Below are 57,038 nucleotides of genomic sequence, written 5' to 3' on the forward strand. Positions count from 1 at the left end.
GTTAACAGGCCCCCGACATTAGCACTTTCCCCAGTCCCTCCGGACAGCGGTTTGACAGCCAGGGGGTGCATGATAGGTGGGTTATCAGCTATCCGGGCGCCCTGGGCGCCCATCCACAGGAGACATTCCCATGCGTCGCGATACCTTTCTGAAATCCCTGGCGGCCCTGGCCGCAACCGGTGCCTTGCCCCTGTCGGCCTCCGCGGCCGCCAACATCAAGATGTTGATTCCGGCCAATCCCGGCGGCGGCTGGGACACCACGGGCCGCGCCCTGGGCAAGGCCATGACCGACTCCAAGGTCGCCGACACGGTGACCTACGACAACAAGGGCGGCGCCGCCGGCGCGTTGGGCCTGGCCCAGTTCGTCAATGGCTCCAAGGGCGATCCCAACGCGCTGATGGTGATGGGCGCCGTGATGCTGGGCGGCCTGATCACCGGCAAGCCGCCGGTGAGCCTCTCGCAGGCCACGCCGATCGCGCGCCTCTCAAGCGAATACAACGTGTTCGTGCTGCCCGCCAATTCACCCTTCAAGACCATGAAGGACGTGGTCGACCAGCTCAAGAAGGACCCCGGCAGCGTGAAGTGGGGCGGCGGCTCGCGCGGCTCCACCGAGCACATCGCGGCGGCCATGATCGCGCAGAAGGTCGGTGCCGATCCTTCCAAGATCAACTACGTCGCCTTCCGCGGCGGCGGTGAGGCCACGGCGGCCATCCTGGGCGGCAACGTCACGGTGGGCGGCAGCGGCTACAGCGAGTTCGCCGAGTACATCAAGGCCGGCAAGATGCGCGCCATCGCCGTGACCTCCGGCAAGCGCCTGCCAGGCGTGGACGTGCCCACGCTCAAGGAGCAGGGCATCGACGTGGAAATCGGCAACTGGCGCGGCGTCTACGGTGCCCCCGGCATCACGGCCGAGCAACGCAAGGCCCTGACGGACCTGGTGCTGGCCGCGCTGAAGTCGCCGGCCTGGGCCGAAGCCGTGAAGAAGAACGACTGGACGCCCGCCGTCCTGTCGGGCGATGCGTTCGCCAAGTTCGTCGACGACGACTTCGCCGCCCTGCGCGCCACCATGGTCAAGTCCGGCATGGTCTGACGCTTCACGCCTTAGCGCGTGTAAGCAAGCATGTAAGCGTGCAAGGGCGCCACGCTGTCCCGGGTTCAGATTTCATGAAAATTTGACGAAAGGGCGGCGTGCCGCCAGACTGTTCACGTCCGTCCCACGTCTTTCGGGAACTATAACGATGACAACAACAACTTCGGATCCCTCGGCCGTCTGGCCGCAAACCCTGGTCGGCGCCGGCGTGCTGCTGACCGGCCTGGCGCTGGCCTTCGGCGCGATCAGCATCTCCTCCGAGGCCGGCTACGGCGGCGTCGGCCCCAACTTCCTGCCCTGGCTGGTTTCCGTCGGCCTCACGGTCTGCGGCGCCTGGATCATCTGGGAAGCGCGCAGCGGCGGTTTTCGCGAGCTGGATCCTCCCTCCGGCGCCGCGCAGGCCTACTGGCCCGGTTTTGCCTGGGTCTCGGCGGGGCTGCTGCTCAATGCGGCGCTGATCACCACCATAGGCTTCATCCTGAGCTGCACGCTGTGCTACCTGCTGGCGGTGCAAGGCCTGCGCCGCGCGAGCGGCCAGACGGGCGTCAATACGCCGCGCACCTGGGTCACCGATTTGGTGGCGGGCCTGGTGATCTCCGCGCCGGTGTTCTGGATGTTCACCAAATTCCTGGCGATCAACCTGCCGGGCCTGACGAACACGGGGTGGATCTGACATGGACATTTTTAATGCCCTGATGGCGGGTTTCGCCACGGCGATCACGCCGGTCAACCTGATCTGGTGCCTGGTGGGCTGTGCCCTGGGCACGGCCGTGGGCGTGCTGCCCGGCATAGGCCCGGCGGTGGCGGTGGCCATGCTGCTGCCCATCACCGCCAAGGTCGACATCACCGCCTCGATGATTTTTTTCTCGGGCATCTACTACGGCGCCATGTACGGCGGCTCCACGACCTCCATCCTGCTGAACACGCCCGGCGAGACCGCCAGCATGGTCACGGCCATGGAGGGCAACAAGATGGCCAAGAGCGGGCGCGCCGGCGCGGCGCTGGCCACGGCGGCGATAGGCTCGTTTGTGGCGGGCACCATCGCCACCGTTATCGTCACGCTGTTCGCGCCCTTTGTGGCGGAGTTCGCCGTCAAGCTGGGCCCGCCCGAGTATTTCCTGCTGATGCTGCTGGCCTTCACCACGGTGAGCGCCGTGCTGGGAAAGAGCACCCTGCGCGGCATGACGGCGTTGCTGGTCGGCCTGGCCGCCGGTTGCGTCGGCCTGGACCAGATCTCGGGACAGGGCCGCTACACCGGCGGCATCCCGGAACTGCTGGACGGCATTGAAATCGTGCTGGTGGCCGTGGGCTTGTTCGCGGTGGCGGAAGTGCTGTACGCCGTGCTCTATGAGGGCAAAACGGTGGAAGACCAGAACAAGCTCAGCCGTGTGCACATGACCAAGGCCGACTGGAAGCGCTCCATCCCCGCCTGGTTGCGCGGCACCGCGATCGGCACGCCTTTCGGCTGCATCCCGGCCGGGGGCACCGAGATACCGACCTTCCTGAGCTACGCCACGGAAAAGAAACTGGCGAGCCCTGAGATCAGGGCCGAGTTCGGCGGCAAGGGCGCCATTGAAGGCGTGGCCGGCCCCGAGGCGGCCAACAACGCCACGGTGACGGCGGCGCTGATTCCGCTGCTCACGCTGGGCATCCCGACCTCGAACACCACGGCCATCCTGCTGGGCGCTTTCCAGAATTACGGCATCCAGCCCGGGCCGCAGCTGTTCACCACCTCCGCAGCGCTGGTGTGGGCGCTGATCGCCTCGCTGTACATCGGCAACGTCATGCTGCTGGTGCTCAACCTGCCCATGGTGGGCCTGTGGGTCAAGCTGCTGAAGATCCCCAAGCCGCAACTTTATGCGGGCATCCTGATCTTCGCGACGGTGGGCGCCTACGGCATGCGCCAGAGCGCGTTTGACCTGTTCCTGCTCTATGCCATCGGTTTGCTGGGCGTGCTGATGCGCCGTTTCGACTTTCCCACGGCGCCCGTGGTGGTCGGCATGATCCTGGGCCCTCTGGCGGAGGCGCAGTTGCGCAATGCCGTGTCGATAGGCGAGGGCAGTGCCATGGTGTTTCTCCAGCGCCCCATGTCGATCACGCTGGTCGTGATCGTGGTGGGTGTACTGGTGCTGCCGCGCCTTGCCAAATACTGGACGAGGAGCAAATCTGTAAGCTGAGGGTTCCAACGACAAAGGAGACGACATGCTGACCATCAAACGACGCGCCGCCCTGGGAGGACTCGCTGGGCTGGGATTGGCGACATGGGGCGGGGCCATCCCCGCATGGGCGCAGACGGCGGCCAAGCCGCCAGCGGCCGCGCAGCCCAAAGCCCGGGTGGTCAAGCTGGCGCCCAAGCTGCGCATCGTGATCCCGGCCAATGCCGGCGGCGGCTGGGACCAGACCGGCCGCGCCCTGGGCACGGCGCTGGTGGGCGCGGGCGCGACGGATGAGATCGAGTATGAAAACAAGGGCGGCAAGGGCGGCACCATAGGCTTGGCCTACTACGCCGAAAAATACAACGGCGACGCCAACACCCTGCTGATGGGCGGCATGGTGATGGTGGGCGCGGTGGCCTTGCAAAAGCCCGCGGTCGACATGACCCGCATCCGCCCGATCGCGCGCCTGACCAGCGACTACCTCGTGGTGGTGGTCGCCGCCAATTCGCCGGTGCGCACGATTGCGGACCTTGCCGGCCGCATGCGCGCCAATCCCAAGGACGTGCCCATCGCGGGCGGCTCCGCCGGCGGCGTGGACCATGTGTTCGCCGGTGTGTTCACCCGCGCGGCCGGCAGCAAGCCGGAAGAGCTGGTGTACCTGCCCTTTGCCGGCGGTGCCGAAGTGGTGCAGGCCGTGCTGGGCGGCAAGGCGACGGCCGGCATCTCGGGCTACAGCGAATTCGCCGACGAGCTGGCCAGCGGCAAGCTGCGCGCCATCGGTGTGTCGTCCAAGCGCACGGTGTTCGGCATTCCCTCCATCCGCGAGCAGGGAGTGGACGTCGACATGGCCAACTGGCGCGGCGTGTTCACCGGCCAGAACGTGGCCGAGGCACGCCAGGCGGAAATGCTGGAAGCCGTGAAGGCAGCCACCGGCCATGAGTCCTGGCAGAAAACGCTCAAGCAGAACCACTGGGAGTCTTCGCTGCTCTCGGGCCCCAGCCTCGCGAGCTTCATCGATTTTGACCTGACCACCTCGCGGGTCATGGTGCATTTGCTCAAGCTCAAGGCCTGAACTGCGCGCCCCCCCGGGGTGCGATGCCCGGGTGCCTGCGCCCCTGCGTGTGGCATGAAAAGTGCTCGGATGCAAGGGTCCGGGCACTGGATCAAACACCTAGCCATTGCCCTGGAAACTCCATCTACCATGGCCTTGGGAGGAAAAAGACATGCTGACCATCCAACGACGCACGGTTCTGGGCGCACTCGCCGGCCTCGGAGCGGCCGCACCGCTTTGGGCCCAGTCCGCCAAGGGCAAGCTGGCGCCCAAGCTGCGCATCGTCATTCCCGCCATGTCCCGCACCGCGCTCGATGAAGCCGGCCGTGCCCTCGGTGATGCCCTGGTGGGCCAGGGCCTGAGCGACGAGATCGAATACGAGAACAAGGAAGGCGGCAGCGGCACCGCGGGCCTGGCCTGGTATGTGCAGAAGTACAGCGCAGATCCCAACACCTTGTTCATGGGCGACAGCAACCTCGTTGGCGCACTGGCCTTGCAAAAACCGGCCGTGGACCTCAGCAAGGTCAAGCCGATTGCGCGCCTGACCAGCGACTACCCGGTGGTCGTGGTGGCCGCCGCATCGCCGCTCAAGACCATCAACGAACTGGTGGAGCGCCTACGCACCAATGCCAAACAGACGTCCATGGCCATAGGCGCGGTGGGCGGCGCGGACCATGTGTTCGCGGGCCTGCTGGCCAAGGCCGCCGGCGCCAAGCCGGAAGACGCGGTCTACCTGCCGTTCGCGCGCAACTTCGAGCTGGTCGATGCGGTGATGGGCGGCAAGGCTGCGGCCGGTGTTTCGAGCTACGGCACGTTCAGGGCGGAGCTGGCCAGCGGCAAGCTGCGCGCCCTCGGTGTCTCTTCCAAAAAAGCCGCTTACGGCGTCAAGTCGGTGCGCGAGCAGGGCCTGGACGTCGACCTCACCAACTGGCGGGCCGTGTTCACTGGCGCCGGCGTACCGGCCGCGCGCCAGGCCGAAATGGTGGAGGGCGTGAAGGCTTCACTGGCCTATGAGCTCTGGAAGAAGACGCTCAAGGAAAGCTATTGGGAGCAGTCCTGGATGTCGGGGCCCGACCTCGGCAACTTCATCGACTTCGACGTGAAGACCACGCAGCTGATGGTGCAGCTGCTCAAGCTCAAGGCTTGAGCAAGGCTAGGGGTGGGCGCAGCCTTATTTTTTCGCGCCAAGGGCCAAGGCCCTTTCGCGTGAAGCTGCCATGGCCTTGTCCGTCTCTGCGGGGTCGGCCTGCTGCACCGGCCAGCCCGCCAGGTGCTGCTGCGCGATTTCGGCAAGCCCGGCAATCCATTCATGGCTGTCGTTGAGGCACGGGATGTAGTTGAACTCCTTGCCGCCCGCATGCAGAAAGGCCTCGCGCGCCTCCATGTTGATTTCTTCCAGGGTCTCCAGGCAGTCGCCGGTAAAGCCCGGGCAGATCAGGTCGACCCGTTTGACGCCAGCCTGTGCCATGGCCACCAGGGTAGGTTCGGTGTAGGGCTCAAGCCATTTGGCCTTGCCGAAGCGTGACTGGAAGGTGACCTTGTATTGCGTGGGCTCCAGGCCCAGTTGCGCGGCCAGCAGGCGCGCGGTCTTGTGGCACTCGCAGTGGTAGGGGTCGCCCAGCATGAGCGTGCGTTCGGGCACGCCGTGAAAGCTCATGACCAGCTGTTCGGCGCGGCCCTGGGTGCGCCAGTGCTCGCGCACGCGGGCGGCCAGGGCCTTGATGTAGCCCTCGTGGTCGTGGTAATGGTTGACGAAGCGCAGCTCGGGGATGCGGCGTATGCGCGCCGCCCACTGGTAGACCGCGTCAAACACGCTGGCGGTGGTGGTGCCGCTGTACTGCGGGTAGGCCGGCAGGATGAGCACGCGCTCCACGCCGTCGGCCTTGAGCTGGCTCAGCTGCGAGGCGATGGATGGGTTGCCGTAGCGCATGGCGTAGCGCACCTCTACAGGGTGGCCGCGCACCGCCAGGTAGCCGCGCAGCATGGTGGCCTGCTTCTGCGTCCAGACCCGCAGCGGCGAGCCTTCCTTCATCCAGATGCTGGCATATTTGGCGGCCGATTTTTTGGGCCGCACGCGCAGGATGATGCCGTGCAGGATCAGCCACCACAGCGGCTTGGGGATCTCGACCACGCGCGGGTCGCCCAAAAATTCGGCCAGGTAGCGGCGCAGCGCCGGCGCTGTGGCTTCGTCAGGGGTTCCCAGGTTGCACAGCAGCACGGCGGTGGCGGAGGATGCTGCCGGGCCGACGGGCGGCGTGCCGTGGGAGAAGGGCGGTTCAGGAGCGAAGCGAGAGCGAAAAAACATGGGTTATTCTCGCCTATCCCTTAGTCTTTTCCTATGCTCGACCTGACCACCATCAAAGCCATCACGCTAGACCTCGATGACACGCTGTGGCCCATCTGGCCGGCCATCGAAAGAGCCGAGAAAGCACTGGACGACTGGCTCAGCCGGCATGCCCCCATGACCGCGGCGCTGTTTTCCAACCCCGCCACGCGGCACGAGATCCGCGAGCATGTCACGCGCTCGCGCCCCGAGCTCAAGTACAACCTCAGCGCCATACGCCGCGAGGCGATACGGCTGGCGCTGTACCGCTCGCGCGAGGATCCCCTGCTGGCCGAGCCCGCTTTCGATGTTTTTTTTGACGAACGCAACAAGGTGACGCTGTTCGAGGACGCGGTGCTGGCACTCGAGTTCCTGTCCGACCGCTACCCGCTGGTGGCGGTGTCCAACGGCAATGCCGACATCAGGCGCATAGGCATTGACGGCTATTTCAAGGCCAGCATCAGCGCCCAGCAGTTCGGCGTGGGCAAGCCCGATCCGCGCATCTTCCATGCCGCCGCCGGCGCCGTCGACGTGCAGCCTGGCGAGGTGCTGCATGTGGGCGACGATGCCACGCTGGACGTGCTGGGCGCGCTCAATTGCGGCATGCAGACAGTATGGGTTAACCGCTCCGACCAGTTGTGGGCGCATCCGGCCGTGCCGCACGAGACGGTGGCCACGCTGACCGAGTTGTGCGACCTGTTCCCGCGCTGACGCGGGTGGGTGCTTAAAAGCTTTTTTCGGAGGGGCCGGCATGACGCTCAGGATTTACGGAACGGCGGCCTCGCGCGCGGCGCGCCCGCTGTGGTTGGTCCACGAGATGGGCCTGGCCCATGAACACATCCCGCTGCCCTTCACGGGTGGCGCCACGCGCACGCCGGAGTTCCTGGCCATCAACCCGAACGGCCGCATTCCCGTGGTGGACGACGACGGCGTGCTGGTCTGGGAGTCCATGGCCTGCGTGCTCTACCTGGCCGAGCGTTTCAAGGCGCCCGGCGTGCCCCTGCTGGCCGCGCAGGACCATGCCGAGCAGGCCGAGATTTTGCGCTGGAGCTTCTGGGTGGTCACCGAGTGCGAAAAAGACGCGCTGGCGTTTTTGATGCACCGCATCCTGATGCCGGCAGACCGCCGCAAGCCCCAGCTGGCCGATGACGCCGAGCGACACCTGCTCACGCCTCTTCGCGTGCTCGACCAGCACCTGCAGGCACGCCCCTACCTGGCCGGCGAGCGTTTCACCGCGGCCGACATCTGTGTGGCCTCGGTCCTGGCCTGGGTGCAGGGTGCGGCCAGCCTGATGGCGCAGTGCCCGAGGGTGGATGAGTGGCTGCAGCGCTGCCTGTCGCGGCCGGCTTACCGCACGGTGCGTTTGCTGGCCAAGAGCGCCTGAATCTGTCCGTTCAATGAAGATGCCGGGCCGCCTCCAGCCCTGAGCGCACCGCGCCTTCCAGCGTGGCGGGGTAGGGCCCGGCGATGTAGTCGCCGCAGGCATACAGGCCGGGCGCGACCTCGGCGCCGGGGCGCTGCAGACCCGGCGTGCAGGCAAAGGTGGCGCGTTTCTCCACAATGGTCTGCACGGCCTGCATGGCGCCCAGCCCCAGGTGCCAGAGTTGCGATTTCGCCTGCGCCAGCACCTGCGCGGTCAGCGTGGCGCTGTCGCCGGTGCTGGCGCTGATCACAAAGGCCAGCAGGCCGGCCGGGCCGCCCAGTTGCCCCCGGTCAAACACGAACTGGGCCGGCTCCGCGGCGTTGGACGGCAAGGCCAGCATGGGCAGCGGCAGGCGCGCGCCCGAAGCCCAGGCATAGACGGTCGTCAAGGCCTCGTACTGCAGGCCGTGCGCGCGCGCCAGCCAGTCCGCCGCGGCCACGCCGCTGCCTTCCACCAGGCGCGCGGCCTCTTGCGGCGGGCAGGCCAGCACCACACAGTCGAAGGCCGCGCTGGCATCGGCGCTCACGACCCAGCCCGAGCCTAGAGGCGCGATGGCCTGCACGCGCGCGCCCAGTTGCGGCGCATTGCTCTGCGCGGTGAGCCAGGCCAGCGCGACATCGGGCAACAGGGCGCTGAGGTCGGTGCGCGGCAGCAGCAGGTTGGAGCCGCCGCTCTCCGAAAAAAGCGCGTCGCGCATCACGCGCAGGAACACCTGGCCGCTGGCGCGTTCGGCGGGCGTGTTGAGCGCCGAGACGCACAGCGGTTCGATCAGCGCGGCCATGGCGCTGGGCGCGAGGCCGCGGCACAGGTCGGCCACCGACTCGCCGGGCGTGCACTGGAATTTCCTGAGCTGCCAGCCCAGCGCGAGCTTGAGCATGGAGAGTTTGTCGCCCAGCGGCCAGTCGCGCGCCAGCAGGATGCCGGCCAGCGCATCGAGCGGCGCCGGCAGCTGCGGCAGCTTCAGGCCGCCGCCATCGGGAAACTGCAATGTCAGCGGCATCCTCAGCAGCGCGGCCTCGATGTCCACACCCAGGTCTTTCATCAGGCGCAGCGTTTCGGCGTAAGCGCCTATGAGGATGTGCTGGCCGTTGTCCAGCACCACCGGTTCGCCCTGCAGGGTGGCGACCACGCGGCGCGCCCGGCCGCCGGCGACGCGGGTGGTTTCAAACAAGGTGGCCTGGTAGCCGAGGCGGGTGGCTTCGACGGCAGCGGCGCAGCCGGCCCAGCCCGCGCCTATGACGGCGACTCTCATCTTTACACCACTCGTCCGAAAGCCTGCGTTTTCCAGGCCAGCCAGAATTTGCGCAGCGGCGTGAGGCTCACGCGCTGGTGCAGCACCTGGTAGCCGTCGGCGGCGATCTCGCGCAGCAGGGTGCGGTAGATGCTGGCCATCATGAGGCCGGGCTTTTGCGCGCGGCGGTCGGTTTCGGGCAGCATGGCCAGCGCTTCGTCGTAAAGCGCCAGGGTGCGCTCGGTCTGGAATTTCATGAGCGCGGTGAAGCGGTCGGAGTACTGGCGCTTCAGGATCTCGTGCGCTTTCACGTCGAACTGCTGCAGCTCGTTGACAGGCAGGTAGATGCGCCCGCGCATCGCGTCTTCACCCACGTCGCGGATGATGTTGGTGAGCTGGAAGGCCAGGCCCAGCTTGTGGGCGTAGGCCGTGGTGGCCTCGTCGGCCTGGCCGAAAATCCGCGCGGCCACTTCGCCCACGATGCCGGCCACCAGATGGCAATACTGCTTGAGACCGGGATAGTCGAGGTAACGGTTTTGCTCCAGGTCCATCTGGCAGCCGTCGATCACGGCTTGCAGGTGGCGCGCCTCGATACGGTAGGTGGCGGCCAGCGGCATCAGCGCTTTCATCACCGGGTGTGTCGGCTCGCCGGCATAGGATTTCAGGACCTCGTTTTGCCACCAGGCCAGCTTGGTGCGGGCCACGCCGGGGTCGGTGACCTCGTCGACCACGTCGTCGATCTCGCGGCAAAAGGCATAAAAGGCCGTGATGGCGGCGCGCCGTTCTTTGGGCAAAAACAGGAAGGCGTAATAAAAACTGCTGCCGGATGCGGCGGCTTTTTGCTGGACATACTGCTCAGGCGTCATGCGGCGATTGTCACATGGGATGCCGCGCGTTCACGGGGCCGGATCAGCGCATCCACAAGGCGCGCCAGCCCATCAGCAGCAAGTCCCAGGGCTTGAGCTTGGGGCGCCGCTGCAAGGTGTTGAAGCCTTGCGCTTCTATCTTGTCCAGGATGCGCAGGCCGCCTTGCACCACCAGGCGCAGCTCCCAGCCGCCGCGCCCGGGAATCTTTTTGCACAGGGGGGCGCCCCTGTGCATCATGGCCCGCGCGGAATGCACATGGGCCGCGATCAGCGCGAGGGTGGCCGGGTTGGCCTGCAGCGCCAGCAACTGCGCTTCATCGACGCCGTGGCGGGCCCATGCGTCGGCCGGCAGGTAGATGCGGCCGCGCGGGATGTCCACGCCCAGGTCCTGCCAGAAATTGATCAACTGCAGGGCAGTGCAGATGTCGTCGCTCATCTGCAGCGAAGCGGCGTCCTGGATGCCGTAGAGGTGCAGCAGCAGCCGGCCCACGGGGTTGGCCGAGCGTTTGCAATAGTCCAGCAACTCGGCCTCGTCGGCATAACGCTGCTTGACCGCATCCTGCTCAAAAGCGCTGAGCAAATCGGCCAGCAGGTTGACGGGCAGTTCAAACCGGGACAGCTGTGGCTGCAATTGCGCGAAGACCGGCGCCCAGCGTGGGGAGGGCGGCAAACCTGCCGCGGTCGCCATCAGGTCGGCGCGATAGGCAGCCAGTTCGTCCAGGCGGGCTTGCGGCGCGGCCTCGCCCTCATCGGCGATGTCGTCGGCCGTGCGGGCAAACCAGTAAATCGCCGCAATGGGCGGGCGCAGCCGCGGCGGGCATAGCAGCGAGGCCACGGGGAAGTTTTCATAGTGCGACACCCCCTGAAGGGGAACCGGGGCGCTGGGCTGTTGGAGGCCTGGGGTCATGCGGGCGATTGTCGCTTGACAAGCCTCAGCATTTACCCTAGATTACTAACCGGTCAGTCAGTAGTGAGTTTTCCAGGCTCTTCCTGGCTGCATGCCGTCCGAGTTTTTCACACCAATCCGACCATGAATAAAACCGTTTTCTCCGTGGTGGGCGCTGCCCTGCTGCTGGCCGCCTGTTCCAAGTCCGCCCCACCCGAAGAGCCGGTTCGCGCCGTGAAGGTGCTCACCGTGGGGACCGACGCGTTTTCGTCCAGCCATGAGTATGCGGGCGAAGTCAAAGCCCAGGTCGAGTCCAGGCTGGGGTTTCGGGTGGGCGGCAAGATCATCAAGCGCCAGGCCGAACTCGGCCAGCGCGTCAAGGCCGGGCAGGTGCTGGCCCAGCTGGACCCGCAGGACCTCAGGCTGGCCGCCGATTCGGCCCGCGCCCAGGTGGCCGCGGCCACCACCAACCGCGACCTGGCCGCCGCCGACTTCAAGCGCTACAGGGAGCTCAAGGAGCAGAACTTCATCAGCGGCGCCGAACTGGAGCGCCGCGAAACCACCCTCAAGGCGGCGCAGGCGCAGCTCGAACAGGCGCAATCGCAGTTCGCCGTGCAGGGCAACCAGGCCAATTACGCGGTGCTGGTCGCCGATGTGTCGGGTGTGGTGACCGCCATTGAGGCCGAGCCGGGCCAGGTCGTGGCAGCAGGCGTGCCGGTGGTGCGCATCGCGGCCGACGGCGTGCGCGACGTAGTGTTCTCGGTGCCCGAAGACAAGGTGGCCGGCATCAAGGCCGGCTCGGCGGTCAAGATACGCGTCTGGTCGCAAAACGCCGATCTGGCCGGCAAGGTCCGCGAAGTCGCCGCCAGCAGCGACCCGGTCACGCGCACCTATACCGTCAAGGTCTCCATCGATGCCAAGGAGCCGCCGCCGCTGGGCGCCACGGTGTATGTGGTGCCGGAATCGGGCAGCGCCGTCGGCGTGCCGGTGATCAAGCTGCCGACTACCGCGCTGCGCCAGGAAGGCAAGGCCACGGCCGTGTGGGTGGTCGACAAAGCCAGCATGACGGTCAAGCCGCAAATCATCCAGGTCGCCACGGCCGACGGCAACGACGTGGTCGTGGCCTCGGGGCTGCAGGCCGGCATGTTGGTGGTGAGTGCCGGCGTGCATGTGCTGTCGCCGGGCCAGAAGGTCACCTTCTACCAGCCCAGTGTGGCCCTGGCCGGCGCCACGCCGGCGCAGACCAGCCCGAATGCCATGGCTGCCGCCGCGGCGCCCGCATCCGCTGCCTCCGGCGCGAAGTGAGGCGGCCATGACGCAAGCCCACCACGACGGCAACAGCCCTGCCGGCGAACTCGCTTCGCCCTCGACCCGCTTCAACCTTTCCAAATGGGCGCTGGACCATCCGGCGCTCACGCGCTACCTGCTGCTGGTGCTGATGATCCTGGGCTTCGCGTCCTACTTCCAGCTCGGGCAGGACGAGGACCCGCCTTTCACCTTCCGCGCCATGGTGGTGCGTACCTACTGGCCGGGCGCCACGGCGCAGCAGGTGGCCGAGCAGGTCACCGACAAGCTGGAGCGTACGCTGCAGGAAGCGCCGTATGCCGACCGCATCCGCAGCTACTCCAAGCCCGGTGAGTCGCAGATCATTTTCCAGATCAAGGACTCCTCCAAGCCCAGCGAGGTCGCCAACGTCTGGTATTCGGTGCGCAAAAAAATCGGCGACATGCGCGGCACCTTGCCGGGCGGCATCCAGGGGCCGTTCTTTAACGACGAATTCGGCGACGTCTACGGCGTGATCTACGCGCTGGAATCCGACGGCTTCAACTATGCCGAGCTCAAGACCTTTGCCGACGATGTGCGCCAGCAATTGCTGCGCGTGCCGGACGTGAGCAAGGTCGAGCTCTTCGGCGTGCAGGACGAAAAAGTCTTCATCGAGATCTCGCAAAAGCGCCTGGCCCAGCTGGGGCTGGACCTGAACCAGGTGCTGGCCCAGCTCGGCCAGCAAAACGCCGTTGAGGCGGCCGGCGCGGTGCAGACGCCGCTGGACGTGGTGCAGGTGCGCGTGGCGGGCCAGTTCGAGGTGATGGAGCAACTGCGCGTCATGCCGATACGGGGCAGCTCGGGCGGTCAGCTGCAGCTCGGCGATATCGCCGAGATCAAGCGCGGCTATGTGGACCCGCCTTCGGTGAAGGTGCACCACCAGGGCAAGGAAGTGATCGCACTGGGCGTGTCCATGGCCAAGGGCGGCGACATCATTGCGTTGGGCAAGTCGCTCACGGCGCTGTCGGAGCGCATCGACAAGACCCTCCCGGCCGGCATCAAGCTGGTGAACGTGCAGAACCAGCCCAAGGCTGTGTCCACTTCGGTGAACGAGTTCGTGCGCGTGCTGATCGAGGCCGTGGTGATCGTGCTGGCGGTGAGCTTCATCAGCCTGGGCTTTCACAAACGCCCGACCAATGGCGGTGGCCCCTTGCCGATCTGGAAGCGCTATTACATCGACATGCGGCCCGGCCTGGTGGTGGGTATCACCATCCCGCTGGTGCTGAGCCTGACTTTCCTGGCCATGTGGTACTACGGCATAGGCCTGCACAAGATTTCGCTGGGCTCACTGATCATCGCGCTGGGCCTGCTGGTGGACGACGCCATCATTGCCGTCGAGATGATGGTGCGCAAGATGGAGGAGGGCTACGACAAGGTGCGCGCCGCCACCTTTGCCTATGAGATCACCGCCATGCCCATGCTGACGGGCACGCTGATCACCGCAACGGGCTTTTTGCCCATCGGCCTGGCCAAGTCCACCACCGGTGAATACACCTTCGCGATTTTCGCGGTGACGGTGATCGCGCTGGTGCTGAGCTGGATCGTCTCTGTGTACTTCGTGCCCTACCTGGGCACGCTGCTGCTCAAGGTGCCGCCGCACGTGCAGGAAGTGGCTGCCGGCAAGGACAGCCCGCACGAGATGTTCGACAGCCCGTTTTACAGCAACTTCCGCAAGACGGTGGACTGGTGCGTGGAGCACCGCTGGCTCACCATAGGCGCCACCGTGCTGATCTTCGTGCTGGGCATCGTGGGCATGGGCAAGGTGCAGCAGCAGTTCTTCCCCGACTCCAGCCGGCCCGAGATCATGGTCGACATCTGGTTCCCTGAAGGCACCTCCTTTGCCGCCAACGAGGCCACCGCCAAACGCGTGGAGCAGCGCCTGATGCGGGAGGAGGGCGTGAACTCGGTCAGCACCTGGATAGGTTCGGGCGTGCCGCGCTTTTACCTGCCGCTGGACCAGGTGTTCCCGCAGACCAACGTCTCGCAGATGATCGTGCTGCCCAAGGACCTGAAAGTGCGCGAGTCGCTGCGCATCAAGCTGCCGGCCCTGCTGGCCACCGAGTTCCCCGAGGTGCGCGGCCGCGTCAAGCTGCTGCCCAACGGCCCGCCCGTGCCTTACCCGGTGCAGTTCCGCGTGGTGGGGATCGATCCGCTGGTGCTGCGCGAGCGCGCCGACGAGGTCAAGGCGGTGATGCGCGAAAGCGGCAATACGCGCGGCGTGAACGACAACTGGAATGAATCGGTCAAGGTGCTTCGCCTGGAGGTGGACCAGGCCAAGGCACGCGCGCTGGGCGTGACCAGCCAGTCGATCGCCCAGGCCTCGCGCACCATCCTGGCCGGCACGCCCGTGGGCCAGTTCCGCGAAGGCGACAAGCTGATCGACATCGTGCTGCGCCAGCCGCTGGACGAGCGCAATGCCATCACCGACATCGGCAACGCCTACCTGCCCACGGCGTCGGGCAAATCGATTCCGCTCACGCAGATCGCCAAGCCGGTGTTCACCTGGGAGCCGGGCGTGATGTGGCGCGAGAACCGCGACTATGCCATCACGGTGCAGAGCGACATCGTCGAAGGCCTGCAGGGCGCCACCGTCACGCAGGAACTGATGCCCAAGCTCAAGGCGCTGGAAGCGAAATGGCTGGAAAAAGGCATGATGGGCTACCGCATCCAGGTGGCCGGCGCGGTGGAGGAAAGCAGCAAGGGTTCATCTTCGATTGTTGCCGGCCTGCCCATCGCGGGTTTCCTGATATTGACCCTGCTGATGCTTCAGCTGCACAGCTTCAGCCGGACCATGCTGGTTTTCATCACCGGCCCGCTTGGCATCGCTGGCGTCGCCGGCGCACTGCTCCTGCTGGGACGGCCTTTTGGTTTCGTCGCCTTGTTGGGCGTGATTGCCTTGATGGGCATGATCCAGCGCAACTCCGTCATCCTGATCGACCAGATCGAGCAGGACCGCGCCCGCGGCGTGCCGACCTGGAACGCGATCGTCGAGGCGGCCGTGCGCCGGCTGCGGCCCATCGTGCTGACGGCCGCCGCCGCCGTGCTGGCCATGATCCCGCTGTCGCGCAGCGTGTTCTGGGGGCCGATGGCGGTCGCCATCATGGGCGGCCTGATTGTGGCGACGGTGCTGACTTTGCTGGCCTTGCCGGCGATGTATGCAGCCTGGTTCCGGGTCAAACGCGAAGACAGGCTGCAAGCCGGGCCGCCCGGGGCCGAAAAGCCTTTGCCGGCCTGATTCTCTGCGGCTGGCCGCCCGGACGCAAAAACCGGGCGCGATACGGCTAAAATAGAGAGTTGACCGATTTCAAGCGGGGATTCGGAGGTTTTTCGGATTCCCGTTTTTATTTCCGGCGCGCGGGTGGCGAAATTGGTAGACGCACCAGGTTTAGGTCCTGACGCCAGCAATGGTGTGGGGGTTCGAGTCCCCCCCCGCGCACCACCCTGAGGCTTGCGGGCGGCAGTTCTTGCGTCCATGCGCTCAGGCGTTGCGGAAAACCCGCGACATGCCAGGTGAAAACCTGTTTTGACTACTTTTTGATCTTAGGAAGACCATCATGGCCGTGACTGTTGAAACCCTTGAAAAGCTCGAGCGCAAGATGACGCTCACGCTGCCCGTCAACACCATCCAGTCGGAAGTTGACACCCGCCTCAAGCGCCTGGCCCGCACGGTCAAGATGGACGGTTTCCGTCCCGGCAAGGTTCCCATGAATGTCGTGGCCCAGCGCTACGGCTACTCGGTGCACTACGAGGTCATGAACGACAAGGTCGGTGAAGCCTTCGCCGTGGCCGCCAACGAAGCCAAGCTTCGCGTTGCCGGCCAGCCCCGCATCAGCGAAAAAGAAGGTGCTCCTGAAGGCGAACTCGCGTTCGACGCGGTCTTCGAGGTCTATCCCGAAGTCAAGATCGCCGACCTGTCGAATGCCCAGGTCGAAAAAGTCAGTGCCGAAGTCAGCGACGCGGCCATCGACAAGACCCTGGACATCCTGCGCAAGCAGCGCCGCACCTTCGCCCAGCGCGCGGCCGATGCGCCCGCGCAGGACGGCGACCGCGCCACCATCGACTTTGAAGGCAAGATCGACGGCGAACCTTTCGCCGGCGGCAAGGCCGAGGACTACCAGTTCCTGATCGGCGACGGCCAGATGCTCAAGGAATTCGAAGACGCCGTGCGCGGCATGAAAACCGGCGAGAGCAAGACTTTCCCGCTGAACTTCCCGGCCGACTACCACGGAAAGGACGTGGCGGGCAAACAAGCCGACTTCCTCGTGACGGTCAAGAAGATCGAAGCCGCCCACCTGCCTGAAGTCAATGAGGCCCTGGCCAAGTCCCTGGGTATCGCCGACGCGACGGTTGAAGGCCTGCGCGCCGACATCAAGAAAAACCTCGAGCGCGAAGTCAAGTTCCGCCTGCTGGCCCGCAACAAGAACGCCGTGATGGACGCGCTGGTCGCCAACGCTGAACTCGACCTGCCCAAGTCCAGCGTGCAGGCCGAACTGGACCGCATGGTCGAAGGTGCCCGCGCCGACCTCAAGCAGCGCGGCATCAAGGACGCCGACAAGGCGCCGATTCCCGAAGAAATCTTCCGCCCGCAAGCCGAAAAGCGCGTGCGCCTGGGCCTGGTGGTCGCCGAACTGGTGCGTACCAACGAACTGCAAGCCAAGCCTGAGCAGCTCAAGGCCCACATCGAAGAGCTGGCCGCCAGCTACGAAAAACCGCAGGACGTGGTGCGCTGGTACCTGAGCGACAACCGCCGCATGGCCGAAGTCGAGGCGGTTGTGATCGAAAACAACGTCACCGACTTCGTGCTGGGCAAGGCCAAGGTCACCGAAAAAGCCATTTCCTTCGACGACCTGATGGGCCAGAACTGATTCTTCAGCGCCTTTGTTGACGTTGGGGCTTGTGCTTTGCGGCGCAGGCCCCAATTTCTTTGGGCTACGGCATCGGCAGCCCGCGAGTACGCCGCCAGCCTTCGCCGAAATTCCCGGGTGGAATTTTTGGGTACAGTACAAACATCTCTGGAGAACACATGATGGTCCGAAACAGTATTTACGGCGGCGCCTATACCGGCCCGCAAGCCGGCGCCCAGGATGCGCAAGGCCTGGGCATGGTGCCCATGGTCATCGAGCAATCCGGCCGCGGCGAGCGCTCCTACGACATTTATTCGCGCCTGCTCAAGGAACGCGTGATTTTCCTGGTGGGCCCGGTCAACGACCAGACGGCCAACCTAGTGGTGGCCCAGCTCCTGTTCCTGGAAAGCGAAAACCCGGACAAGGACATTTCCTTCTACATCAACTCGCCGGGCGGCTCCGTCACGGCCGGCATGGCGATTTACGACACCATGCAGTTCATCAAGCCCGACGTTTCCACGCTCTGCGTGGGCATGGCGGCCAGCATGGGCGCCTTCTTGTTGTCGGCCGGCGCCAAGGGCAAACGCTTTTCGCTGCCGAATTCGCGCGTGATGATTCACCAGCCCTCGGGCGGCGCCCAGGGCCAGGCGACGGACATTGAAATCCACGCCCGCGACATCCTCAAGACGCGCGACCAGCTCAACCGCATCCTGGCGGCCAACACCGGCCAGCCGATCGAGAAAATCGAGCGCGATACCGAGCGTGACTACTTCATGTTCGCGGAAGACGCCAAGGAATACGGCCTGGTCGACCAGGTGATCGCCAAGCGGCCTTAAGCGTCCCAGGGCGGTAAAACCGGCCAGTCGGCCCGGAACCCCCTCAAGTTGCTCTGCAACAACGGCGTTTTCTGTAACAGAAACGCCGTTTTTTTATTGGTTATCATTAGGTAACAGTTCCCTTCAGGCTCCTTAAAGGCATCCCCACCAATGGCCGAGAAAAAAGGCTCCTCCAGCGAAAAGACTTTGCACTGCTCTTTTTGCGGTAAAAGTCAGCACGAAGTCAAAAAACTGATCGCTGGCCCCTCGGTATTCATTTGCGACGAATGCATCGATCTGTGCAACGAGATCATTCGCGACGAACTCCCCGCCGGCGAAGATGTCCGCGAAACCCGCACCGATTTGCCCACGCCCCTGGAAATCAAGGGAACGCTGGACGGCTATGTGATCGGCCAGGAACCGGCCAAGCGCACGCTGGCCGTGGCCGTCTACAACCACTACAAGCGCCTGCGCCACAAGGAAAAAGCCAAAAAAGACGACGTGGAGCTGACCAAGAGCAATATCCTGCTGATCGGCCCCACCGGCTCGGGCAAGACCCTGCTGGCCCAGACGCTGGCGCGCACCCTCAATGTGCCCTTTGTGATGGCCGACGCCACCACGCTGACCGAGGCCGGCTATGTGGGCGAGGACGTCGAAAACATCATCCAGAAGCTGCTGCAGAGCTGCAACTATGAGGTCGAGCGCGCCCAGCAGGGCATCGTCTACATCGACGAAATCGACAAGATCTCGCGCAAGTCCGACAACCCGTCCATCACGCGCGACGTGTCTGGCGAGGGCGTGCAGCAGGCGCTGCTCAAGCTGATCGAGGGCACCATGGCCTCGGTGCCGCCGCAGGGCGGCCGCAAGCACCCGAACCAGGATTTCCTGCAGGTGGACACCACCAACATCCTGTTCATTTGCGGTGGCGCTTTCGCCGGCCTCGAAAAAGTCATCGAAAACCGCACGGAAGCCTCGGGCATGGGTTTTGGCGCAACCGTCAAAAGCAAGAAATCCCGCACCCTGACCGAAGCCTTCAAGGAAGTCGAGCCGGAAGACCTGATCAAGTTCGGCCTGATCCCCGAACTGGTCGGGCGCATGCCCGTGGTCGCCACGCTGGCCGAGCTCAGCGAAGACGCCCTGGTGCAGATCCTGACCGAGCCGAAAAACGCCGTCGTCAAGCAGTTCAGCAAACTGCTGGCCATGGAAGGCGTGGACCTCGAGATTCGACCCTCAGCGCTCAAGGCCATCGCCCGCAAGGCCCTGGCCCGCAAGACCGGCGCGCGCGGCCTGCGCTCCATCCTGGAGCAGTCGCTGATAGACACCATGTTCGACTTGCCCAATGCCAGCAACGTCGACAAGGTTGTCGTGGACGAGTCCACAATCGAGGAAAACAAGGCTCCCTTGTTGGTGTACCGCGAAGCGGCCAAGAAAGCCTGAGCACCATAAAGGCTGGCCGGAATGCTTGAAAAGCGCTCCCCTGCGCCCCATGTCTGGGTTGATTGTGTTTCGCCGGGCCATGCAACTGGCCGTCACGGCTAACGTTTAAGGTTTATATGTCCGGACAAACTTCATTGCCTTCCACCCCCATAGACCTCCCCCTTCTGCCTTTGCGGGACGTGGTGGTTTTTCCGCACATGGTGATCCCGCTGTTCGTGGGCCGTCCCAAGAGCATCAAGGCGCTGGAGTCGGCCATGGAGGCCGAGCGCCGCATCATGCTGGTGGCGCAAAAAGCCGCCGCCAAGGACGAGCCTTCGGTCGAGGACATGTTCGAGGTCGGCTGCGTGGCCACCATCCTGCAACTGCTCAAGCTGCCCGACGGCACCGTGAAGGTGCTGGTTGAAGGCCAGCAGCGTGCCAGCGTCAACAAGATTGAAGAAGGCGAGCAGCATTTCTCGGCCAATGTCACGCCCGTCGAAACCGTGGCCGTGATCGCCGGCGACAAGACCAGTGAAATCGAGGCCTTGCGTCGGGCCGTGATGCAGCAGTTCGACCACTACGTCAAACTGAACAAAAAAATCCCGCCCGAGATCCTGACTTCGATCTCCAGCATCGACGATGCCGGCCGCCTGGCCGACACGATTGCCGCGCACCTGCCGCTCAAGCTCGACGCGAAGCAGGTCATCCTGGACCTGGCCAACGTCAAGGCGCGGCTCGAGAACCTGTATGAGCAGCTCGAGCGCGAGGTCGACATCCTCAATGTCGATAAGAAAATCCGTGGCCGTGTGAAGCGCCAGATGGAAAAGAACCAGCGCGACTTCTACCTCAACGAGCAGGTCAAGGCCATCCAGAAGGAACTGGGCGAGGGCGAAGAGGGCGCCGACATCGAAGAGATCGAGAAAAAGATCAAGTCGGCCAAGATGCCGCAGGAAGCCCGCAAAAAGGCCGAGAGCGAGCTCAAGAAACTCAAGCTCATGTCGCCCATGTCCGCCGAGGCGACCGTGGTGCGCACCTACATCGACGTGCTGACCGGCCTGCCCTGGAGCAAGAAGACCAAGATCAAGCACGACCTGGGCAATGCCGAGAACGTGCTCAACGAAGACCACTACGGGCTCGAGAAAGTCAAGGACCGCATCGTCGAATACCTCGCGGTGCAGCAACGCGTCGACAAGCTCAAGGCGCCCATCCTGTGCCTGGTCGGGCCTCCCGGCGTGGGCAAGACCTCGCTGGGCCAGTCCATCGCCAAGGCGACGGGCCGCAAGTATGTGCGCATGGCCCTGGGCGGCATGCGCGACGAGGCGGAAATCCGCGGGCATCGCCGTACCTACATCGGCGCCTTGCCGGGCAAGGTCCTGCAAAGCCTGACCAAGGCCGGCACGCGTAACCCGCTGTTCCTGCTCGATGAGATCGACAAGCTGGGCACCGACTTCCGCGGCGATCCTTCCAGCGCCCTGCTGGAGGTGTTGGACCCGGAGCAGAACCACACTTTCGGCGACCACTACGTCGAGGTCGACTTCGACCTCAGCGACGTGATGTTCGTGGCCACCTCGAACTCGATGAACATTCCTCCGGCCCTGCTGGACCGCATGGAAGTCATCCGCCTGTCCGGCTACACCGAGGACGAAAAAACCAGCATCGCCATGCGTTACCTGCTGCCCAAGCAGGTCAAGAACAACGGCGTGAAGGAAGGCGAACTTGAGGTGCAGGAGCAGGCCGTGCGCGACATCGTGCGCTACTACACGCGTGAAGCCGGGGTGCGCTCGCTGGAGCGCGAACTCTCCAAGATCTGCCGCAAGGTCATCAAGGGCATACAGCTCAAGAAGATGGAGCCCAAGGTTGTCGTCACACCGGACAACCTCAACGAGTTCCTGGGCGTGCGCAAGTACAACTACGGCCGCGCCGAGCAGCAGAACCAGGTCGGCCAGGTCGTGGGCCTGGCATGGACCGAGGTCGGCGGCGACCTGCTGACCATCGAAGCAGCCATCATGCCCGGCAAGGGCGTGATCACGCGCACCGGTTCGCTCGGCGACGTCATGAAGGAGTCCGTGGAAGCCGCGCGCACGGTGGTGCGCAGCCGCGCCAAGGTACTCGGCATCAAGGACGAGATGTTCGAAAAGCGAGACATCCACATCCACGTGCCCGACGGCGCGACGCCCAAGGACGGCCCGAGCGCCGGCGCCGCGATGACGACGGCTTTTGTGTCCGCATTGACCGGCATCCCGGTGCGCGGCGACGTGGCCATGACGGGCGAGATCACGCTGCGCGGTGAAGTCACCGCGATCGGCGGCCTGAAGGAAAAACTCCTGGCGGCCTTGCGCGGCGGCATCAAGACGGTGTTGATCCCCGAAGAGAATGCCAAGGACCTGCAGGAGATTCCCGACAACGTCAAAAGCGGCCTGGAGATCGTGCCGGTGAAATGGATAGACCAGGTGCTGCAGGTCGCGCTTGAGCGCCAGCCTGTTCCGCTGACGGATGAAGAGGCCGCCGTTGCCGCTCAGGCCGCCGCGGCTGCGCCGGCGGAAGCCGCAGGCACGGTCAAACATTGAATCTTTCGCAAAGTTTTTTCGGACAGTTTGGAAAAGCCGAAAAACTACGCTATAATTTGAGGCTGTTATCGCGGGAGTAGCTCAGTTGGTAGAGCGCAACCTTGCCAAGGTTGAGGTCGAGAGTTCGAGACTCTTCTCCCGCTCCAATTCAAAGGGCAGCACTTCAAAATGCTGTCCTTTTTCATTGGGGTTTCACGAATAGTCGGCAAGGCCATAGTGCCGAAGCCGGTGGCAGACAGAATACGGCGCGGTAACAAAGCGGTTATGTACCGGATTGCAAATCCGGCTAGCCCGGTTCGACTCCGGGCCGCGCCTCCATCAAGCCCTGCAATCAGCCCCAGCCATGGGGCTTTTTTGTTTGACAATAGGCCAGAGACGCCGGGCCGGATGTTTGCACGGGGCCTTTGAAATAAAGCGTTTGAGCCTGAGTGGTGAAATAGGTAGACACAGCGGACTTAAAATCCGCCGCTTCGTGAATAGCGGGCGTACCGGTTCGATTCCGGTCTCAGGCACCACAGCACAGCGGCTCACCCATGCGCCGGGCACGCCTTCGAAAACTGGGTAAGATAAATTCCATCATGTCCCGCTACAACACACCTTTTGAGATCCACGTGCACGGCGAAGTGCCTTTGCGTGTGGAAGTTACCTTTGAGCAGCTGCAGGAGGCCCTGAAGCCGCTGTGGAAGTACACGGGCTCCAAATCCCTGGCGGCGGCCGCCGCGAGCGCCTATGAGGAAGAACCGGGCATTCGCTTCGACGTTCATAAACACCTGCTGCAGATGTGCTGGACCGTGCCGGGTGACGAGGATTTCCGGCAGGCCCTGGACGAAATGTGCATGGGCCTGAACGACCTCGCCGAGGCGGGCGCGCCCATCGAGGTGACCTTCTACGACTCCGATTTCGACGAGGAGGAGGGCGACGAGGACGAAGAGGCGCGTGATGACTTCGCGATGTATTTCGTCGGCCCGACGCCAGCCGCCATCATGCAAGTCCAGCGCGATTTGCTGGTGCAGGACATGATTGGCCTGATGGAGCGCCACTTTGACGGCTCCGAACTCGGCGAAGTCGTCGCGGCCGTCGACAGGCTGTTCGAGCAGCGGTTTGATGCCCTGGTCAACTCCATGCAGCTCGGCAAGCCGCCGCGGGGGTTGGGCGGGCCGCAGGGCGGCTCAGGCCACGGCGGCGGGCGCAAGCCCCGGCATCTGCACTAGACAGGCCTGGAAATGCCGCGAGGGGCTGCGGCACCCTGCGTTTCGCCGGGAAATCCCAGCCCGCGCAAATAAACATCAATCGCGCGCTGGCCGACCTCCAGCAGGTCAAAAGCCTGCGGGTCCAGCAACCAGTTCTGGATCAGCCCGTCGATCAGCGCGTGCAAGCCCTGCGCGCCCACCGATGCCGGCACCGGCAAGTCAAGCTTCATCTGCTCCGCGGCGGTTCCCAGGCTTTGCTCTATGCGTTCCAGAAAACCGTTGCGCACCGTGAGGTGGCGCAGCCGGACGGCCTGCAATTCCTCCACATATTCAACTTTCTGGGTCGCGACCTCGAACACCCGGCGGGTCTGCGTATCGGTCACGATGTGCCGCAAGGCATTGACGGTGGACAGCCGTATCCTGTCTATGGCGTTGAGGCCGGCCTCGCCGTCCGGGCCCGGGGCTTCCTGTTGTTCGTTCTCATGGTGGAAGGACTCTTCCATGGGCAGGGTGACCCGCTCCATCATCGCGTTAAACAAGTCCGCCTTGTCCTTGAAGTGCCAGTAGACCGCGCCGCGGGTGGCGCCGGCGCGCCTGGCGATGTCCTGCAGGCTGGTGCGCGACACCCCCTGCGCCTGGAAGAGATGTTCAGCCGCGTCCAGCAGCTTGTGGCGAGTGGCCAGAGCCTCTTCTTTTGTTCGACGGGCCATCGACTGCCTCCAATGTAAATTTCTGGATTTTTGTTATACATTCACAAATGTATGTAAACTATAACACTCGCAAAAACCCTTATTCTTTTCGTTTTCGGCGAACAACCGGCTGAGCCGCCATTGCCGACTACGCCCTGCTTTGCGCTTTTTTCCCAAAAATTCGAGGAATAGCATGCCCAAGTCTCGCGTTGCCCATTCGTTTGTACTCCCCTCATTCCTGAAATACCAGCCCCTTGCCGCCGCGGCCGCATTGGCCCTGCTGCTAGCCGGATGCGGCAAAGGCGCAGGCGCTCCGGGCGGAGCGCCGCCGCCCGCGGAAGTCGGCGTGGTCACGGTGACCCAGGGCGATGTCGGCCTGATCACCGAACTGCCCGGCCGCCTGGAAGCTTCACGCGTGGCCGAAGTCAGGGCGCGCGCCGCCGGCATCCTGCAAAAGCGGCTGTTCCGCGAAGGCAGCGACGTCAAGGCAGGCCAGCAGCTGTTCAGTATTGATCCCGCGCCTTACGCAGCCGCGGCCGCCAGCGCCAAGGCCAGCCAGGCCCGTGCCGAAGCCAACCTGGCACAGGCGACCGCGCTGGCCGAGCGCTACAAGCCGCTGGTGGAGGCCAACGCCGTCAGCAAGCAGGAATATGCCAACGCCGTGGCCGCGCAGAAGCAGGCCGAGGCCGATGTGGCCGTGGGCAAGGCTAGCGTGCAGACCGCGAACATCAACCTGGGCTATGCCTCGGTGACGGCGCCTATCTCGGGCCGCATAGGCCGCGCGCTGGTGACTGAAGGCGCACTGGTCGGGCAGGGCGAAGCCACGCAGCTCGCGGTGGTCCAGCAGATCAATCCCATGTACGTCAACTTCACGCAGTCGGCGCCCGAGATCATGAAGCTGCGCGCCGCGATGGACAGCGGCCAGTTCAAGCGCGCCAGCGGCGCCGAAGCCGCCAGCGTGCGCATCGTGCTGGAAGACGGCAGCGAATACGCGCGCCCCGGCCGCCTGCTGTTTTCCGACCTGACGGTGGACGCCACGACCGGGCAGGTGACCTTGCGCGCCGAAGTCCCCAATCCTGGCGGCCAGCTGCTTCCTGGCCTCTACGTGCGCGTGCGCCTGGAGCAGGCGCAGGTCAGCAATGCCATCACCTTGCCGCAGCAGGCCGTCACGCGCACTGCGCAGGGCGATACGGTCATGGTGGTGGGGGCCGACGGCAAGGTCAGCCCGCGACCCATCAAGATAGGCTCGGCCCAGGGCAACCAGTGGGTAGTGCTGGACGGCCTGAAGACCGGCGAGCAGGTCATGGTCGACGGCTTCCAGAAACTGCAGCCCGGCGCCACGGTCAAGCCCGTGCCGTGGCAGGCGCCCGGCGCCAAGCCCGCCGCCGGTGCGGCGTCCGCCCCGGCGGCGCCGGCGTCAAGCGCATCCGCCGCGAAACCCGCCGCTTCCGCCGCTTCCGCGGCAGCGAAGTAAGGAGCCCCGCACATGGCCAAGTTTTTCATCGACCGGCCGATCTTTGCCTGGGTGATCGCACTGTTCATCCTGGTGGTGGGCGGCGTGGCGATCACGCAGCTGCCGATCGCCCAGTACCCGCCCGTGGCGCCGCCCGCCATCGTCGTCAGCACCGCCTACCCGGGCGCTTCGGCCCAGACGTTGGAGGACAGCGTGCTGTCGGTGATAGAGCGCGAAATGAACGGTTCGCCCGGCCTCATTTACATGGAGTCGGTCGCGCAGGCCGACGGCACCGGCAGCATCACGCTGAGCTTTGAGCCCGGCACCAACGCCGACCTGGCGCAGGTGGACGTGCAGAACCGGCTCTCGCGCGCCTCGCCGCGCCTGCCCGCCGCGGTGACGCAGCAAGGCGTGCGCGTCGACAAGTCGCGCTCCAACTTCCTGCTGTTCACCATGCTGTCGTCCGACAACCCCGCGCATGACCCCATTGCGCTGGGCGACTATGCCTCGCGCAACATCGTGCCCGAGCTGCAGCGCGTCAAAGGCATAGGCCAGGCCCAGCTGTTCGGCAGCGAGCGCGCCATGCGCATCTGGCTGGACCCGGCCAAGCTCCAGGGCGTCAGCCTCTCGGCCAACGACGTCAACACCGCGATCCGCGCGCAGAACGCCCAGGTGTCCGCCGGCAGCATAGGCGACCGGCCCAACGTGGCGGGGCAGGGCATCGCGGCCACCGTGGTGGTCAACGGCCAGCTCGCCAACGTCGAGCAGTTCGGCAACATCGTGCTGCGCGCCAACACCGACGGATCGTCGGTGCGACTGAAAGACGTGGCGCGCATCGAACTGGGCGGCCAGTCCTATGCAACCTCGGCGCGCCTAAACGGCAAGCAGGCCATCGGTATCGGCGTGCAGCTCGCGCCCAGCGGCAATGCCCTGGCTTCGGCCCAGGCCGTGCGCGCCAAGATGACCGAGCTCGAGCGCTATTTCCCGCAGGGCATGAAGTGGAGCATCCCCTACGACAGCTCGCGTTTCGTCAAGATCTCGATCTCGCAAGTGGCCGAGACCCTGTTCGAGGCCGTGGCGCTGGTGTTCCTGGTGATGTTCCTGTTCCTGCAGAACTGGCGCTACACCATCATCCCGACCATCGTGGTGCCTATCGCGTTGCTGGGTACCTTTGCCACCTTGCTGGCGCTGGGTTTTTCGATCAACGTGCTGACCATGTTCGGCATGGTGCTGGTGATCGGTATCGTGGTCGATGATGCGATCGTGGTGGTCGAGAACGTCGAGCGCATCATGACCGAGGAAGGCCTGCCGCCGCTCGAAGCCACGCGCAAGGCCATGCAGCAGATTTCGGGCGCCATCATCGGCGTGACCGTGGTGCTGATCTCGGTGTTCGTGCCGCTGGCCTTCTTCGCGGGCTCGACCGGCAACATCTACCGCCAGTTCTCCGCGGTGATGGTGTCGTCCATCGCCTTCTCGGCCTTCATGGCCCTGTCGCTCACGCCGGCCTTGTGCGCCACCCTGCTCAAGCCGGTCGAGGCCGGGCACCACCACGCCAAGACCGGCTTCTTCGGCTGGTTCAACCGCGGCTTTTCGCGCACGGCCAAGAGCTATGAAGGCGTGGTCGCACGCATCCTCAAGCGCGCGGCACGCTACCTCATCATTTATGTGGCCATCATTGGCGCGGTCGCGGTGGTCTACCTGCGCCTGCCGACTTCCTTCCTGCCCAACGAAGACCAGGGCAACCTGCTGGTCAACGTGCAGTTGCCGCCGGGCGCCACCTACGAGCGCACGCTGTCGGTGATGCAGACCGTCGAAGGCTTCATGCTCAAGCAGCCCGAGGTCGAAAGCATGGTCGGCGTGCTGGGTTTCAGCTTCTCCGGCCAGGGCCAGAACGCGGCGCTCGCCTTTGTGACGCTCAAGGACTGGAAGGAGCGCGACGGCGAGCAGCACTCGGCCGCCGCGGTCGCCGGCCGCGCCTTTGGCGCGCTCATGGGCGTGCGCGACGCCTTCATCTACCCGCTGAGCCCGCCGCCGATTCCGGAGCTGGGCACGGCTTCAGGATTCAGCTTCCGCCTGCAGGACCGCGGCGGCGCGGGCCACCAGGCGCTGGTCAATGCGCGCAACCAGTTGCTGGGCATGGCTTCCAAGAGCCCGGTCCTCGCGCAGGTGCGCCCCGACGGCCTGGAAGACGCGCCGCAGCTGCAAATCGACATAGACCGCGACAAGGCCAATGCGCTGGGCGTCACCTTCGACTCGATCAACTCGGTGCTGTCGACCTCGCTGGGCTCGAGCTATGTGAACGACTTCCCGAACCAGGGCCGCCTGCAGCGGGTGGTGGTGCAGGCCGATGCGCCGGCGCGAATGCAACCCGACGACCTGCTCAGGCTCAACGCCAGCAACAGCAAGGGGCAGCCCGTGCCGCTGTCGGCGTTTGCCACCACGCGCTGGATCACCGGCGCGATGCAGACGGTGCGCTACAACGGCTACCCCGCAATGCGCATAGGCGGCAGCGCCGCGCCGGGCTACAGCACCGGCGCCGCCATGGCCGAGATGGAAAAACTCGCGGCCCAGCTGCCGCAGGGCTTCGGCTTTGAATGGACCGGCCAGTCGCGCGAAGAAAAACTCGCCGGCTCCCAGGCCACGCTGCTCTACGGTTTTGCCATCCTGGCGGTGTTCCTTTGCCTGGCCGCGCTGTACGAGAGCTGGAGCATTCCGCTGGCGGTGATCCTGGTCGTGCCGCTGGGCGTGATCGGCGTGCTGCTGGCTACCTTGTTCCGCGGCTATGCGAACGACGTGTACTTCCAGGTCGGCCTGATCACCATCATCGGCCTGTCGGCGAAGAACGCGATTCTGATCATCGAGTTCGCCAAGGACTTGCAGGCGCAGGGCAAGGGCGTGATCGAGTCCGCCCTGGCGGCGGCCCACTTGCGCTTTAGGCCCATCGTCATGACCTCGCTGGCCTTCGGCCTGGGCGTAGTGCCGCTGGTGATCGCTTCGGGCGCGGGCTCGGCGAGCCAGCGCGCCATCGGCACCGGCGTGATAGGCGGCATGGTCACCGGCACGGCCCTGGCGGTGATTTTTGTTCCCGTGTTCTTCGTGGTGGTGCGCGGCCTCTTCAAGGGCAGCGAACGGCAAAACAGGATGTATTCCGAGCATGCCAAGGCGGCGGGCATCACCGGAGAGGAAGGAAATGAAGGTAAGGCCCATGAGTAAATTCCCATCCAGGTTCCCGCAGCTTCTGGCGCTGGGCGCGGCGGCGCTGCTCGCCGGTTGCTCCATGATCCCGAAGTACGAGCGGCCGGCCGCCCCCGTGGCCGACCAATACCCCACTGCCTCGGGCTGGATTGCCGAGTCGGCACAGACCACCACTGGTAGTTCCGCCACCGTCAACACGCCGGCCGCGGCCGACATCGAGTGGCAGACCTTCTTCAGCGACCCGCAGCTGCGCAAGCTGATCGACGCGGCGCTGCGCAACAACCGCGACCTGCGCATCGCCGTGCTCAACATCGAGCAGGCACGCGCGCAGTATCGGATACGGCGCGCCGACCAGTTCCCGACCATCAACGCCGGCATTACCGGCTCGCGACAGCCTAACGCCAACGGCAACGGCAGCATCACCAGTTCCTACACCGGTGGTCTGATCATGACGTCTTACGAGCTGGATTTCTTCGGCCGCGTCGCCGCCCTCAAGGAGTCGGCACTGGCGCAGTACCTGGCGACGGAAGAAGGGCGCAAGACCACCCAGATCAGCCTGATCGCCTCGGTGGCCAACACCTACCTGAGCCTGCTGGCCGACGAGGAACTGCTGGCGATCACGCAGCAGACGCTGGCCACGCGCGAGGAGTCCTTCAAGCTCAGCAAGCTGCGTTTTGACAACGGCGTCAGCTCAGAACTGGACTTCCGCCAGGCCGAGTCTCTGACCGAGGCGGCACGCGCTTCGCTGGCCCAGCAGGTGCGCCAGCGCGCGCTGGACCAGAACGCCCTGACCTTGCTGATAGGCCAGCCGCTCATCGGCGAGCTGGCCGTCGCCCTGCCGGCCGGCAAAGGCCTGGCCGATGCACCCATGATGGTTGACGTGCCGGCGGGCCTGCCCTCCGACCTGCTGACTCGCCGCCCCGACGTGCGCCAGGCCGAGCAGCTGCTGCTGGCCGCCAACGCCGACATAGGCGCGGCGCGCGCGGCCTTCTTCCCGCGCATTTCGCTGACGGCCAGCGCCGGCAGCGCCAGCTCGCACTTGAACGGCCTCTTCAAGAGCGGCTCCTACGGCTGGACCATGGCGCCGCAACTGATCCTTCCGCTGTTTGACGCGGGCCGCAACCGCGCGGGCCTGGATTCGGCCAATGCCGGGCGCGACATCGCCATCGCCCAGTACGAAAAATCCATCCAGACGGCGTTCCGAGAAGTGGCCGATGCCCTGGCCGGCCGTGCCACCCTGGGTGAGCAATTGCGCGCCCAGCAGGCCCAGGCCAACGCCGAAGCCACGCGCTTCAAGCTGGCCGACCTGCGCTACCAGAACGGGATTGCCAGCTACCTGGACCAGCTCGATGCCCAGCGCGCGCTGTTTACCGCGCGCCAGGCCGTGGTGCAAACCCGCCTGGCCCAGCTGCAAAGCCAGGTCACGCTCTACAAGACGCTGGGCGGCGGCTGGAAGGAGCCGCCCCCTGAAGAGGCCCTGAGCCTGAAGGTTGATACCCAGCTCAGCCGCTGAATTCGTCGACCGCCAGATCCCGGGCGCCCGCTCCCTTTTAGGGGGCGGGCTTTTTTTTGCCGGTTTCCCGGCCGCGATCCGCATCGCTATGCGCGCCTGGCATTCATTTGTGAGCAAGTGTGCCGGATGTATCCGCGCGGGCCTTGCGATACGAGGTCTCTTAAGCGACACGGCATGCTAATTGCTGAAGGGTTACTCCCTACGAAGCGGCCTTGGGCGCGGCGGTATATTCGCGCCGACCGACAGGCCAAACGTCGAGCCTCCCATGGGAGGCGAGATGCTCCATCCACCACGGCGGGCCACAAGCTCGCCGGTTTTTTACACGGGAGTGCAAACAAGCATGAACTCAAACTGGACGATGAAAACCCTGGCCGGCGCCGTGCTGCTGGCCTGTGCCGGCCTGGCCGCCGCGGCCAACGTGCCCGCCGGCGTGAAGCTGCATGAGACCCAGGAACTGGTCCGCAACAACGGCTCCGAGCCTGAAACCCTGGACGCCGCGCTGGCGACCGGCGTGCCGGCCAACAACGTGATCCGCGACATGTTCGAAGGCCTGTGTGCCGCGGACAACAACGGAAAAATCGTGCCCGGCGTGGCGGAAAGCTGGAAGCAGGTCGACCCGCAAACCTGGGTCTTCAAGCTGCGCAAGAATGCCAAATGGTCCAACGGCGACGCCGTGACCGCCGACGACTTCATCTACAGCATGCGCCGTTTCGTCGACCCGGCGACTGCCTCAAAATACGCCTCCACCTACGGCGTCTTCCTGCTCAATGCCAAGGAGATCATTGAAGGCAAGAAACCCGTCACCGAACTGGGCGTCAAGGCCGTCGACCCCTACACCCTGGAAATCAAGACCCCTTTTCCGGTCAACTTCCTGCCCGAGGTCGTGTCCAACCCCCAGCTCGCGCCCTTGCACAAGGCCACCATCGAAAAATTCGGCAAGGACTGGACCCGGCCCGCCAACATGGTGAACAACGGCGCCTTCTCGCTCAAGGACTGGCAGGTCAACAGCAAGATCATCCTGGCCAAGAACCCCGCTTACTGGGATGCGAAGAACGTTCAGCTCACCAAGGTCACCTACCTCTCGGTTGAAGACGGCAATGCTGACGTCAAGCTCTATGAGTCGGGCGAAAACGACTGGGTCTACCAGCTTCCCCCCGGCACCTACGACAAGTACAAGGCGCAGTACCCCAAGGAGATCCGCAACACCGACATGCTGGGCTTGCGCTACTACTCGCTCAACAATGCGGACCCGGCCCTCAAGGACATTCGCGTGCGCAAGGCGCTGTCCATGGCGCTGGACCGCGACATCCTGGCGCAGCGCGTCACGGCCGACGGGCAGACCCCGGCCTACGGCGTGATCGTCAAGGGCACTTCGGGTGCCGACGTGACTGCCTACGACTGGGCCAAGTGGCCCGCCGACAAGCGCATTGCCGAAGCCAAGAAGCTGCTGAAGGAGGCGAACCTTCCTGCCGGCACCAAACTCAAGTTCTCCTACAACACCAGCGACTACCACAAGAAGATGGCTATCTTCGCGGCCTCCGAGTGGAAGACCAAGCTGGGCCTGGATGTTGAACTCGAAGCCATGGAGTTCAAGGTGCTGATCAAGAAGCGCACCGACAAGGACTACCAGATCGCCCGCAACGGCTGGATCGCCGACTACAACGATGCAACCACCTGGCTGACCCTGGTGCAGTGCGACTCCGACCAGAACTACCACAACAGCTGCAACCGCAAGGCCTCCGCGCTGATCGACGAAGGCAACCAGCAGCTGGACCCGGCCAAGCGCAAGGTCCTGCTGACCCAGGCGGCGAAGATGATCATGGAAGACTATCCCATCATCCCGCTGCTGCAGTACACCGTGCCGCGCCTGGTCAAACCCTATGTGGGCGGTTATTCGACCACCAACGCGCTGGACCGCTACCGCGGCAAGGACCTGTACATCATCAAGCATTGATGACGGCCATGGGGGCGGGCGCCGCCGCGCGCCTGCCCGTCCCTGATCCGCTTCTTCCATTTCCCGAAATATTCTGATGCCTTGCAGGCTGTTCAGGGCTAAGCTGTACCCGGCCCGCACCTTCATGCGCTCACACTGACTAGCCCGGAGATATCCTCATGTGGTCATACGCCTTCAGGCGCGTCCTGGCGACCCTACCGACCTTGCTGGCGGTGGTCACCGTCTGCTACCTCCTGCTCCACGGCACGCCCGGCGGTCCCTTTGACGAAGAGCGCAAGGTGTCCGCCGCGGTGCTGGCCAACCTGCAGGCCAAGTACCACCTTGACCTGCCGCTGTGGCAGCAGTACCTGTATTACCTCAACAGTTTGTTGCATGGCGACCTGGGCGCGTCCTTCCGCTATGCCGACTGGTCGGTCAACGAGCTGGTGGCCAAGGCGCTGCCGGTTTCCGCGGCGATAGGCGGGGGCGCCATCGTCATCTCTCTCTTTGTCGGCGTCTTCCTCGGCACCATGGCTGCCTTGCGGCAGAACAGCGCCATCGACTACCTTGTCATGCTGCTCGGCAACGCGGGCCATGTGTTCCCGTCTTTTGTGATCGGCCCGGTGCTGATCCTGGTGTTCGCGGTCTGGCTCAAGGTCGCCCCGGCCGGCGGCTGGGACGACTTTTCGCCGCGCTTCATGGTGCTGCCCATGCTGCTGCTGATTTTTATCAACGTGGCCACCATAGGGCGCGTCATGCGCGGCAGCCTGATCGAGGTGCTGCACAGCAACTTCATACGTACTGCGCGCGCCAAGGGCCTGCCCATGCGCACCATCATCCTGCGCCACGCCCTCAAGCCCGCGCTGCTGCCGGTGGTGTCCGTCATGGGCCCGCTGGCGATTTCATCGATCACCTCGGCCATCGTGACCGAATCGGTGTTCTCGCTGCCGGGCATAGGCAAGCTCATCGTCAACGGCGCCGCCAACCGCGACTACACCCTGGTGCTGGGCCTGGTGGTGCTGGTGACCGTGATCGCCGTGACGCTCAACCTGCTGGTCGACCTGGCTTATGCCTTGCTTGACCCGAAGATACGCTACTGAAGCGGGACGCCATGCTGTTCAGGAACAAAGACAAACAGGACCGTCTGGCCGCGGCGCTGGGCAACGCCCTGCAAACGGCGCCGGCCGATATTGCGGGGCGCAGCCCCTGGGCCGACGCGCGCGTGCGCTTTCTGCGCAACAAGGCGGCGGTGTTCAGCCTGGGACTGCTGGCCTTGATCACGCTGTGCTGCATCGCCGGCCCCTGGCTGCTGCCGCATGCCTTCGATGCCGCCGACTGGGACGCCATGAGCTTGCCGCCCACGCTCAAGAACGCGCATTTTTTCGGCACCGACGAGTCGGGCCGCGACCTGCTGGTGCGCAGCCTGGTCGGCGGCCGCGTGTCGCTGCTGGTGGGCTTTCTGGCCACCTTGTCGGCCGTCACGCTGGGCATTGTCTGGGGGGCGACGGCGGGCTTCATCGGCGGCAAGGTGGATGCCTTCATGATGCGCGTCGTCGACATGATGTACGCCGTGCCCTATCTGCTGATTGCCATCCTGATGGTGACCATTTTGGGGCGAGCCTTCTACCTGGTGGTGATCACCATCACGGTGTTCTCCTGGATGGACATGGCGCGCGTGGTGCGCGGCCAGACCCTGTCGCTGCGCTCGCGCGAGTTCATTGAGGCGGCGAGGGCGCTGGGCGTGCCGACGCGGCGCATCATCTTCCAGCACATCGTTCCCAACCTGCTGGGTGTCGTGGTGATCTACACCACGGTGACCGTGCCGACCGTGATTCTGGTCGAGTCGGTGCTGTCTTTCCTGGGGCTGGGCATCCAGGAGCCTATGACAAGCTGGGGCGTTCTGATCCACGATGGTGCGTCCGTCATGGAAGTGTCGTCCTGGATGCTGCTGTTCCCGGCCGGCCTGCTGTCGCTGACCCTGTACTGCTTTAACTACATCGGGGACGGCTTGCGCGATGCGCTGGACCCCAAGGAACGCTGAGCCACACCATGAGCCTGATCGAAGTCAAGAATCTCGGTGTGCAGTTCCAGACCCAGGACGGGCTGGTCTACGCCGTCAACGGCATCAACTTTTCGCTGGACCGGGGCCAGACCCTGGGCATCGTCGGCGAAAGCGGCTCCGGCAAAAGCCAGAGCGTGCTGGCCATGATGGGCCTGCTGGCCAGCAACGGCAAAGCCACCGGCCAGGCCTTGTACCAGGGCCGCGACCTGCTGGCCATGAAACCGTCCGAACTCAACAAAATACGCGGCAACCGCGTGGCCATGATCTTCCAGGACCCCATGACTTCGCTCAATCCCTACCTCACGGTGGAGCGGCAGATGACCGAGGTGCTGCAGTTCCACGAGGGCCTGGACCGCAAGGCGGCGCGCGCCCGTTCGGTGCAGTTGCTTGATGCTGTCAAGATCCCCGATGCGGCGGGCCGCATCACCCTGTACCCGCACGAGTTTTCAGGCGGTATGCGCCAGCGCGTGATGATCGCCATGGCCTTGCTGTGCGAGCCCGAGGTGCTGATCGCCGACGAGCCCACAACTGCGCTGGACGTCACGGTGCAGGCGCAGATCATCGCCTTGCTGCGCGATCTGCAGCGCGATTTCGGCACCGCCATCATCATGATCACGCACGACCTGGGCGTGGTGGCGGGCTTGTGCGATGAGGTGATGGTGCTCTACGGCGGGCGCGTGATGGAACAGGGCAGCGCCGACAGCATTTTTTACCGCGCCTCGCATCCCTACACCGTGGGCCTGCTGGGCGCCATACCGCGTCTGGACGCAGAGGGCGAAACGCTGATTGCCATTCCCGGCGCGCCGCCGAATATGGCGAAGCTGCCCAAGGGCTGCCCGTTCAGTGAGCGCTGCACCTTGTCCGGTGAGCAGTGCGTCGAGATCTTGCCCGCGCTGCTGCCGGCCGAGCACGATGCGGCCGTGCTCAGGGCCTGCCACCGCTCTGTGCAGGCTGTGTCGGAGCTCACGGCGAAGGAGGCCAGCCATGCGTGAGGCCTCTCCACCCATTCTGTCGGTGCGCGGCCTGCAAGTGCACTTCAGGATCAAGGCCGGCGGCGCCTGGCCCTGGTCGCCGGCCCGCATCCTCAAGGCCGTGGACGGCATTTCCTTTGACGTCCATGCCGGCGAAACCCTGGGCGTGGTGGGCGAGTCGGGCTGCGGCAAATCGACGCTGGCGCGCGCGGTGCTGAACCTGATCCCGGCCACCGCCGGCAGCATTGCCTGGATGGGCCGGGAGATGACCACGGCCTCCAGCGATACCTGGCAGGCGGCCAGGGCGGACATCCAGATGATCTTCCAGGACCCGCTGGCCTCGCTGGACCCGCGCATGACCATCGCGCAAATCATTGCCGAGCCGCTGCGCACGCACCGCCAGGCCATGCCCGAGGCCGAGGTCATGCAGCGCGTCAAGGCCATGATGGGGCGCGTCGGCCTGATGCCGCAGCAGATCAACCGTTACCCGCACGAATTCTCCGGCGGCCAGTGCCAGCGCATAGGCATTGCGCGCGCCCTGATCCTGGAGCCCAAGCTCATCATCTGCGACGAGCCGGTGTCGGCGCTCGACGTCTCCATCCAGGCGCAGATCATCAACCTGCTCAAGGAACTGCAAAAATCCATGGGCCTCGCGCTGATCTTCATCGCGCACGACCTGGCCGTCGTCAAACACATCAGCGACCGCATCCTGGTGATGTACCTCGGGCATGAAATGGAAGTGGCGCACAAAAAGGCGCTGTACGCGGCGCCGCGCCATCCCTACACCCAGGCCTTGCTGTCGGCCATCCCGATTCCCGACCCGGCGCTGGAGCGCAAAAAAGTGATCCAGCTTCTGCAGGGCGACCTGCCTTCGCCCATGGCGCCGCCTTCAGGCTGTGTGTTCCGCACGCGCTGCCCGCTGGCGATTGCGCGCTGCGCCGAGGAGGTGCCGGCCTTGCGCCGCCTGAGCGATGAGACGGAGGCAGCCTGCCTGTTGGCCTGAAAAGTTTGGTTGCCGCCTAACGGATAAAGCACAGGTAGACCGCGAAGATGGCAACCAGCCACAGCGTCTCCACCAGCATCAGCGCCATGGGCCGCCAACCCAGCTTGACCAGTTCCTCGAAGGAGGTCTTGATGCCCAGCGCCGAGATGGCGACCACCAGGCAGATGCGGGAGACCTGGCCCAGCGCCTCGTTGAGCCGCGGCGTGACCACGCCCAGGCTATTGGCCAGCACCAGCGCCATGAAGCCGACCAGGAAGAAGGGCAGCAGCGGTGTGCGCGGGCCGGCATCGCCGGTGCTGCTGCGCCTGCGCCAGTACCAGGCCAGCATGGCGACCACGGGCACCAGCAGCGTGACGCGAAACAGCTTGACGATGACCGCGACGTCGCCGGTCTCGTGCGACATCATCAGGCCAGCGCCCACGACCTGCGCCACGTCGTGGATGGTGCCGCCCAGAAAGATGCCGGCGCCGCTGTCGTCCAGCCGCAAAATTCTGGCCAGCAGCGGGTAGACCACCATGGCCAGCGTCGACAGGCCGGTGACACCGACCACGGTCAGTAGCGTGTGGCGCTCGTTGTCCGGCGTTTTGGGCATGACCGCCGCCACGGCCAGGGCCGCCGATGCGCCGCAGATGGACACCGCCGCGCCGCACAGCAGGCCGAAGTCGGTGCCCAGGCCCAGGCGCCGCGCCAGCCAGGCGCCCAGCGCGATGGCGCTGGCAACGGCGATCACCGCGGTGGCCAGCGGCCCCATGCCCAACTGCCCGATCTGCGCCAGCGTGATGCGCGCGCCCAGCAAGGCCACGCCTATGCGCAGCAGCGTCCTGGCGCAGAACTCGATGCCGGGCCGGCAGCGCGCGTCCTGGTAGAGGAAGTGAAAGGCCAGCCCGAACAGCAGGGCGTACAGCAGTTGCGGCCCGCCGTAGTGCTCGGAAAGAAAGGTCGCGCCCAGCATGATGAGCAGCGGCAAGGCCAGGCCCGGCCACAGGCTGCGGGTGCGAAGAAGCCAGAGACGCGCAGCGCTGGGCATGGTCGTGCAAACCTCGTGGAAAAGAAGCGAAGGGAAGAGGCGCCTCGAAGGCGCAGGAGATATGGAACAAGGGGCGCAGAGGCCCCCAGGGTCAGGCTTGCAGCGCGGCAAAGCCCTGCTGCAAATCGGCCAGCAGGTCGGCCGGGTCCTCGAGCCCGATGTGCAGCCGGATGATCTGGCCGCGGCCCGACCAGTCGGTCACGCTGCGGGCATTGCGCAGGTTGGCCAGCGTGACCAGGCTTTCATAGCCGCCCCAGGACGCGCCCAGGCCGAACAGCCGCAGGTCGTCGATCAGGCGCTCGGCGGCGGCCTGGTCGAAGCCCTGCTGCAGCTCGAAAGACAGCAGGCCGTTGGTGCCCTTACAGTCGCGTTGCCAGATGGCATGGCCCGGGTGGCTCGGCAGGGCCGGGCAGAACACCGTCGCCACCTCGCTGCGCGCCTGCAGCCAGGCCGCCACCTTCAGGGCGCCGCTTTCATGCACGGCCAGGCGCGCGGCCATGCTGCGCGTGCCGCGCAGCACCAGGAAGGCATCGTCGGGGCTCACCGTCATGCCGAAGGCGTCGCTGCGCTCATTGAGCGCCTGCCAGGCGGCTTGCGTGGTGGCGACGGTGCCCATCATCACGTCGGAATGGCCCGACAGGTATTTGGTCGCGGCCATCACCGACACGTCGGCGCCCAGCGCCAGCGGCCGGTACTGGTAGCCGGATCCCCAGGTGTTGTCGGCCACCAGCAGCGCGCCCCGCGCATGGGCGATGGCGGCCAGGCGCGGCAGGTCGCACATTTCATAGACCAGCGAGCCAGGGCATTCGGTGTACACCATGCGTGTGCCCGGCTCGATTTTTTCTTCCACGTCGCTGCCGTCGGCCGCAAAAAAAGTGCAGCGGATGTTGTAGGGCGTGAGGAAGGACTCGACCAGCTTGCGCGCCGGCTCATAGACGCCGTCCGACATCAGTACATGGTCGCCGGGCTTGAGGTAGGCCAGCAGCGTCATCGCGATGGCGGCCAGGCCCGTGGAGAAAAGCCGCGTGCGGTAGGCCCCCTCAAGTTCGCTGACCATGTCCTCCAGCGCGTAGTTGGTTGGGTTGCCGCGGGCCCCGTAGGTGAACACGCGCTCTTCGCCGCGCCGTTGGCGCATCTCGCGCTGGTGCGCCGTGCTGTCGAACAGCACGGTGCTCGCGCGCACCACCGGCGGGTTGACAGGCCGTCCGCCCTCATAGGCCGGCTGCTTGCCGGCATGGACCAGGCGGGTCAGGGCGGACGGGCTGGGCAAGTCGGCCGGCGGCGATTTTTTATTCATGTCGGAAAAGCCTTGGTGAATGAGCGATCAGTCTAGCTTGGCGCCCGAGAGTTTGACGACGCGCGACCAGCGGGCAATGTCCGTCTTGAGCTGCGCGGCGAAGGCCGCCGACGTGTTGCCGACCACTTCGCTGCCGCCTTCGGTGATCAGCTTGCTGACTTCGGGCGTCTTCAGGGCGCGCACGATGCTGTCGTGCAGGTAGGCCACGCGCTCAGGGGGCGTGCCGGCCGGCGCGAAGAAACCGTACCAATCTTCAAAGGTGGTGTTCTTGTAGCCCAGCTCTTCCAGCGTGGGCACTTTGGTGAACACGCCGATGCGGCGTGGGCTGGTGACGGCCAGGGCGCGCATCTTGCCGTTCTGGATGAAGCTGGACACCGAGGCGGTGGAGGTGATGAGCACGTCCACCTGGCCGCCCAGCAGGTCGGTGATGGCAGGCGCCGCGCCCTTGTAGGGCACGTGGGTCATGCCGATGCCGCTGTCTTTTTCCAGCACCACGCCGACCAGGTGCGAGAGCGTGCCGTTGCCTGGCGTGGCGTAGGTGACGCGCCCGCCGGGGGCCTTGGTTTGCGCGGCCAGGTCGGCAAAGCTTTTCAGGGGCGAATTGCTGGGCACCACCAGCACCAGCGGCGCGGCGTTGATCTGGGTGATGGGCAGGAAGTTCTTCAGCGGATCGAAGCCCGGCGAGGCATACAGCGTCGGGTTGACGGCCATCAGCGAGACCTGGCCCGTGAGCACGGTGTAGCCGTCGGGCTTGGCATCGGCCACGGCCTTGGCGCCTATGTTGCCGCCGGCGCCGCCGCGGTTGTCGACGATGGCGCTCTGGCCGGTGATGTCGGACAGGCGGGTGGTGACAAAACGCGTGGTGGCGTCATTGCCGCCGCCGGCCGGGAAGGGCGAGACGAATTTGATGGCCTGGTTGGGGAAGCCGCCGACCTGGGGCATGGGCTGCGCGGAGGCGGCGCCGTGCACGGCGAGCAGGGCGCAGCAAAGTGAGGCGGCGGTGAATTTCAGCTGGGCAAGCATGGAGACTCCTGAATGGATGAATGCAAAAACAAAGAAGGAGAACGAGGGCGGCCGGCCCTCGGGGTTCAAGCGTGCGCGTGCGTGGCCGCGACATCGGGCAGGTGAAAGGCCTTGAGTTCCTGCGCGTCGAGCTGCCCGATCAGGTTGACCTCCCAGGCCAGGTACTGGCGAGCCGCTTCCTTGTTGCCGTCGTGCCGGTCGTGCACGAAGAACAGGTAGTCAATGCAGTCGCTGTCGGCCGGAATGTTTTCAGAGGCCTGCAGCGGCAGGTCGGCTGCGCGCCAGCCGTCCAGGCCGCCTTCGAGCAGGCTGGGTTTCAGGCCCAGTGCCTGCAGGTCCACGGCCGCGCAGGCCGCCACGGCGGGCTCGTCGGCAATCAGCACCACAGGGCGGTGCTCACCGGCCAGGGCCTTTGCCAGGCGCGGCCGTATCGACCAGCGCGTGCCCGCGATGTGTTTCTGGCGGAACTGCATGCTGGGGCGCAAGTCGATGGCGCAGACGCTGCCGTCGGCCAGTCCGTCCTTCAGCGCCTGCGCGCTGGTGGCGGGCAGCGCGGGCAGGCCCACGGGCGCCGCGGCGGGCAAGGCCAGTCCGCTGGCCAGGCCCTGGCCCAGCACGCTGGCATCGTGGCCCAGCTGGCGCAGCCAGCTTGCCACCGTGAGCGCGCGCATGCCGTCGGTGTCGAACAGCACCAGGCGCGCCTTGCGCACGCCCACATACTGGTCGGTGGCCTGGATCAGCTGGCCGCCCGGCGTGTGCTGCGCGCCGGGCAGGCTGCCCTGCGCGAATTCCTCGGGGCTGCGGACGTCGCACAAAAACAGCGTGCGCTGCGTATCGCCGGCCCAGCCACGAACCGTCTGCGCGTCGACGACAGGGACGTTGAAGCGCTGCGCCAGCGCCTGGGCTGCCGCGCGCATGTCGGCGGTCCCCTGGGGTTGCGCCGATTCGGGGTAGCGGCGCGTGCCGCCGTGCTCGAGCTTGAGATCGGCCAGGTACCAGCCCTGGGTGCCGTTTTCGAGTGCCGACACGGGGTTGCGCACCCCCAGGTTGATCAGCGTCTGCGCGCCTATGATGCTGCGCGTGCGGCCCGCGCAGTTGATCACGATGTGGGTGCTCTCGCTGGGCACCAGGTCGCGTATGCGCAGGGCCAGCTCGCCGTTGGGGCAGCTGATCGCCGTCGGGATGTTCATCTTGCGGAACTCCGAGAACGGCCGCCCGTCCAGCACCACGACGTCATCCTTGCGCTCTATCATGGCCGCCAGTTCGGTCGCGCTGACCCGGGGCGTGTGGTAGACCTGCTCGGCCAGTTCGCCGAAAGTCTTGGACGGCACGTTGACGCCCGCGAACAGCGCAAAGCCGGCCGCCTGCCAGCCGGCGGTGCCGCCTTGCAACACCTGCACATCGCTGTAGCCGATCGCGGCCAGGCGGCGCGCGGCCAGGGGTGCGGCGCTGTTGCCGTCGTCGTCATAGACCACCAGCCGCACAGCTTTGCGCGGCGCCAGGCGCGGCGCGTCCAGCTCGAGCCGGCTGTAGGGCAGGGTGATGCCGTAAAACAAATGCGACTGGCCGTACTGGCCGTGCTCGCGCACATCGAACAGGGCGATTTCTTCGCCGTCGTGCAGCCAGGCTTTGAGCGTGGCCGCGTCTACAAAACGTGTCATGGAATAAATGCGTGTGGGTTCGGGAGATTCGGGAGATTCGGGAAATTCAGGGGAAGGGCCTGAAGTACGGGGTGCTCAGCGGCGGGTCTGCACGCCTATGCCCATGGTTTCGTAGGTGCCTTTTTCCATGTCGTAGCTGGTGCGCGAGGTCAGGGTCTCCAGCGCGCGGCCGTACATGTGCAGGTGGCGTATCACCTGGCCCGCGGGAATCTCCACCGAGTGGATGTCTTCCGGCAGCAGCGCGATGCCCGTGCCGGGCTCGACCACGACGGAGCTGACTTCCTTGAGCTGCGCCTTGCCCGGCACCGAGCCGTCGTCCTGGCGTTCGTACACACGGTTGAGTTCCGTGCCTTCCACGGCGCTGATGCAGGCCCAGGTGGTGTGGTTGTGCGGCACGATGCGCTTGCCGGGACGCATCACGTTGAGGTAGAGCGCAAAGCTCTGGTCGGCGTCTTCGGCGATCAGGTAGCGCGCCTGCAGTTCGGGGCTGACGGGGGCGTTGAACTCGGCCTCGCTCCACAGTTCCTTGCGGTCGGCCAGCTGGTTCAGCACCGCCAGCACCTTGGCCAGGGACTGGCGATTGGCTTCGCCGCTTCCAACAATAAGTTTAATGTTTTGAATGGCGGCACCAACGGCCTGGCTGCGTTCTGCTGTTGCGGTGTTCATAGGCGTTTCCTGGGTGAAATTCCGGTTTGAAGGGCCTAATATAGTCAAGTCATATTTTTCAAACAACTCAGAAATAGAGATAAACGCATTAGCATTCGTAATATGAAGATAGCCCCGAAGAGGTCCTCGCATGAAAACCCTTGACCTGGAATTGCTGAGGTCCCTGGTCGCCATCGACGAGCAGGACAGCTTTGCCGGCGCCGCCGTGCAGCTGGGAAAGACGCAGTCGGCGGTGACGCAGCAGATGCAGCGTTTGGAGGACCAGATCGGCCACCCGCTGTTTGAAAAACAGGGCCGCAGCAAACGGCTGACGCCGCACGGGCACAAGCTGCTCGAATACGCCCGCCACCTGCTGGCCATCAACGACGATGCGCTGCGCAGCCTGCAGCAGGGCAGCCTGGAAGGCGTGCTGCGCATAGGCGCGCCGCACGATGTAGCCGACAACTTGCTGCCGACGCTGCTGGCGCAGGTGGCGCGCGTCTCGCCGCTGCTGCAACTGGACATCCATGTGGGGCGCAGCCCCTTCCTGATGGAGTCGCTCAAGCGCGGCGAGATCGACATGAGTATTTCCAACCGCAACGATCCGGGGTTGGACGGCGTGGTGCTGCGCACCTCGCCCACCGTGTGGCTGTGTTCGGCCAACTATGTGCATGACCGCTCCAAGCCGGTGCCCTTGATCCTCGTGGAAGGGCCCAGCGTGTATCACCGGCTGGCGCGCGAGGCGCTCGATGCGGCCGGCATTGCATGGTCGCCCAACTACACGGCTTCCAGCCTGATCGGCATCAAGGCCGCGTTGCGCGCCGGCCTGGGCGTGACGGCGCGCGGCATTGAAACAGCCGGCCCCGAGCTGCGCGTGCTCGGTGAAAACGACGGCTTGCCGCGGTTGCCCGACCTTGACTATTACCTTTTCATCCGCAGAAACGTCATCAACCCGGTCACGCGCAAGGTATTCGACATGCTCAAGGCCAACCTCGGTTTGATCCGCAGCGCGGCGGACCCGGCCTCGCCTGCGGGCAGGGCCGGGTTGACGCCGGGCGACTAGTGCATCGCCGGCGAATCGTCGACGAATTGCCGACGTTCTACTTTCTACTTACTTGCGCAAAAACGCCTGTGCCTATCAATGGTGATCGTGGCTCTTGTAACCGTGAGGCCGTAACAAATTGTTGGACGCAAGCCACATGAAGAGACCAATCGCGCGAACAGATGCAGCACTTGCATCGCCACGGTGTACGCTTGCCGGACGCTGGTGATGCCCGACAAGGGTCGAGGTCATTGGACGTATATGAGAACACATGCAAGGAGTGAGAGTTAATGTCTGTTTCAAAATTCCCCATCAAGCGGCGCACGCTGCTTGCTGGTTCTGCAGCCACCCTGGCGCTCGGCGCCGCACCCGCGTGGGCTGCCTATCCCGACAAACCCATCAAGATCATCGTTCCCTGGGCTGCCGGCGGCAGCACTGACGCCATCACCCGTGTGCTTGCGCAGCGCCTGAGCGATGGCTTGAAGCAGCCAGTGATTGTCGACAACAAGCCGGGAGGCGCGGGCCACGTCGGCATTGACCAGGCCGCCAAATCGGCGCCCGACGGCTATACGCTGGCGATCGTCGAGCTGTCCCATGTGTACGCACCCGCGGTTGTCGCCAACCTGCCTTACGACATGCTGCGCGACTTCACGCCGATCACGCTGGTGGGCACCTCGCCCATGGTGCTGTTCACCGGCCCTGAAGTCACCGACTTCAAGGGCTTCCTGAAATCCGTTTCCAATCCCAAGGGCGGGCCCTCCGCCATGGCGAACAGCGGCACGGGCTCCATCAGCCACCTGGTGGGTGAGCTGTTTTCCCAGGAAACCAAAATCAAGTTCAACATGGTGCCTTACCGCGGCGGTGCGCCGGCCATGGTGGACCTGGCTGCCGGCCAGGTGTCCTCTTACTTCGCCACGCTGGCGACCGGCTCCAGCCTGATGGCTGCAGGCAAGGTCAAGGCGCTGGCCGTGACGGGCCGCAAACGCTCCGACGTCCCCATCCTGCGCTCGCTGCCGACGATGACGGAACTCGGCCTGAAAAACATGGACGTCGCCCAGTGGTGGGCGCTGGTGGCCCCGGCGACCACGCCGCTCGAAGTCACCGAGCGCCTTCGCCTGGAACTCCTGTCCGCGATGTCGGACTTGAAGGTGGTGGAGAAGATGTCCGCCTTGGGTGTTGAAATGAAGGGTACCTCGCGCGACCAGCTGCGTGGCTTCCTGCGCTCGGAGTCCGAGCGCTGGCGCACCCTGGCGCGCAATGTGGGTCTGAAGCCGCAATAAGCGGTGCCTTAAAAAAGGCGGTGGGCGTCGGCAACTGCGCCGACGCTACAGGCCCAGCCAGCGCTGGGCCGCCGCTTCCAGCGCCTCCTGCGAGCCTGTTGTTAGCAGGGTGGTGTGGCCAGGCATGTCGCCGGGCCGCAACTGCCCGGCTGCCCCAAGCAGGCGGCGCGTCTGCCGTCCCACCGGCTCGCCGGTTTCTATCAAGCCGATGTCGGCACCCACCAGCGCCTGCAATGTGTCCCACGCAAAAGCGTAGTGCGTGCAGCCCAGCACCAGGGTGTCGATTTTTCCAGCCTCATTACCAAAGGCCCCCATCGCCCGAGTGTATTGCTCGCACAGCGCGCGGACGCGGGCAAGGTCATGGTTCTGTATCGCATCGGCCAGCCCGTCGCAGGGCTGCAGGACGAACTCGGCCTGGTCTTTCAATGAGTCATGCAAGGCGCGCAGCTTGGTGCTTTCCACCGTGCCGCGCGTCGCCATCACGCCTATGCGGCCTGTCCTGCTCAGGGCGACGGCCGGCTTGAGCGCCGGCTCCACGCCGACCAGCGGCAAGTCCGGGTGTTCTGTCCGCACGAGGTGCACGGCGGCGGCTGTCGCGGTATTGCAGGCGATCACCAGCGCCTTGATCGCATGCTCGTCGCGCAATTTGCGCACGACGGCGCGTGTGCGCTCTATGACAAAGGCGTCGCCGCGCTCGCCATAGGGCGCGAAGCCGGCGTCGGCCAGGTAAACGAAAGACTCGGCGGGCAGTTGCGCCCGCAGCGCTTTGAGGATGCTGAGGCCGCCCACGCCGCTGTCGAACACACCGACCGGCCGGGCGGCGCCGGCCTGGCTTTCGCTCACGCCGCCGCGACGGGAATGTTCTTGAATTCGCCGGTAGCGATTTTTTTCTGCCACTCAGCCGGGCCGGTGATGTGGGCGCTGGTGCCGCCCGAGTCCACCGCCACGGTCACGGGCATGTCGACCACGTCGAATTCGTAAATCGCTTCCATGCCCAGGTCGGCGAAACCGATCACCTTGGCGGTCTTGATGGCCTTGCTGACCAGGTAGGCGGCGCCGCCCACGGCCATCAGGTAGGCGCTCTTGTGTTTCTTGATGGCCTCGATGGCGACCGGGCCGCGCTCGGACTTGCCGATCATGGAGATCAGGCCGGTTTCAGCCAGCATCATTTCCGTGAAGCCGTCCATGCGCGTGGCGGTGGTGGGGCCGGCTGGGCCCACGGCTTCGTCGCGCACCGGGTCGACCGGGCCGACGTAGTAGATGACGCGGTTGGTGAAGTCGACCGGCAGTTTTTCGCCCTTGGCCAGCATGCCCTGGATGCGCTTGTGCGCGGCGTCGCGGCCGGTCAGCATCTTGCCGTTGAGCAGCAGGGTCTGGCCGGGTTTCCAGCTGGCGACTTCTTCCCTGGTGAGCGTGTTCAGGTTGACTTTTTTGCTCTTGTTGTAGTCGGGTGCCCAGTTCACGTTGGGCCACAGGTCCAGCGAAGGCGGGTCCAGGTAGACCGGGCCGCTGCCGTCCATCACGAAATGGGCGTGGCGCGTGGCGGCGCAGTTGGGGATCATGGCCACGGGCTTGCTGGCCGCGTGCGTGGGGTACATCTTGATCTTGATGTCGAGCACGGTGGTCAGGCCCCCCAGGCCTTGCGCGCCTATGCCCAGCGCGTTGACTTTCTCGAACAACTCCAGGCGCAGCTCTTCGGTTTTGCTCAGCTGGGCGCCCGAGGACGACTTGGCCTGCAGTTCGTACATGTCCAGGTCGTCCATCAGGCTTTCCTTGGCCATCAGAACGGCTTTTTCGGCGGTGCCGCCTATGCCTATGCCCAGCATGCCGGGCGGGCACCAGCCGGCGCCCATGGTGGGTACAGTCTTGAGCACCCAGTCGACCACCGAGTCGCCGGGGTTGAGCATCACCAGCTTGCTTTTGTTTTCGCTGCCGCCGCCCTTGGCGGCCACGGTGACGTCGACCTTGTCGCCGGGGACCAGTTCGGTGAAGATTACCGCCGGCGTGTTGTCCTTGGTGTTCTTGCGCTCGAACTGCGGATCGGCGACGACCGAGGCGCGAAGGGTGTTGTCGGGATGGTTGTAGCCGCGGCGCACGCCTTCGTTGACGGCGTCGTCAATGCTTCCGGTGAAACCTTCCCAGCGCACGTCCATGCCGATCTTGAGGAACACGTTGACGATGCCGGTGTCCTGGCAGATGGGGCGCTGGCCGGTGGCGCTCATCTTGCTGTTGGTCAGGATCTGCGCGATCGCGTCCTTGGCCGCCGGGCTTTGCTCGCGCTCGTAGGCGCGCGCCAGGTGGGCGATGTAGTCCGTGGGGTGGTAGTAGCTGATGTACTGCAGCGCGGCGGCTACGGATTCGATGAGGTCGGCTTGCTTGATCGTGGTCATGATGGGGTGGGGTCGTCGTTTTGGGGAATTCGGGCAAACCTTGCAATTATCCGTCTTCGCAAAACCCCTCAGATGAGAATTCTTCTCGTCTGCGGTCATACTTAGAACCTGTTCACGGTCTAAATGGGGCCGCGCAAGCATCTTCTCGGGATGGGATGCAAGGCGCGGTGCGACGCCCATAGTTCACCTATGGGCTAGCGCCGCAACGCCGCAGACCGCCCGAGAAGGCGCTTGCCCTCCGGGTTGGGATGAAATCGGGCGATTGAGCCACCCAGGCCCTTGCATGGGCATTAGCCCATGCGGCGCGCCCGGTCGGCCCACTCATCCCGATTGCATCCCAACGCGGCCTCATTTAGACCGTGAACAGGTTCTTACCCCTTTTTTGACAGCGCAGGACATTCCATGACGACAAGCACCAGCACGCGCACCGAGCGCGACACCTTCGGCCCCATCGCGGTGCCATCCGACAGACTCTGGGGCGCGCAGACACAGCGTTCCCTGCAGAACTTCGACATCTCGGGCGAGCAGCAGCCGCGCGAGATCATCAAGGCGCTGGCCCAGGTCAAGCGCTCCTCAGCCAGGGTCAACCACGCGTTGGGCCTGCAGGACGAGAAAAAAACCCAGGCCATCGTGGCCGCGGCCGACGAGGTGATCGCCGGCAAGCATGCGGATGAGTTCCCGCTGGTGGTCTGGCAGACCGGATCCGGCACGCAGACCAATATGAACGTCAATGAGGTGCTGGCGAACCGCGCGAGCGAAATCCTGGGCGGCGAGCGCGGCGAAGGCCGCCTGGTGCACCCCAATGACGACGTTAACCGCAGCCAGTCCTCCAATGACGTGTTCCCGACCGCCATGCATGTGGCCGCGGTGGAGGCGCTGACCCACAAGCTGCTGCCGGCCATTGCGAAGCTGCGTGCCACGCTGGCGAAAAAAGCCCAGGATTTCGATGGCATCGTCAAGATTGGCCGCACCCATTTGCAGGACGCCACGCCGCTCACGCTGGGCCAGGAGTTTTCGGGCTATGTAGCGCAGCTGGACCATGGCGAAAAACATGTGCGCGCCGCCTTGCCGCACCTGTGCGAGCTGGCGCTGGGCGGCACCGCTGTCGGTACCGGCCTGAACGCGCCCAAGGGCTATGCCGTGCAGGTGGCGGCCGAGCTGGCCAGCCTCACGGGCCTGCCTTTTGTCACGGCGCCCAACAAGTTCGAGGCGCTGGCCTCGGTCGACGGCCTGGTGCATGCGCACGGCGCGCTTAAGACGCTGGCCGCCAGCATGATGAAAATCGCCAATGACGTGCGCTGGCTGGCCAGCGGCCCGCGCAGCGGCATCGGCGAGCTCAGCATTCCCGAGAACGAACCCGGCTCGTCCATCATGCCGGGCAAGGTCAACCCGACGCAAAGCGAGGCCGTCACCATGCTGGCGGCCCAGGTGTTCGGCAACGACGTGGCCATCAACTTCGGCGGTGCCTCGGGCAACTTCGAGCTCAATGTGTTCAGGCCCATGGTGGCGCACAACTTCCTTCAGAGCGTGCGCCTGCTGGCCGACGGCATGGTGAGCTTCAACGACCACTGCGCCGTGGGCATAGAGCCGAACCGCGAACGCATCACCGAACTTGTGGACCGATCGCTGATGCTGGTGACGGCGCTGAATACCCACATCGGCTATGACAAGGCCGCCTTCATCGCCAAAAAAGCGCACAAGGAAGGCAGCAGCCTGCGCGACGCGGCGCTGGCCTCGGGCTACGTCACGGGTGAGCAGTTTGACCAGTGGGTGATCCCCGGGAATATGGTTTAACCCCCGTCGGACGCTCACTTCGTGTAGCGCCTTCCCCCTTTCAGGGGGCGGCGCCTGCGGCCTGGCGAAGCCAGTTCCGCGGCCCCTGTTGGTGGGGGAGTACCCGGTCGTGAGTCTGTGTGTCTGGGACAATAGGCGATGCTCAAATTTGTCCACCGCACGCTGAACCAGTTCATCAACTCGCAGTCGCTGTCGGGCGTGGTGCTGGCTCTGGCCGCCTTGCTGGCACTGATCGTGAGCAATTCGCCGTGGAGTGAGGCTTATGTGCGTTTTGTGGAGCTGCCTGGCGAGCTGCGCCTGGGCTCCGACGCGTTGCTGCTGTCCAAGTCGCTGCTGCACTGGGTTAACGACCTGTGGATGGCGGTGTTCTTTTTCCTGGTGGGGCTGGAGATCAAGCGCGAGCTGTTGGACGGCGAACTGGCTTCGCGCAGTCAGGCTCTGTTGCCGGTGGGCGCGGCGCTGGGCGGCATGGTGGCGCCGGCGCTCATCTATGTGGCGATCAATGCCGGCAATTCCGTCGCACTGCGCGGCTGGGCCATTCCAGCCGCCACTGACATTGCGTTTGCGCTAGGCATCCTGGTGTTGCTGGGCAGCCGGGTGCCGGCTTCGCTCAAGGTGTTTTTGACGGCCGTCGCCATCATTGACGACCTGGGGGCCATCCTGATCATTGCCTTCTTTTATACCGACAAGCTTTCCTTGTCGGCGCTGGCCGCCGCGGGCGCGGGCGTGCTGGTGCTGCTGGCCCTGAACCGCGCGAAGGTCATGGCGATAAGTCCTTATGTCGCGGTGGGGCTGGTGATCTGGCTGTTTGTCTACAAATCGGGCATACACGCCACCCTGGCCGGGGTGGTCACCGCGCTGGCGATTCCGCTGTCCGACGGCAAAGGCGGCTCGCCGCTCAAGGCGGCCGAGCACGCGCTGCATCCCTGGGTGGCGTTTGCGGTGCTGCCCATGTTCGCCTTTGTCAACGCCGGCGTGTCATTGCAGGGCGTGACGCCGGCGACCTTGCTGCAAAGCGTGCCCATGGGCATCACGCTGGGCCTGTTGCTGGGCAAGGCGATGGGTGTGTTCGGTGCGTCCTGGCTGTTGATCCGCTTTGCCGGCGCGCGCCTGCCGGCCGGGGCCGGCTGGTGGCAGTTTTTCGGTGTCTGCCTGCTGTGCGGTGTGGGGTTCACTATGAGCCTGTTCATAGGCGCGCTGGCCTTCGCCGGCCAGGATGCCGCCTATGAAACGCAGCTCAAGCTGGGGGTGCTTTGCGGCTCATTGCTGTCCGGTGCGCTGGGTGCGCTGATGCTGTTGCGCAGCAGCAGCGCCGTGGAGGCGGCGAAAACGCCCGCCTGAGGCTCAGTGCTTTTGCGCGGCGATGCCCGACATGATCTTGTCGGTGTAGGCGATCGCAATGGCTGACAGCAGGAAGGTGATGTGGATCACGGTCTGCGCGATCAGGACCTTGTCGGTGTAGTTGTCGGCGTTGATAAAGGTCTTGAGCAGGTGGATGGAACTGATGCCGATGATGGCCGTGGCCAGCTTGACCTTGAGCACCGAGGCGTTCACATGGCTCAGCCATTCCGGCTGGTCGCGGTGGCCTTCGAGGTTCATGCGGCTCACAAAGGTTTCATAGCCGCCGACGATGACCATGATCAGCAGGTTGGAGATCATGACCACGTCGATCAGGGCCAGCACCACCAGCATGATGACCGTCTCGTTCAGCGACACGATGGGCGTGGCGGTCTTGTAGCCTATGCTGTTGATCAGCGACTGCAGGGCGGTCTGGCTGCCGAAGGCGGCTTCTATCAGGTGCCACAATTCGACCAGGAAGTGCATCACATACACCGCCTGCGCGGCGATCAGGCCCAGGTAGAGCGGCAGTTGCAGCCAGCGGCTGGCGAAAATCAGGTTGGGTAGCGGACGCAGCGGGGAGATTTCTCCGGGGGGTTGGGCTTGTGTAGGTTCAGTCATGATGGCGTAAGCTGAGGGTTTGCGGCATTGTAGAGGGGAGGCCATGCGTCCCCGGAACTTTGGGATTTGTAAGGTTCAAGCCAGTCAGTGGCTTGTAAGTGCGGCAGAAGACAGTACCACGCATTCAGTGACAAACAGGAGACAAAGCCAAATGAGCGCCCCCAATTCCGCGATTGAATCGACCCTGGTTGAGAACCGCATTTTTCCGCCCGCCGCCGCCACCGTGAAGGCCGCGCGCATTTCGGGCATGCCGGCCTACCAGGCGCTGTGCGCCGAAGCTGAAAAGGATTTTGAGGGCTTCTGGGCGCGCCTGGCGCGTGACAACCTCAGCTGGAAAAAACCTTTCACCAAGACGCTGGACGAATCCAACGCGCCCTTCTACAAATGGTTTGCGGATGGCGAGCTCAACGCCTCCTACAACTGCCTGGACCGCCACCTGGGCACGCCGACCGAGAACAAGAAGGCCATCATTTTCGAAAGTGACGACGGCAAGGTCACCAACGTCACCTACAAGGAACTGCACGCCAAGGTCAGCCAGTTTGCCAGTGCGCTCAAGGGCGCGGGCATCAAGAAGGGCGACCGCGTCATCATCTACATGCCGATGACGGTTGAGGGCGTGGTGGCCATGCAGGCCTGCGCGCGCATAGGCGCCACGCATTCCGTCGTGTTCGGCGGCTTCTCGGCCAAGAGCCTGCAGGAGCGCATCCAGGACGCCGGCGCCGTGGCCGTCATCACCGCCAACTACCAGCTGCGCGGCGGCAAGGAGTTGCCGCTCAAGGCCATCGTCGATGAAGGCATCGCCATGGGCGGCTGCGAGTCGATCAAGAACGTGATCGTCTACCAGCGCACCGCCACGGCCTGCAATATGGTGGCCGGGCGCGACAGCCTGATGCACGAAATTACGGCCAAGGCGGTGCCGGTGTGCGAGCCCGAGTTTGTCGGCGCCGAACACCCGCTGTTCATTCTTTACACCTCGGGCTCGACCGGCAAGCCCAAGGGCGTGCAGCACAGCACGGGCGGCTACCTGCTGTGGGCCAAGCTCACGATGGACTGGACCTTTGACATCCAGCCCGCCGACGTGTTCTGGTGCACGGCCGACATTGGTTGGATCACCGGCCACACCTATGTGGCTTACGGCCCGCTGGCGGCCGGTGCGACGCAGATCATCTTCGAGGGCATTCCGACCTTCCCGAATGCCGGGCGCTTCTGGCAGATGATCGAAAAGCACAAGGTCACGATTTTCTACACCGCGCCCACGGCGATCCGTTCGCTGATCAAGGCCGCCGAGGGCGATGAGAAAGTACACCCGGCGCGCTCCGACCTCAGCAGCCTGCGCATCCTGGGCTCGGTCGGCGAGCCCATCAATCCCGAGGCCTGGATGTGGTACTACAAAAACGTGGGCGGCGAGCGCTGTCCCATCGTGGACACCTTCTGGCAGACCGAAACCGGCGGCCACATGATCACGCCGCTGCCCGGCGCCACGCCGCTGGTGCCTGGCAGTTGCACCCTGCCGCTGCCCGGCATCATGACCGCCATCGTCGATGAAACCGGCAAGGACCTGCCCAACGGCTCCGGTGGCATGCTGGTCGTCAAACGCCCCTGGCCGTCCATGATCCGCACCATTTGGAACGATCCGGACCGCTTCAAGAAGAGCTATTTCCCCGAAGAAATGGGCGGCACGATTTACCTGGCCGGCGACGGCGCGGTGCGCAACGCCGACAACGGCTACTTCCGCATCACCGGCCGCATCGACGACGTGCTGAACGTCTCGGGCCACCGCATGGGCACCATGGAAATCGAATCGGCGCTGGTGGCGCATTCCGCGCTGGTAGCCGAAGCCGCCGTGGTGGGGCGGCCCGACGACCTGACCGGCGAAGCCATTGTGGCCTTTGTGGTGCTCAAGCGCGCGCGCCCCACGGGCGAGGAGGCCAAGGCCATCGCCAAGGAACTGCGCGACTGGGTCGGCAAGGAAATCGGCCCCATCGCCAAGCCCAAGGACATCCGCTTCGGCGACAACCTGCCGAAGACGCGCAGCGGCAAGATCATGCGCCGCCTGCTGCGCGGCATCGCCAAGGGCGAGGCTATTACGCAGGACACCTCCACCCTTGAGAATCCCGCCATCCTCGATCAGCTGTCTGAAAGACAGTGATCGAGGGCGGCGAAGCCGCGTCAGCAAAGCTGTGGCGGGGGAAGGGGACACTCATATCGCGAAGCGATGTGATGTGGCCACAGAATCCCGCCATCCTCGATCAGCTGTCTGAAAGACAGTGAAGTGACGCGGGCATAAAAAAGCCCGTCATCGACGGGCTTTTTTGTGGGCGTGCGAGCCGCTTATTTGGTTGCGAGGACCCAGGTCGCCAGTTTCTTGGCTTCTTCAGGGTTGACTTGCGCGTTCGCGGGCATGGGGACCGGGCCCCAGACGCCGGAACCACCCTTGATGATTTTGGCGGCCAGCTTGTCGGCGGCGTCCTTCTGGCCGGCGTACTTGGCGGCGACATCCTTGTAGGAGGGACCGACCAGCTTCTTGTCGATGGCGTGGCAAGCCATGCAGTTCTTGGCGGTGGCCAGTTGCAGGTCTGCCAGAGCTGGCGTCGACACGGCAAAACCCGCGGTCACAAAAGCGATTACCGAAAGAATGCGTTTCATGGATTGTCCTCGTGGGGGAGTTGTGGATTCGGTTACAGTCAATCAACGTGATTGTAGTGGTGCCGGTTGACCCTTGTTTCAAGGGGATACCCCTTGGCGCAGGTAAACATATTCAGGAGAAATCTCATGTTTTTTTTATTGCTGGGCATTGCCGCGTTGTTGCTTAAATACCTGGAGATCGGGCCGGTAGCCACTTTGAATTGGTTCATCGTGCTGTCTCCCTTTGCTATGGCCGTCGCCTGGTGGGCCTGGGCAGACGCATCGGGTTACACCAAACGCAGGGAAATCGACAAGATGGCCAAGCGCAAGGACGACCGGATCGAAAAACAGCGCGAAGCCATGGGCATGCTCTCGGCCAAAAAGAGAAAGAAGTAGGCCCGAGCCCCAACAAGTCCTTTATTCCGGCCAGGCCATCAATTTATTCGACGTTCGCAAACGGCGAGGCGGCCCAAAGCAAAGAGCCCATGAAGACTGTAACTTCATGGGCTCTTGTTGTTTCAGCAGACCGGGGTCCGCTCAATAGTCGTCCAGCACCGCGCCCTTGCTGGCGCTGGAGGCATTGAAGGCAAACTTGGCCTGCACGCCGCGGGTGTAACGCGGCGCCGGAGCCTTCCAGCCGACCTTGCGTTTGGCCAATTCGGCATCGCTGATGTTCAGTTGCAGCAGGAGCTGCTTGGAATCGATGGTGATGGAGTCACCCTCGTTGATGAAGGCGATGTTGCCGCCGGCCGCGGCTTCAGGCGCGACGTGGCCGACCACCATACCCCAGGTGCCGCCGGAGAAGCGGCCGTCGGTGATCAGGCCCACGCTTTCGCCGAGGCCGGCGCCTATCAGTGCGCCGGTGGGGGCCAGCATTTCAGGCATGCCGGGCCCGCCCTTGGGGCCGAGGTAGCGCAGCACCATTACGTCGCCGGCCTTGATCTTGCCGGCCAGAATCGCGGCCAGAGCCGACTGTTCGTCGTCAAACACGCGTGCCGGGCCGGTCATGACCGGATTTTTCAGGCCGGTGATCTTGGCGACGCAGCCCTCGGGCGAGAGGTTGCCCTTGAGGATGGCCAGATGGCCCTGGGCGTACATGGGCTTGTCGATGGGGCGAATCACGTCCTGATCTGCGCGCGGCACGTCGGGCACGTCCTTGAGCGTCTCGGCAATGGTCTGGCCGGAAATCGTCAGGCAGTCGCCATGCAGCAGGCCGGCGGCCAGCAGTGTTTTCATGACCTGGGGAATGCCGCCGGCGCGGTGCAAATCCACGGCTAGGTATTTGCCAGAGGGCTTGAGGTCGCACAGCACCGGCGTGCGCTGGCGCACCCGTTCGAAGTCATCGATCGTCCATTCCACGCCCGCCGCGTGGGCGATGGCCAGGAAGTGCAGCACGGCGTTGGTGGAGCCGCCGGTCGCCATGATCACGGCGACCGCATTTTCAATCGCCTTCTTGGTGACGATGTCGCGCGGCTTGATGTCTTTCTTGATGGCCTCTACCAGGACCTTGGCCGACTCCTTGGCCGAGTTCATTTTCTCGTCGTGCGGGTTGGCCATGGTGCTGGAGTAGGGCAGCGAAATACCCAGGGCCTCGAAAGCGCTGGACATGGTGTTGGCCGTGTACATGCCGCCGCAGCTGCCGGTGCCTGGAATGGCGCGGCGCTCGATCTCCAGCAGATCCTCATCGCTCATGCGGCCGGCGGCGTTCTCGCCCACGGCTTCGAACACGCTGACGATGTTGAGGTCCTTGCCCTTGTAGCTGCCCGGCAGGATGGTGCCGCCGTAGACGTAAATCGCCGGCACATTGGCACGCAGCATGCCCATCAGGCCGCCCGGCATGTTCTTGTCGCAACCGCCAACCACCAGCACGCCGTCCATCCACTGGCCCTGCACGCAAGTTTCGATGCAGTCCGAGATCACCTCGCGGCTCACCAGCGAATATTTCATGCCTTCGGTGCCCATGGCCATGCCGTCGGAGATGGTCGGCGTGCCGAAGACCTGGGCATTGCCGCCGGCTTCCTCGATGCCGGCAATTGCCGCATCCGCCAGTTTTTGCAGGCCGCTGTTGCAAGGGGTGATGGTGCTGTGGCCGTTGGCCACGCCGACCATGGGCTTTTTGAAGTCGTCGGCCTCGTAGCCCATGGCGTAGTACATGGAGCGGTTGGGCGCGCGCGATTTGCCCTCGGTGATGTTTTTGCTGCGCGGGTTGGCAACGATGTTGACGGTTTTGGTGTTCATGGTGCGTCTCGTGGTGGATGTCTGTTTTGGTATGCCGGGGCTGTGCCGTGGCAATCAGGAAAGCAGAGTATGCGTGCTTTGATTGATTCTTTCCAATCCATTATTTATGATCTATTAATATGCAGTGCATATGAATAACACCCTCATACCGTGCACATGGCTACCCGCAAAACACCCCTGATCGAGCTGCGCCTGTGGCGCCAGTTCCTGGCCGTGGCCGAGGAATTGCACTTCGGCCGCGCGGCGCTGCGCCTGAGCATGACCCAGCCGCCGCTCACGCAAGCCATTGCCCAGCTGGAGGCCTTGCTGGGCATCAAACTGTTCGACCGCACCAAGCGCAGCGTGCAGCTCACGGCGGCGGGTGCCGCCCTGGTGCCCGAGGCGCGCGACCTGCTCGCGCGTGCCCAGGCCTTGCCGGCGTATGCGCGCGCCAGCGCGGACGGCGAGGCGGGGCGCTTGCGGCTGGCTTTTGTCTCCACGGTGGGTTTTGAGTTGCTGCCGCGCTGGGTGCTGGCCTTTCGCGAGCACTACCCGAAAGTGCAACTGGAACTGCTGGAGGCGACCGGCGACGTGCAATTAGAGGCTTTTGAGCGCGGCGAGATCGATGCGGGTTTCATGCTGCATTCCCCCGGTTTTGCACCGCCTGGCCTGGCCTGCCGGCGCATCAGTCAGGACCCGCTGGTGGTGGCGCTGCCCGAGCAGCACCCACTGGCAAACAAGGCTGCACTTACTCTTGCGGACTTGCTGGACCAGGCGCTGGTGATTTTTCCGCGGCGCATCGTTCCTTCGCTCTACGACGCGATTTTTGCGATGTATCACGCGGCCGGGCAATTGCCGCAGGTCGCGCAGGAAGCCATACAGATGCAGACTATCGTGAATCTGGTATCCGCCGGGCTGGGCGTGGCCTGGGTTCCCGAGAGCGTTCGGCAATTCCAGCGGCCCGGCGTGGTGTACCGCAGCCTGCCTGCCGGCAGGTCTTCGGCGCGCGGTGGAGTCCGGGGGGCTTCAGTCGCGGTGCCGGGCTGCGAGACCAGCCTGGTCTGGCCGGGCTCCAGCGCCAACCCGGCGCTCGCGCGCTTTACGGCCTTTATCGGCGAGTAGAGCGGTAAATGGCTTCGTTCTGTTCGCGTCGCCGGCGCGCCGCCACCGCGCTTTGCTGCTGCTGCCTTTCCGACGGGGTGAGTTCGCGCTGCTCCATCCTGCGCTGGGCTATTTCGCTGGCGCTGCTGCAGCGCGCGCCGCGATTGGCCTCGCAGTTGGCAATGATTTGCTGGTCGGAGTCCTGGGCCTGCGCCGTGCCCTTGCGCAGTCCGTCCAGCGCCGAGGGAGTGGCTTGCCGCGAAGCGCCGGCGGATGCCTCGGCGGCAGCCGCCCGCGCATTGGCCGCCGCGTTTTCCGCAGCCCAGTCCTTGGGCGTGACGGTGACGGCTGTGCCGCCGGCCGGTGCCTGCATGATGAGTTTTTCGCCGCTTCCGCCCTGGGCCGCGCAAGGCGTTTGTGAAAATACTTTTTTGCCGTTCGCATCCAGGCATTGGTATACCTGCGCGGCTGCCGGCTGCATAAGGAGCAGGCCCAGCAGGCCGAAAGCGAGGGCAGGGCGGAGTGCGTGGCGCATGGCGGGGTCCGTGACGGTATTGCCGGCAGTCTAATGCAATACGGTCTTCGCGTAAGTCCTTTCCTACGAGGCATGCGTGCAAAATACCGCCCATGCTTATCCACCCGCAAATCAATCCCATCGCACTCCAGATAGGCCCGCTGGGCATCCACTGGTACGGCCTGACCTACCTGGCGGCCTTTGGCCTGTTTTTCTTCCTGGCGACACGGCGGCTGCGGCACCAGCCGTTTGCGTCCATCACCGGCCTGGGTGCCTGGTCGCGCAGGGATATTGAGGACATGCTGTTTCTGGGGGTGATGGGTGTGGTGGTGGGCGGGCGGCTCGGTTATTGCCTTTTCTACAAGCCCGGCTACTACTTCACGCATCCGCTGGAGATCTTTTTTGTATGGCAAGGCGGCATGAGCTTTCACGGCGGCATGCTGGGTGTGCTGGCCTCTCAGTG

At 64.7% G+C, this 57,038-nt stretch carries 46 protein-coding genes and 4 tRNA genes (1 of these 50 running past the window's edge); 34 read left to right on the top strand and 16 right to left on the bottom strand.

Going from position 1 to position 57,038, the window contains the following annotated elements:
- The first annotated feature begins 130 nt into the window (after positions 1–130).
- From ACEN8I_RS10560 to ACEN8I_RS10580, 5 genes are all read left to right on the top strand, one after another.
- Positions 131–1,090, top strand: coding sequence for a Bug family tripartite tricarboxylate transporter substrate binding protein (locus ACEN8I_RS10560; protein WP_413328371.1), 960 nt, complete (start codon positions 131–133; stop codon positions 1,088–1,090).
- Between the two features lie 148 nt (positions 1,091–1,238).
- A complete protein-coding gene (locus ACEN8I_RS10565; protein WP_413328372.1) occupies positions 1,239–1,763 on the top strand; it encodes a tripartite tricarboxylate transporter TctB family protein in 525 nt (174 codons plus the stop codon).
- A gap of 1 nt (position 1,764) precedes the next feature.
- The gene (locus ACEN8I_RS10570; RefSeq protein WP_413328373.1) at positions 1,765–3,267 is read left to right on the top strand and encodes a tripartite tricarboxylate transporter permease; all 1,503 of its coding nucleotides are present in this window, start codon (positions 1,765–1,767) and stop codon (positions 3,265–3,267) included.
- 25 nt (positions 3,268–3,292) lie between these two features.
- The gene (locus tag ACEN8I_RS10575) at positions 3,293–4,318 is read left to right on the top strand and encodes a tripartite tricarboxylate transporter substrate binding protein (RefSeq protein ID WP_413328374.1); all 1,026 of its coding nucleotides are present in this window, start codon (positions 3,293–3,295) and stop codon (positions 4,316–4,318) included.
- A gap of 151 nt (positions 4,319–4,469) precedes the next feature.
- Positions 4,470–5,444 (top strand): Bug family tripartite tricarboxylate transporter substrate binding protein, encoded by a 975-nt coding sequence (locus ACEN8I_RS10580; RefSeq protein WP_413328375.1) that lies wholly within the window; start codon positions 4,470–4,472, stop codon positions 5,442–5,444.
- Positions 5,445–5,468: 24 nt separating this feature from the next.
- On the opposite strand, the gene hemH is transcribed toward ACEN8I_RS10580, so the two are convergent.
- Positions 5,469–6,602, bottom strand: a complete 1,134-nt coding sequence (gene hemH / locus ACEN8I_RS10585) for a ferrochelatase (RefSeq protein ID WP_413328376.1) — start codon at positions 6,600–6,602, stop codon at positions 5,469–5,471.
- A 33-nt stretch (positions 6,603–6,635) separates the two neighbouring features.
- Between hemH and ACEN8I_RS10590 the strand changes: the two genes are divergently transcribed.
- A complete protein-coding gene (locus ACEN8I_RS10590; RefSeq protein ID WP_413328378.1) occupies positions 6,636–7,331 on the top strand; it encodes an HAD family hydrolase in 696 nt (231 codons plus the stop codon).
- 40 nt (positions 7,332–7,371) lie between these two features.
- Positions 7,372–8,004 (top strand): glutathione S-transferase family protein, encoded by a 633-nt coding sequence (locus ACEN8I_RS10595; protein ID WP_413328379.1) that lies wholly within the window; start codon positions 7,372–7,374, stop codon positions 8,002–8,004.
- 10 nt (positions 8,005–8,014) lie between these two features.
- Here ACEN8I_RS10595 and hpnE read toward each other — a convergent pair whose 3' ends face one another.
- Genes hpnE through hpnC form a run of 3 tightly spaced genes read right to left on the bottom strand, consistent with a single transcriptional unit; the run spans position 8,015 to position 11,047 of the window.
- Positions 8,015–9,295 (bottom strand): hydroxysqualene dehydroxylase HpnE, encoded by a 1,281-nt coding sequence (hpnE, locus tag ACEN8I_RS10600; protein ID WP_413328380.1) that lies wholly within the window; start codon positions 9,293–9,295, stop codon positions 8,015–8,017.
- Between the two features lie 2 nt (positions 9,296–9,297).
- Positions 9,298–10,140 carry a presqualene diphosphate synthase HpnD gene (gene hpnD / locus ACEN8I_RS10605; RefSeq protein WP_413328381.1) on the bottom strand — a complete coding sequence of 281 codons (843 nt, stop codon included), beginning with the start codon at positions 10,138–10,140 and terminating at the stop codon, positions 9,298–9,300.
- Positions 10,141–10,183: 43 nt separating this feature from the next.
- Positions 10,184–11,047, bottom strand: coding sequence for a squalene synthase HpnC (gene hpnC, locus ACEN8I_RS10610; RefSeq protein WP_413328382.1), 864 nt, complete (start codon positions 11,045–11,047; stop codon positions 10,184–10,186).
- 123 nt (positions 11,048–11,170) lie between these two features.
- On the opposite strand from hpnC, the gene ACEN8I_RS10615 reads away from it, so the two are divergent.
- From ACEN8I_RS10615 to ACEN8I_RS10665, 11 genes are all read left to right on the top strand, one after another.
- Positions 11,171–12,331: an efflux RND transporter periplasmic adaptor subunit gene (locus ACEN8I_RS10615; protein WP_413328383.1), complete on the top strand. Its 1,161-nt coding sequence runs from the start codon at positions 11,171–11,173 to the stop codon at positions 12,329–12,331.
- A gap of 7 nt (positions 12,332–12,338) precedes the next feature.
- Positions 12,339–15,584: an efflux RND transporter permease subunit gene (locus ACEN8I_RS10620; protein ID WP_413328384.1), complete on the top strand. Its 3,246-nt coding sequence runs from the start codon at positions 12,339–12,341 to the stop codon at positions 15,582–15,584.
- Between the two features lie 117 nt (positions 15,585–15,701).
- A tRNA-Leu gene (locus ACEN8I_RS10625) sits at positions 15,702–15,788 on the top strand.
- Between the two features lie 115 nt (positions 15,789–15,903).
- Positions 15,904–17,214: a trigger factor gene (gene tig / locus ACEN8I_RS10630; RefSeq protein WP_413328385.1), complete on the top strand. Its 1,311-nt coding sequence runs from the start codon at positions 15,904–15,906 to the stop codon at positions 17,212–17,214.
- A 158-nt stretch (positions 17,215–17,372) separates the two neighbouring features.
- Complete coding sequence (clpP, locus tag ACEN8I_RS10635) at positions 17,373–18,029, top strand: ATP-dependent Clp endopeptidase proteolytic subunit ClpP (protein ID WP_413328386.1); 657 nt, start codon at positions 17,373–17,375, stop codon at positions 18,027–18,029.
- 150 nt (positions 18,030–18,179) lie between these two features.
- A complete protein-coding gene (gene clpX, locus ACEN8I_RS10640) occupies positions 18,180–19,445 on the top strand; it encodes an ATP-dependent Clp protease ATP-binding subunit ClpX (protein WP_074575347.1) in 1,266 nt (421 codons plus the stop codon).
- A 116-nt stretch (positions 19,446–19,561) separates the two neighbouring features.
- Complete coding sequence (gene lon / locus ACEN8I_RS10645; RefSeq protein ID WP_413328387.1) at positions 19,562–21,991, top strand: endopeptidase La; 2,430 nt, start codon at positions 19,562–19,564, stop codon at positions 21,989–21,991.
- Between the two features lie 70 nt (positions 21,992–22,061).
- Positions 22,062–22,137 (top strand) — tRNA-Gly (locus tag ACEN8I_RS10650).
- A 98-nt stretch (positions 22,138–22,235) separates the two neighbouring features.
- Positions 22,236–22,309: transfer RNA gene (locus ACEN8I_RS10655), tRNA-Cys, on the top strand.
- A 104-nt stretch (positions 22,310–22,413) separates the two neighbouring features.
- A tRNA-Leu gene (locus tag ACEN8I_RS10660) sits at positions 22,414–22,506 on the top strand.
- Between the two features lie 63 nt (positions 22,507–22,569).
- Positions 22,570–23,202, top strand: a complete 633-nt coding sequence (locus ACEN8I_RS10665; protein WP_007870593.1) for a DUF6806 family protein — start codon at positions 22,570–22,572, stop codon at positions 23,200–23,202.
- Here the strand turns inward: ACEN8I_RS10665 and ACEN8I_RS10670 are convergent.
- On the bottom strand, positions 23,199–23,891 hold the full coding sequence (locus ACEN8I_RS10670) for a TetR family transcriptional regulator (RefSeq protein ID WP_413328388.1): 693 nt from the start codon (positions 23,889–23,891) through the stop codon (positions 23,199–23,201). The two genes, ACEN8I_RS10665 and ACEN8I_RS10670, sit on opposite strands and share 4 nt — an antisense overlap.
- 172 nt (positions 23,892–24,063) lie before the next feature.
- Here ACEN8I_RS10670 and ACEN8I_RS10675 point away from each other — a divergent pair, with 172 nt between their 5' ends.
- From ACEN8I_RS10675 to oppF, 8 genes are all read left to right on the top strand, one after another.
- The gene (locus ACEN8I_RS10675; RefSeq protein WP_413328389.1) at positions 24,064–25,344 is read left to right on the top strand and encodes an efflux RND transporter periplasmic adaptor subunit; all 1,281 of its coding nucleotides are present in this window, start codon (positions 24,064–24,066) and stop codon (positions 25,342–25,344) included.
- Between the two features lie 12 nt (positions 25,345–25,356).
- Positions 25,357–28,536 carry an efflux RND transporter permease subunit gene (locus tag ACEN8I_RS10680; RefSeq protein ID WP_413328391.1) on the top strand — a complete coding sequence of 1,060 codons (3,180 nt, stop codon included), beginning with the start codon at positions 25,357–25,359 and terminating at the stop codon, positions 28,534–28,536.
- Positions 28,529–30,031 carry an efflux transporter outer membrane subunit gene (locus tag ACEN8I_RS10685; protein WP_413328392.1) on the top strand — a complete coding sequence of 501 codons (1,503 nt, stop codon included), beginning with the start codon at positions 28,529–28,531 and terminating at the stop codon, positions 30,029–30,031. The genes ACEN8I_RS10680 and ACEN8I_RS10685 overlap by 8 nt, the downstream gene beginning before the upstream one ends.
- Positions 30,032–30,371: 340 nt before the next feature.
- The gene (locus ACEN8I_RS10690; protein ID WP_413328394.1) at positions 30,372–31,985 is read left to right on the top strand and encodes a peptide ABC transporter substrate-binding protein; all 1,614 of its coding nucleotides are present in this window, start codon (positions 30,372–30,374) and stop codon (positions 31,983–31,985) included.
- Positions 31,986–32,143: 158 nt separating this feature from the next.
- Positions 32,144–33,064 (top strand): oligopeptide ABC transporter permease OppB, encoded by a 921-nt coding sequence (gene oppB, locus ACEN8I_RS10695; protein WP_413328395.1) that lies wholly within the window; start codon positions 32,144–32,146, stop codon positions 33,062–33,064.
- Positions 33,065–33,075: 11 nt separating this feature from the next.
- Positions 33,076–34,005 (top strand): ABC transporter permease subunit, encoded by a 930-nt coding sequence (locus tag ACEN8I_RS10700; protein WP_413328396.1) that lies wholly within the window; start codon positions 33,076–33,078, stop codon positions 34,003–34,005.
- Between the two features lie 8 nt (positions 34,006–34,013).
- Positions 34,014–35,018, top strand: a complete 1,005-nt coding sequence (locus tag ACEN8I_RS10705; RefSeq protein WP_413328397.1) for an oligopeptide/dipeptide ABC transporter ATP-binding protein — start codon at positions 34,014–34,016, stop codon at positions 35,016–35,018.
- The gene (gene oppF, locus ACEN8I_RS10710) at positions 35,011–36,000 is read left to right on the top strand and encodes a murein tripeptide/oligopeptide ABC transporter ATP binding protein OppF (RefSeq protein WP_413328400.1); all 990 of its coding nucleotides are present in this window, start codon (positions 35,011–35,013) and stop codon (positions 35,998–36,000) included. The genes ACEN8I_RS10705 and oppF overlap by 8 nt, the downstream gene beginning before the upstream one ends.
- A gap of 16 nt (positions 36,001–36,016) precedes the next feature.
- Here oppF and ACEN8I_RS10715 read toward each other — a convergent pair whose 3' ends face one another.
- The 5 genes from ACEN8I_RS10715 to ACEN8I_RS10735 form a co-directional block, all read right to left on the bottom strand.
- The gene (locus ACEN8I_RS10715; protein WP_413328401.1) at positions 36,017–37,027 is read right to left on the bottom strand and encodes a YeiH family protein; all 1,011 of its coding nucleotides are present in this window, start codon (positions 37,025–37,027) and stop codon (positions 36,017–36,019) included.
- 91 nt (positions 37,028–37,118) lie between these two features.
- Positions 37,119–38,324 carry a cystathionine beta-lyase gene (gene metC / locus ACEN8I_RS10720; RefSeq protein ID WP_413328402.1) on the bottom strand — a complete coding sequence of 402 codons (1,206 nt, stop codon included), beginning with the start codon at positions 38,322–38,324 and terminating at the stop codon, positions 37,119–37,121.
- Between the two features lie 27 nt (positions 38,325–38,351).
- Positions 38,352–39,347 (bottom strand): Bug family tripartite tricarboxylate transporter substrate binding protein, encoded by a 996-nt coding sequence (locus ACEN8I_RS10725; RefSeq protein WP_413328403.1) that lies wholly within the window; start codon positions 39,345–39,347, stop codon positions 38,352–38,354.
- 65 nt (positions 39,348–39,412) lie between these two features.
- Positions 39,413–41,008, bottom strand: coding sequence for a rhodanese-like domain-containing protein (locus ACEN8I_RS10730; RefSeq protein WP_413328404.1), 1,596 nt, complete (start codon positions 41,006–41,008; stop codon positions 39,413–39,415).
- A gap of 75 nt (positions 41,009–41,083) precedes the next feature.
- On the bottom strand, positions 41,084–41,674 hold the full coding sequence (locus ACEN8I_RS10735) for a hypothetical protein (protein WP_413328405.1): 591 nt from the start codon (positions 41,672–41,674) through the stop codon (positions 41,084–41,086).
- Between the two features lie 130 nt (positions 41,675–41,804).
- On the opposite strand from ACEN8I_RS10735, the gene ACEN8I_RS10740 reads away from it, so the two are divergent.
- Together ACEN8I_RS10740 and ACEN8I_RS10745 are read left to right on the top strand one after the other, a co-directional pair.
- Entirely contained in the window at positions 41,805–42,716 is a 912-nt protein-coding gene (locus tag ACEN8I_RS10740; protein WP_413328406.1) for a LysR substrate-binding domain-containing protein, read from the top strand.
- Between the two features lie 269 nt (positions 42,717–42,985).
- Complete coding sequence (locus ACEN8I_RS10745) at positions 42,986–43,975, top strand: Bug family tripartite tricarboxylate transporter substrate binding protein (protein WP_413328407.1); 990 nt, start codon at positions 42,986–42,988, stop codon at positions 43,973–43,975.
- A 45-nt stretch (positions 43,976–44,020) separates the two neighbouring features.
- On the opposite strand, the gene murI is transcribed toward ACEN8I_RS10745, so the two are convergent.
- A complete protein-coding gene (gene murI, locus ACEN8I_RS10750) occupies positions 44,021–44,818 on the bottom strand; it encodes a glutamate racemase (protein WP_413328408.1) in 798 nt (265 codons plus the stop codon).
- Positions 44,815–46,365: a fumarate hydratase gene (locus ACEN8I_RS10755; protein WP_413328409.1), complete on the bottom strand. Its 1,551-nt coding sequence runs from the start codon at positions 46,363–46,365 to the stop codon at positions 44,815–44,817. Before ACEN8I_RS10755 ends, murI begins: the two co-directional genes overlap by 4 nt.
- A gap of 402 nt (positions 46,366–46,767) precedes the next feature.
- Between ACEN8I_RS10755 and fumC the strand changes: the two genes are divergently transcribed.
- On the top strand, positions 46,768–48,159 hold the full coding sequence (gene fumC / locus ACEN8I_RS10760; RefSeq protein ID WP_413328411.1) for a class II fumarate hydratase: 1,392 nt from the start codon (positions 46,768–46,770) through the stop codon (positions 48,157–48,159).
- Positions 48,160–48,297: 138 nt separating this feature from the next.
- A complete protein-coding gene (gene nhaA / locus ACEN8I_RS10765; protein WP_413328413.1) occupies positions 48,298–49,500 on the top strand; it encodes a Na+/H+ antiporter NhaA in 1,203 nt (400 codons plus the stop codon).
- Between the two features lie 3 nt (positions 49,501–49,503).
- Here nhaA and ACEN8I_RS10770 read toward each other — a convergent pair whose 3' ends face one another.
- Positions 49,504–50,118, bottom strand: coding sequence for a YqhA family protein (locus tag ACEN8I_RS10770; protein ID WP_413328415.1), 615 nt, complete (start codon positions 50,116–50,118; stop codon positions 49,504–49,506).
- 151 nt (positions 50,119–50,269) lie between these two features.
- On the opposite strand from ACEN8I_RS10770, the gene acs reads away from it, so the two are divergent.
- A complete protein-coding gene (gene acs / locus ACEN8I_RS10775) occupies positions 50,270–52,267 on the top strand; it encodes an acetate--CoA ligase (RefSeq protein WP_413328416.1) in 1,998 nt (665 codons plus the stop codon).
- Between the two features lie 182 nt (positions 52,268–52,449).
- Here acs and ACEN8I_RS10780 read toward each other — a convergent pair whose 3' ends face one another.
- Positions 52,450–52,764, bottom strand: coding sequence for a c-type cytochrome (locus ACEN8I_RS10780; RefSeq protein ID WP_074575325.1), 315 nt, complete (start codon positions 52,762–52,764; stop codon positions 52,450–52,452).
- A gap of 126 nt (positions 52,765–52,890) precedes the next feature.
- Here ACEN8I_RS10780 and ACEN8I_RS10785 point away from each other — a divergent pair, with 126 nt between their 5' ends.
- On the top strand, positions 52,891–53,139 hold the full coding sequence (locus ACEN8I_RS10785) for a TIGR04438 family Trp-rich protein (protein WP_413328417.1): 249 nt from the start codon (positions 52,891–52,893) through the stop codon (positions 53,137–53,139).
- A 141-nt stretch (positions 53,140–53,280) separates the two neighbouring features.
- Here ACEN8I_RS10785 and ilvD read toward each other — a convergent pair whose 3' ends face one another.
- On the bottom strand, positions 53,281–54,981 hold the full coding sequence (gene ilvD / locus ACEN8I_RS10790) for a dihydroxy-acid dehydratase (protein ID WP_074575323.1): 1,701 nt from the start codon (positions 54,979–54,981) through the stop codon (positions 53,281–53,283).
- 156 nt (positions 54,982–55,137) lie between these two features.
- On the opposite strand from ilvD, the gene ACEN8I_RS10795 reads away from it, so the two are divergent.
- A complete protein-coding gene (locus ACEN8I_RS10795) occupies positions 55,138–56,082 on the top strand; it encodes a LysR family transcriptional regulator (RefSeq protein WP_413328418.1) in 945 nt (314 codons plus the stop codon).
- Here the strand turns inward: ACEN8I_RS10795 and ACEN8I_RS10800 are convergent.
- The gene (locus tag ACEN8I_RS10800; RefSeq protein WP_413328419.1) at positions 56,069–56,596 is read right to left on the bottom strand and encodes a DUF4124 domain-containing protein; all 528 of its coding nucleotides are present in this window, start codon (positions 56,594–56,596) and stop codon (positions 56,069–56,071) included. The two genes, ACEN8I_RS10795 and ACEN8I_RS10800, sit on opposite strands and share 14 nt — an antisense overlap.
- 92 nt (positions 56,597–56,688) lie before the next feature.
- Between ACEN8I_RS10800 and lgt the strand changes: the two genes are divergently transcribed.
- On the top strand, positions 56,689–57,038 hold the 5' portion of the coding sequence (gene lgt / locus ACEN8I_RS10805) for a prolipoprotein diacylglyceryl transferase (RefSeq protein ID WP_413328420.1). 466 nt of this gene lie beyond the right edge of the window; 350 of the gene's 816 nt are visible here — the first part of the coding sequence; it begins with the start codon at positions 56,689–56,691; its stop codon lies off the right edge, out of view.

The organism is Polaromonas sp. CT11-55 (genome assembly GCF_047303325.1).
Lineage (GTDB): Bacteria > Pseudomonadota > Gammaproteobacteria > Burkholderiales > Burkholderiaceae_C > Polaromonas.

Coding starts and splice junctions, on each gene's coding strand:
- ACEN8I_RS10560 (WP_413328371.1), top strand. CDS start 131: ATGCGTCGCGATACCTTTCTGAAATCCCTGGCGGCCCTGGCCGCAACC.
- ACEN8I_RS10565 (WP_413328372.1), top strand. CDS start 1,239: ATGACAACAACAACTTCGGATCCCTCGGCCGTCTGGCCGCAAACCCTG.
- ACEN8I_RS10570 (WP_413328373.1), top strand. CDS start 1,765: ATGGACATTTTTAATGCCCTGATGGCGGGTTTCGCCACGGCGATCACG.
- ACEN8I_RS10575 (WP_413328374.1), top strand. CDS start 3,293: ATGCTGACCATCAAACGACGCGCCGCCCTGGGAGGACTCGCTGGGCTG.
- ACEN8I_RS10580 (WP_413328375.1), top strand. CDS start 4,470: ATGCTGACCATCCAACGACGCACGGTTCTGGGCGCACTCGCCGGCCTC.
- hemH (WP_413328376.1), bottom strand. CDS start 6,602: ATGTTTTTTCGCTCTCGCTTCGCTCCTGAACCGCCCTTCTCCCACGGC.
- ACEN8I_RS10590 (WP_413328378.1), top strand. CDS start 6,636: ATGCTCGACCTGACCACCATCAAAGCCATCACGCTAGACCTCGATGAC.
- ACEN8I_RS10595 (WP_413328379.1), top strand. CDS start 7,372: ATGACGCTCAGGATTTACGGAACGGCGGCCTCGCGCGCGGCGCGCCCG.
- hpnE (WP_413328380.1), bottom strand. CDS start 9,295: ATGAGAGTCGCCGTCATAGGCGCGGGCTGGGCCGGCTGCGCCGCTGCC.
- hpnD (WP_413328381.1), bottom strand. CDS start 10,140: ATGACGCCTGAGCAGTATGTCCAGCAAAAAGCCGCCGCATCCGGCAGC.
- hpnC (WP_413328382.1), bottom strand. CDS start 11,047: ATGACCCCAGGCCTCCAACAGCCCAGCGCCCCGGTTCCCCTTCAGGGG.
- ACEN8I_RS10615 (WP_413328383.1), top strand. CDS start 11,171: ATGAATAAAACCGTTTTCTCCGTGGTGGGCGCTGCCCTGCTGCTGGCC.
- ACEN8I_RS10620 (WP_413328384.1), top strand. CDS start 12,339: ATGACGCAAGCCCACCACGACGGCAACAGCCCTGCCGGCGAACTCGCT.
- tig (WP_413328385.1), top strand. CDS start 15,904: ATGGCCGTGACTGTTGAAACCCTTGAAAAGCTCGAGCGCAAGATGACG.
- clpP (WP_413328386.1), top strand. CDS start 17,373: ATGATGGTCCGAAACAGTATTTACGGCGGCGCCTATACCGGCCCGCAA.
- clpX (WP_074575347.1), top strand. CDS start 18,180: ATGGCCGAGAAAAAAGGCTCCTCCAGCGAAAAGACTTTGCACTGCTCT.
- lon (WP_413328387.1), top strand. CDS start 19,562: ATGTCCGGACAAACTTCATTGCCTTCCACCCCCATAGACCTCCCCCTT.
- ACEN8I_RS10665 (WP_007870593.1), top strand. CDS start 22,570: ATGTCCCGCTACAACACACCTTTTGAGATCCACGTGCACGGCGAAGTG.
- ACEN8I_RS10670 (WP_413328388.1), bottom strand. CDS start 23,891: ATGGCCCGTCGAACAAAAGAAGAGGCTCTGGCCACTCGCCACAAGCTG.
- ACEN8I_RS10675 (WP_413328389.1), top strand. CDS start 24,064: ATGCCCAAGTCTCGCGTTGCCCATTCGTTTGTACTCCCCTCATTCCTG.
- ACEN8I_RS10680 (WP_413328391.1), top strand. CDS start 25,357: ATGGCCAAGTTTTTCATCGACCGGCCGATCTTTGCCTGGGTGATCGCA.
- ACEN8I_RS10685 (WP_413328392.1), top strand. CDS start 28,529: ATGAGTAAATTCCCATCCAGGTTCCCGCAGCTTCTGGCGCTGGGCGCG.
- ACEN8I_RS10690 (WP_413328394.1), top strand. CDS start 30,372: ATGAACTCAAACTGGACGATGAAAACCCTGGCCGGCGCCGTGCTGCTG.
- oppB (WP_413328395.1), top strand. CDS start 32,144: ATGTGGTCATACGCCTTCAGGCGCGTCCTGGCGACCCTACCGACCTTG.
- ACEN8I_RS10700 (WP_413328396.1), top strand. CDS start 33,076: ATGCTGTTCAGGAACAAAGACAAACAGGACCGTCTGGCCGCGGCGCTG.
- ACEN8I_RS10705 (WP_413328397.1), top strand. CDS start 34,014: ATGAGCCTGATCGAAGTCAAGAATCTCGGTGTGCAGTTCCAGACCCAG.
- oppF (WP_413328400.1), top strand. CDS start 35,011: ATGCGTGAGGCCTCTCCACCCATTCTGTCGGTGCGCGGCCTGCAAGTG.
- ACEN8I_RS10715 (WP_413328401.1), bottom strand. CDS start 37,027: ATGCCCAGCGCTGCGCGTCTCTGGCTTCTTCGCACCCGCAGCCTGTGG.
- metC (WP_413328402.1), bottom strand. CDS start 38,324: ATGAATAAAAAATCGCCGCCGGCCGACTTGCCCAGCCCGTCCGCCCTG.
- ACEN8I_RS10725 (WP_413328403.1), bottom strand. CDS start 39,347: ATGCTTGCCCAGCTGAAATTCACCGCCGCCTCACTTTGCTGCGCCCTG.
- ACEN8I_RS10730 (WP_413328404.1), bottom strand. CDS start 41,008: ATGACACGTTTTGTAGACGCGGCCACGCTCAAAGCCTGGCTGCACGAC.
- ACEN8I_RS10735 (WP_413328405.1), bottom strand. CDS start 41,674: ATGAACACCGCAACAGCAGAACGCAGCCAGGCCGTTGGTGCCGCCATT.
- ACEN8I_RS10740 (WP_413328406.1), top strand. CDS start 41,805: ATGAAAACCCTTGACCTGGAATTGCTGAGGTCCCTGGTCGCCATCGAC.
- ACEN8I_RS10745 (WP_413328407.1), top strand. CDS start 42,986: ATGTCTGTTTCAAAATTCCCCATCAAGCGGCGCACGCTGCTTGCTGGT.
- ACEN8I_RS10755 (WP_413328409.1), bottom strand. CDS start 46,365: ATGACCACGATCAAGCAAGCCGACCTCATCGAATCCGTAGCCGCCGCG.
- fumC (WP_413328411.1), top strand. CDS start 46,768: ATGACGACAAGCACCAGCACGCGCACCGAGCGCGACACCTTCGGCCCC.
- nhaA (WP_413328413.1), top strand. CDS start 48,298: ATGCTCAAATTTGTCCACCGCACGCTGAACCAGTTCATCAACTCGCAG.
- ACEN8I_RS10770 (WP_413328415.1), bottom strand. CDS start 50,118: ATGACTGAACCTACACAAGCCCAACCCCCCGGAGAAATCTCCCCGCTG.
- acs (WP_413328416.1), top strand. CDS start 50,270: ATGAGCGCCCCCAATTCCGCGATTGAATCGACCCTGGTTGAGAACCGC.
- ACEN8I_RS10780 (WP_074575325.1), bottom strand. CDS start 52,764: ATGAAACGCATTCTTTCGGTAATCGCTTTTGTGACCGCGGGTTTTGCC.
- ACEN8I_RS10785 (WP_413328417.1), top strand. CDS start 52,891: ATGTTTTTTTTATTGCTGGGCATTGCCGCGTTGTTGCTTAAATACCTG.
- ilvD (WP_074575323.1), bottom strand. CDS start 54,981: ATGAACACCAAAACCGTCAACATCGTTGCCAACCCGCGCAGCAAAAAC.
- ACEN8I_RS10795 (WP_413328418.1), top strand. CDS start 55,138: ATGGCTACCCGCAAAACACCCCTGATCGAGCTGCGCCTGTGGCGCCAG.
- ACEN8I_RS10800 (WP_413328419.1), bottom strand. CDS start 56,596: ATGCGCCACGCACTCCGCCCTGCCCTCGCTTTCGGCCTGCTGGGCCTG.